We start from the raw sequence: 55,274 nt of genomic DNA on the forward strand, positions 1-55,274 counted from the left end.
CGAACGCCTGGGCGAGGCGCAGGACCTGAACCTGCTGCTGGACCATTGCGGCAAGCGCTCGCCGTTCGCCAAGCCGGACCGGCTCGCGCTGCGCGCCTTCGCCCGCGACGAGTTGGCGCGCTCGCGCAGCGGCATCGACCCGCATGGCAGTAGCTGAATGCGGCGCTCGCCGCATCGCCGCCGGTGCCGACCACAAACCTGAACGCGGTGGCTGAATCTCAGCGGTTTTTGCCGCTGCCGCCGCACTTGCGCGTTGGAATGAACGACCCCATCACAGTGCCGAGCCGTACCGGCGCGAACGGGCGGCCCCGGGTGGCATCATCCGGTGCAGGATCGGCCTGTTGCGGCCGGTTTCGTTCGTGTTTTCCGGAGTCCGTATGCCCGCTTCCCTGATCGATTTCCTTGCCGGCGGCCTGGCCCAGGCCGGCCTCTGGGAACTCGTAGCGTATTTCCTGGTGGTGACCCAGCTCACCATCATGTCGGTGACGCTGTACCTGCACCGCTCGATGGCGCACCGCTCGGTCGACTTCCATCCCGCGTTGGCGCACCTGTTCCGTTTCTGGACCTGGCTGACCACCTCGATGATCACCAAGGAGTGGGCGGCGATCCATCGCAAGCACCACGCCAAGTGCGAGACCGAGGAAGATCCGCACAGCCCGCAGTTCAAGGGCATCGACACGGTCATGTGGCGCGGCGTCGAGCTCTACCGCGAAGCGCGCGGCGAGCGCGAGGACATCGAGAAGTACGGCAAGGGCTGCCCGGACGACTGGATCGAACGCAAGCTCTACACCCCGCACGCGACGATGGGCCCGGTGCTGTTGCTGCTGATCAGCTTCGTCCTGTTCGGTTTCGCCGGCGTGGCGATCTGGGCGCTGCAGATGCTGTGGATTCCGTTCTGGGCCGCGGGCGTGGTCAACGGTCTCGGCCACTGGTGGGGCTATCGCAACTTCGAGACCACCGACACCGCGACCAACCTGACCCCGTGGGGCTTCTGGATCGGCGGCGAAGAGCTGCACAACAACCACCATGCCTTCCCGAGTTCGGCCAAGTTCGCCCTGCGCAAGTGGGAGTTCGACATCGGCTGGACGGCGATCCGCGGCCTGCAGGCGCTGCGCCTGGCCAAGGTGCTGCGCGTCGCGCCGACCCTGGACGTGCGCCCCAACATCGCCATGCCCGACGGCGAAACCCTCAAGGCCCTGCTGGCGATCCGCTTCCAGGCCATGACCGATTACTACCGCAACGTCACCTTGCCGGCGCTGCGCGAAGAGGCCGGCCACGCCGGCGATCGCATGCGCGCGCTGCCGCGGCGCCTGCGCAAGGGCCTGGCCGACGGCGGCCGCTGGCTCGACGACGGCGCCCGCGCGCGCCTGCAGAGCTGGGTCGCCGAGCGGCCGCGCATGGCGACGCTGGCCGATTTCCGCCAGCGCCTGGCGCAGGTGCTCGACGACCGTTCGCACGACGCCCAGGCGACCCTGGCCAAGCTGCACGCCTGGTGCGTGGAAGCCGAGGCCAGCGGCATCCAGGCGCTGCAGGCCTTTTCCGCGCGGCTCAAGGGCTACGCTTTGGCGCCGGCCCGCGGCTGAGCCGCGCCCGCCCCGGCCGCGATCGGCGGACACCGCGAACCCGCGCAGCGATGCGCGGGTTTTTTGTTGCCTGGCCTCAACACGGCCGCGCATGCGCATGCCGGCGCGCGCCAGATCGGCATACCGCGACGACGAGCCGGTTTCGCGGTCGCGCCGCGGTGTAGCGTCGCCGCGAATGGAATTCGTCGCGACGGCAACGCCGTCCGCCGCACAGGGGAAGTGCCGCCGTTCCGCCCCGGGACGGCTCGCGCCGGCCTTTGCGCGTCCGGCGCCGCGCCCGCGTTGCGAATCCCCGCCGCCGTGCCGGCGCCGATGCCTCGGCGCCGCGCCGTCGTCGGCCAGGGAAGGAACCGTACACGAACGCGCCGCGCGCCACGGACCGGCGGCCGCGCACCCACTGCGCACAGGAGAACGCACGCATGACGGCTGTTCGTAACTCGCGGTTGAAAAGGATGCTGCTGGCGGCGCTGTTCGCCGCTTCGATCGGCTTCGGCGCGGCCCAGGCCGACGGCCCCTACGCGGAAGGCTGCTCGCCGCGCGCGGGCTGCCTGTTCGGCGGCGACCGGCACGGCTGCTGCGTCGACGACAGCTGAACCCGGCGTCAGCCGGCGCTTCCTTTGATTTCGCTTCCCACCGACCAAGGAGAGAGAGCATGAAACTGTTCAAGACCCGCCGCGCCAAGTCCGTGGCGCTGATGGCGCTGTTCGCCCTGTCGACCGGCTTCAGCTTCGCCCAGGCCGACAGCCGCCTCGCCGAGGGCTGCAATCCGTGGCCGGGCTGCGACTACGGCGGCGGCTATATCTTCTGCTGCGTGCCGGAATGACGGTCTGATGGATCGTCCCGACGCGACCGGCGAGGGGCCGGCCGCGTCGGGGCGGGTCCGCTCGCGACCGGCCGGGGCTTGCCTGGGCGGCGTCGAGCCGGCAGGCTTCGCGCCATCTCCCTCGCTACGCGTAGGCGCATGTCCCGGCGACTGCTCGCAATCACGCTCTGCCTGCCCGCCCTGGCCTCGGCCCAGGTCGCTTCCACCGGCGACTACCTTTCGCGCATGGACGGCGACGGCGACGGCAAGATCTCCCTGCCCGAATACCAGGATTGGCTCAGCTACGCCTTCGACGCGATGGACGCCAACCGCGACGGCGTGCTCGATGCGTCCGAGCAGCCGGCACGCGCGCACGGCGCCGGCCCCAGCGTGACCCGCGAACAGCACCGGCGCACGCTCGCCGAACGCTTCGCCAAACAGGACCGCAATCGCGACGGCAGCCTCGACGCGCGCGAGCTCGCCGCGCCGCCGCAGTAGCCGCGCCGCGCATCGATTCTCCGCCGTGCATCGCAGTGCGCGGATTGCGTCATTGCCGATCGCGCGCAGCGGATGCTATCTAGGCGCGATGGACTACGCACTGCCTTGCGGCGAACTCGATACGCTGTTCGCCGGCCCCCAATCCGTCACGCCCGAACAACGCCGCGACCTGGTCGACGAGATCGTCGCCGCCCTGCGCCGTCGCCATGGCGAACGCCTGCTCGCGGTCGCGTTGTACGGATCGACCGCGCGCGACGGCGACGGCCCCTACTCCGACGTCGAACTGTGGGCGGTGCTCGACGACGAGGCCTACGGCGAGGACTACGACGAATCGCTGGAATGGGTGCACGGCCGCGGCAAGGCCGAGGTCAACCTGATGTCGCGCAGCGCGATCGAAGCCTATGCGCGCGAGGTCGACGAAGCCTGGCCGATCAGCCACGGCCAGTTCGTGCATGCGCGGGCGCTGTGGATCGCGCCCGACCATGGCGCCCTGGTCGAAAGCCTGCGTTCGCTCGCCGCGCACCCCGACGACGCCGCGGTGGATCGGGCCATGGCCGAGCTGGTGGTCGGCGAGCTGTACGAACTGGTCGGCAAGCTGCGCAACCGTCACGGCCGTCAGCCGCTGGCCGTGTTGGCCGGCCGCTTCGCCGAGCATCTGGCTTGCCTGGTCGGGCTGGCCGAGCGCCACGTCTACGTTTCCGCCGGTAGCCTGTTCGACGAGGCCGTCGACCTGGGCGGCCCGGACGGCGCGGCGGAGCTGTTCGCCCAGGTGGTGCGCGGCGATTTCCGCGACGAGGCGGCCACCGTCGCCGCGCTCGAGCGCGCCTGGGCCGGGCTGGAGCGCTGGGCCGACGCGATCGGTCTGGAGCCGGCCCTGCTTCGCCGTTGCCGGGCCGGAGAGCGCTGAGGCGCGGGCGCGGTTAGAGTCTGCAGGGCGCGCGGCCGCCACGGCTGCGCGCTGCCGATTGCGAGCGGAAACCGCGCCCATGCCTGCCTGGCTGCATCCCTGGTTCGCCGAAGCCCGTTACAACCTCGCCCGCGGCGATGCCTGGTGGCGCGGTCGGGCGGTGCGTGCCGCCACACTGGCCCTGGCGACGCCGTGGCTGTTGCGTCTGTGCGGCGAGCAGGGCGCCGCCCTGGCCGCGGCGGTGCCGCGGCTGATCATGCAGCTGCCGCTGCCGTTCGCCCTGATCGCGCTGACGCTGGGGCATGCCGCCGCGCGCGCGCGTTTGGTCGCGCTGGACGAACATATGCGCCTGGGCTGGTGGGCGGCGGCGCCGATCGAACCGCATCGCAGCACCTGGACCTTGGTCGTGCTGGCCGCGCTCGGTGCGGTCGCGGCCGCGCTGCTGGCCGCGTTGGCGCTGCGCGCCTGCGGCGGCGACGGCGCGATCTGGCGCAGTGCGAGCCTGGTGCTCTCCGGCAGCGTGGCGGTCGGCGTCGCACTGGGTTTGCTGTCGGCCTTGCGCCATCGTCGGCACCCCGTGCGGCGTCTGCGCGAGGGCGCGCGCGAGCCGCTGTTCGGCCTGCGCTGGCTTGACGATGCGCGCCTGCCGCACATCAGCGACTGGCAGCGGCGCGAAGCCCTGCTGCGTTGGCGGCGCGGCGGCCGCGCCTGGATGATCGGCGCGGTATTGCTGGCGATGCCGGGCGGCACCGGCCTGGCGACGGGCGCCGGGGTGCTGGCGATCGCGGTCGCGCTGGCCTGGTTCAGTCTGGTCGCGCAGGCCTGCACTGCGGCGGCGCGCGCGGCCGCGGCGTTGCTCGCCGCCACGCCGCAGCCGCCGCAGGCGCTGGCGCGCGCCGCGTGGCGCTATCCGGCGTTCGCCTTCGCCTGCGCGGCGGCCTGCGCCAGCGGCGGTGCGGCGCTGCTCTCGCTGGGTTGGACGGCGCTACCCGCGTTGTGGGGGCTGCTCGCCCTGACGGCGCTGCCCTTGCTGCCGGGTTGGCGCCGGGGCCGCGTGGACGCGCGGCCATGAGCCCGTTCCGGAACCGATCCACGGGCGACGATGCGCCGCCGCCCGATCGCGCCGAGGCGGCGATCGCGGGCGATGCGATGCTGCAAGTGGAGGGCGTGCAGCATCGCTACGACGAGCACGCGGTGCTGCACGGCATCGATCTGGTGCTGCGCCGCGGTGAGTTCGCCGCATTGATCGGCCCGAACGGCTCCGGCAAGACCACCTTGCTGCACTGTCTGGCGGGCCTGCAGCGACCGAGTGCAGGACGGGTGCGGATCGGCGGCCACGATCTGGCGCGCGCGCCGGCCGCGGCCCGCGGCCTGCTCGGCTTCGCGGTCGATCCGGCGCGCTTGCCGCCGCTGCTGAGCGGACGCGAATGCCTGCGCCTGTTCGCCGGCACGCGCGGCCTGCGCGAAGTGCCTGCGCCGACCCTGGCCTTGAGCGAGTTGCTCAACCTCGGGCCGATGCTGGACCGGCGGGTCGGCCACTACTCGCTCGGCACCCGGCAGAAGCTCGCGATCGCGCTCGGCCTGCTCGGCGAACCGCCGCTGCTGGTGCTGGACGAACCGCTCAACGGGCTGGACCCGCTCAGCGCCTATGCGCTCAAGCGGCATCTGCAGGACCTGGCCCACGGACGCGGCACCACGGTGCTGCTGGCCACGCATTCGATCGACGTCGCCGAACGCTTCATCGACCGCGCCCTGCTGCTGGTCGACGGTCGCCTGCGTCGCGATTGGACGGCCCAGGAACTGGTTGCGATCCGCGCCGACCCGCAGCGTTCGCTGGAGCAAGCGATGGTGGAAGCGCTGTCGGCCGCCGGCGATGCTTGAAGCGCAACGGCGCCTGTAGGCGCGGGGTAAGCTGCGACGCGGGCTGGCCGATTGCATCGTTATTGCGGGGTCGCGGCTTACCCCGCTCCTACCGGCGACGCCCCGGCGCAGCAAGGGCTATGCGCGGCATTCCACGGGATTTCCTCCGGTCACAAGCCGCGACCGCGCCGTGGCCGGTCGCGGTGTCGTCGTGGTGCGCGGTGGGGCCGGCGACGGCGTAGTTGTGGCCTCGCGGTCGCGGCTCGCGCCACTCCTGCCCTTTGAAGCGGACCCGCTCTTGTAGGAGCGGCGTAAGCCGCGACGCGCAGCGGCCGGTTGCGCCGCTGCGGGAAGAAAGCGGCCGGCTTCGTCCACCGGAGTGTTACCATGCCGGCCGTTGCAGAAGAGTGGCGCCGGCCTGCCGGCCGCGCCCGCCGAAGGCGCAGGCTCCCATAATCGCTCAGGCTCGGCCCCGGCCGGAACACTGCGACGACATCGCCGATCTGGAGAGAGGCCGCGCAGCGGCCCACCGAAGGGGCAAGCGGCCGCATGCGGTCCGCGCAAACTCTCAGGTAAAAGGACAGCGGGAGCGGCACCGCGGCTTCGGTCGCGAAGACAGCCCAGGCCTGCGCGGGGAGCATTCCGCGCAACCGCCTTCGTGCGTGCGCCCGACGCGCTCGCCGCCGCCCGCATCGGTGCGGCGCCGGCGCGCGCGGACGCGGAATCGCTGAGCTTCGCTGCCAACCGCGGTTTCCCTGTCCTTCGCCGGAGTACCGCCGTGTTGCTGTCCCTGATCTACCTCATCGCCATCAGCGCCGAAGCCATGACCGGCGCGCTCGCCGCCGGCAAGCGGCGCATGGACCTGTTCGGCGTGGTCATCATCGCCTGCGTCACCGCGCTCGGCGGCGGCTCGCTGCGCGACATCGTGCTCGGCCACTACCCGCTGGGCTGGGTGCGCCGTCCCGAGTATCTGGCCTATACCGTCGGCGCGGCGCTGGCCACGACCTTCCTGGCCAAGCGCCTGCAGCGCCTGCGCCGCGCCTTCCTGTGGCTGGATGCGCTGGGCCTGATCGCGTTCACCCTGATCGGCTGCGCGATCGCGCGCGAGGCCGGCCATGCGCCGGCGATCGTGGTGATCGCCGGCATGCTCACCGGCGCCTTCGGCGGCGTGCTGCGCGACGTGCTGTGCAACGAGATCCCGCTGGTGTTCCAGCGCGAACTGTATGCGGTGATCGCGCTGCTGACCGGCGTGGCCTATCTGCTGCTGTTGCGCCTGGGCGTGGCCGAGAATGCGACCGTGCTGATCTGCCTCGGCGGCGGATTCGCCGCGCGCCTGCTGGCGATCCGCTACGAATGGGAGATGCCGAAGTTCGTCCACCCCTGAGCGGATCAGCGACCTTGCGCCAAGACCTCGGCGATGCGCTCGCGCAGCGCCGGCAGCAGCTCGCGTTCGAACCAGGGATGGCGCTTGAGCCAGGCTCGGTTGCGCGGGCTCGGATGCGGCAGGGCGACGATCCGCGGCCAATGCGCGCGCCAGGCCGCGACCGCTTCGGTCAACGTGGCCCCGGCTTCGGGCAGATGCCAGGCCTGGGCGTAGCGCCCGATCGCCAGGGTCAGGCGCACCTCGCGCAGCTGCGGCAGCAGGCGCGGATGCCAGGTCGCGGCGCATTCCGGCCGCGGCGGCAAGTCGCCCGACGCGCCCTTGCCGGGGTAGCAAAACCCCATCGGCACGATCGCCACGCGCGCGGCGTCGTAGAACGCATCCCGGTCCAACCCCAGCCAATCGCGCAGGCGCTCGCCGCTGGCGTCGTCGAACGGAATCCCCGAGGCATGCACCTTGCGCCCGGGCGCTTGCCCGGCGATCAGCAACCGCGCCCGCGCATCCGCTTGCAGCACCGGCCGCGGCCCATGCGGCAAGTGCGGGGCGCAGAGAGTGCAGCGGCGGATTTGTTCGAGATCGGGATTCGCGATTGGGGATTCGGGATTAGGGATTAGGGATTAGAAAAAGCGAAGACTGCTCTAGCCCTCGCTTTGATCCTATCCCAAATCCCAAATCCCAAATCCCAAATCCCAAATCCCGCCGCAAAGCGAAACGCCGGCCACGGGCCGGCGTTTCGCTTTGCGGAACCCGCGCCGCGGGCTTAGGCGGTGATGTCGCGGTCCTTGGTTTCCGGCAGGAACAGCGCGCCGATCACCACGGTCATGGCCGCGACCACGATCGGGTACCACAGGCCGCTGTAGATATTGCCGGTGGCGGCGACGATGGCGAAGGCGGTGAACGGCAGGAAGCCGCCGAACCACCCGTTGCCGATGTGGTAGGGCAACGACATCGAGGTGTAGCGGATGCGGGTCGGGAACAGTTCGACCAGCCAGGCCGCGATCGGGCCGTAGACCATGGTCACCAGCAGCACCAGGAAGGTCAGCAGCGCGATCACCATCGGCGTGTTGATCTGCGCCGGATCGGCCGAGGTCGGGTAGCCGGCGGTCTTGAGCGCGTCGCCGAGCTGCTTGGCGAACGCGTCGGACTGCGCCTTGAAGTCGTCCTTGCTCAGCGATTCGCCTTCGAAGCTGGTCAGGACGGTGCCGCCGATGCTGACCGTGGCGATGCTGCCGGCGGCGCCGGGCGCGTTGTTGTAGGGGATGCCCTTCTTCGCCAGCGCCGACTTGATGATGTCGCAGGACTGCTTGAAGGTCGCCTTGCCGACCGGGTCGAACTGGAACGCGCAGCGGTCCGGATCGGCGGTGACGGTGACCGGCGAGGCGGCGACCGCGGCTTCCAGGGCCGGGTTGACGTTATGGGTCAGCGACTTGAACACCGGGAAATAGGTCAGCACCGCGATCAGGCAGCCGGCCAGCACGATCTTCTTGCGGCCGATCTTGTCTGACAGCCAGCCGAAGAAGATGAAGCCGCCGGTGGCCAGGGCCAGGGCGACGGCGATGTAGATGTCGGCCTTGTTCGGGTCCATGCCCAGGGTCTTGGTCAGGAAGAACAGCGAATAGAACTGTCCGCCGTACCACACCACCGCCTGGCCGGCGGTGGCGCCCAGCAGCGCCAGCAGGGCGATCTTGCCGTTCTTGGAGAAGAAGCTCTCGGTGATCGGCGCCTTGGAGGTCTTGCCCTCGGCCTTCATCTGCTGGAACAGCGGCGATTCGGCCAGTTGCATGCGAATCCACACCGACACGCCGAGCAGCAGCACCGAGAACAGGAACGGGATGCGCCAGCCCCAGGCTTCGAAGCTTTCCTTGCCCAGGTAATTGCGGCAGCCCCAGATCACCAGCAGCGACAGGAACAGGCCCAGGGTCGCGGTGGTCTGGATGAAGCTGGTGTACAGGCCGCGCTTGCCGTCGGGCGCGTGCTCGGCGACATAGGTCGCCGCGCCGCCGTATTCCCCGCCCAGCGCCAGGCCCTGCAACAGTCGCAGGGTGATCAGGATGATCGGCGCGGCGATGCCGAGGGTGGCGTAGCTGGGCAGGATGCCGACCACGAACGTCGCCAGGCCCATGATCACGATGGTGACCAGGAAGGTGTACTTGCGCCCGATCATGTCGCCGAGCCGGCCGAACACCAGCGCGCCGAAGGGCCGCACCGCGAAGCCGGCGGCGAAGGCCAGCAGGGCGAAGATGAACTGGCTGGTGTCGTTCAGACCGCCGAAGAACTGCTTGCCGATGATCACGGCGAGCGAGCCGTACAGGTAGAAGTCGTACCACTCGAACACGGTGCCCAGGCTGGAGGCGAAGATGACCTTGCGGTGGTCCTTGGTCAACGGCGTCGCGCGGGACTGCGAAAGGCTGGCGGTGGTGCTGGACATGAGCTGTTCCCCCGAACAGTGGGATTGGAGCGGGCTAGGGCCCGCCGGGGCGATACCGGACGCGTCGCCGGCGGTCGCGGCGGACGGCCGCGACCGCTGCGATCGTCAGAAGCTGTACTTGACGTGGGTCTGCAGGCGGTTGATCTCGCCGCGGTCGCCGGTTTCGATCTCGCGCTGGCCCCAGATGTATTCGGCGCCCACGTCGAGCTTGGGAATCGGCGTGTAGATCAGGTTGATGTGCGCGGACTGCGCCGACTTGGTGATGCCGCGTCCGGTCAGGGCGGTGTCGTTGTCGTACTCGGCGCGCGAGTAGAACAGATTGCCGCGCAGCTTCGGGCTGAACACGTGGCGCCAGCCGACGAAGCCCGAGATCAGGTCGATGTTCTCCAGATCGCCGCTGGCGTCGAGCACCGCATCGTTGTTGAGCGCCAGGCCGACGTAACGGCCGATGCCGCTGCCGGCGGTGACCATGTAGCGCAGGTCGTCGTTGGCGCCGACGTTCCACTTGCCCGACAGGCTGATGCCGTAGCCGGTGTTGGTGTCGTTGATCCGCCCGGACTGGTACTTGAGCTGGCGCGCCAGGGCGCCGACGCTGAAGTGGCCCCAGTCGCCCTTGGCGGTGTAGCGCGCGGTCACGTCCGGCACCGCACCGTCGTCGCCGGCGACCTGGGCCATGTTGCCGCGGTAGGGGGTGTAGACCGTCTCCGGATTCTCGATCGAGAACGACCACGGCCCGCTGGTGTAGCGCAACTGCGCCTGGCGCACGAACACCGTGCCCTCGGTGGGACCGAGGAAGTCGACCGTGTCCGGCAGCGCCGCGGTGTCCTGGAAGTTCGACCAGGCCTGGCCGGCGAGCCACTTGTTCCAGGTCACATAGGCCTGGCGCAGGGTCAGCGCATAGGTGTTGGTGGCGACTTCGTTGCCGGTGAAGGCGGTGCTGCCGCCGCCGTAGAGATCGAACTCCAGATAGCCCTTGAGCTTGTCGCCGCTTTCCAGGTCGGTGTCGGCGGCGAACCAGAAGCGCGAGAAGTTGGCGCCCATGTCGGTGTCGCTGCCGCCTTCGCGGGTGGCCGCGCCGCCGACCGGAATCGCCTTGGGGACGTAGAACAGGCGTCCGACCGAGCCGTCGGCGATGTCGCCGTCGTTGGTCGAGGTGACCGAGGCGTCGAGCTTGATGAAACCGCCGTAGCTGAAGCGCGTGCCCGGGTTGGCGGAGGGACTGATGGTGGTCGCCTGGATCGGGTTCTTGACCGGCGCCGCCGCGATCGCGGCCGGCGCGGCGGCCTGCGCCGCCTTGACCTCGGTGACCTGGGTCTGCACCTGCTGCTGTTGCGACACCAGTTGCTGGACCATGCGCTCCAGTTCGGCGACCCGCGCTTCCAGCTCCTTCTCCTTCGCGGTCTGGGCGAAGGCCAGACCCGGCAACGCAAGCGCGACCAGCAGCGCCGCGGCCAGGGGCCGTGGCCGCGCCGGCGCGCGGCGTAGTGTGATCTGGGTAGACGTACCCATGGACATCGTGACTCCCTCCCGAAGAATGCATTGCCGCCTGTGCCGACGGTCGCGGCCAGCCTGCGCGCGGCTCCGGCGAGCCAACCATTCGCCTTTGGTCGTAACACGACGCAGTCAGCAAAGCTTTTACGACCAAGGTCTAAACCGGGTTCGCAGCGGCGAGCGCGCTGAATGCGGCAAACTGGCGGCCCTCGCGCGCACGCGCGAAGGGGGCCGCGACGAGCGCCGCGGCCACCCGACCGGCGGGGCAAGACCAGAACCGCGCCGGGTCGGCTATAACGCTCGTCTGCGTCGTTACCGCCAGCCTTTCGGAGCCCCCCATGAACCACCCCGCCAGCGTCTACCCGATCGATGCCGACTTCGCCGCGAAGGCGCGCTACCGCAGCGACGAGTACGAGCGCCTGTACGCCGAATCGGTGAACGACCCCGATGGCTTCTGGGGCCGCGTCGCCCAACGCCTGGATTGGTTCAAGGCGCCGACCAAGATCAAGAACGTCAGCTACGACCTCGAGGATTTCCGCATCAAGTGGTACGAGGACGGCGAGCTCAACGCCAGCGTCAACTGCCTGGACCGGCATCTGGCGCAACGCGGCGACAAGACCGCGTTGCTGTTCGAGCACGACGACCCCAAGCTGCCGGCCGAGCGGATCAGCTACCGCGAACTGCATGCGCGGGTTTGCCGCCTGGCCAACGCCCTGCGCAACCTCGGCGTCGGCAAGGGCGACCGCGTCACCATCTACCTGCCGATGATTCCCGAAGCGGTGGTGGCGATGCTGGCCTGCGCCCGGGTCGGCGCGATCCACTCGGTGGTGTTCGGCGGCTTCGCCCCGAATTCGATCGCCGACCGCATCGCCGACTGCGCCAGCAAGCTGGTCATCACCTCCGACGAAGGCCTGCGCGGCGGCAAGAAGATTCCGCTCAAGGCCAACGTCGACGCGGCGCTGAAGCTGCCCGGCACCAACTCGGTCGAGACCGTGCTGGTGGTGCGCCATACCGGCGCCGCGGTCGATATGCAGATGCCGCGCGACCGCTGGTACGACGCGGTCGTGGAAGGCCAGCCCGACACCTGCGAACCAGAGCGCATGAACGCGGAAGATCCGCTGTTCATCCTCTACACCTCCGGCAGCACCGGCAAGCCCAAGGGCGTGCTGCACACCACCGGCGGCTACCTGACCTACGCCAGCTTCACCCATGAGGCGGTGTTCGACCTGCGCGAAGACGACGTCTACTGGTGCACCGCCGACGTCGGCTGGGTCACCGGCCACAGCTATATCGTCTACGGCCCGCTCGCCAACGGCGCCACCGCGCTGGTGTTCGAAGGCGTGCCGAACTATCCGGACGTGTCGCGGTTCTGGAACGTCATCGACAAGCACCAGGTGACGATTTTCTACACCGCGCCGACCGCGATCCGCGCGCTGATGCGCGACGGCGACGAGCCGGTCAAGAAGACCTCGCGCGCCTCGTTGCGCCTGCTCGGCACCGTCGGCGAGCCGATCAATCCCGAAGCCTGGCGCTGGTACTTCGACGTGGTCGGCGATGCGCGCTGCCCGATCGTCGACACCTGGTGGCAGACCGAGACCGGCGGCATCCTCATCACCCCCCTGGCCGGCGCGATCGATCTCAAGCCGGGCTCGGCGACCAAGCCCTTCTTCGGCGTGCAGCCGGCCCTGGTCGACGCCAACGGCGGCGTGCTGGAAGGCGAGGCCGAAGGCAATCTGGTGCTGAAGGATTCCTGGCCGGGCCAGATGCGCACCGTGTACGGCGACCATGCGCGCTTCATCGAGACTTATTTCAAGACTTACCCGGGCAGTTACTTCACCGGCGACGGTTGCCGCCGCGATGCCGACGGCTACTACTGGATCACCGGCCGCGTCGACGACGTCATCAACGTCAGCGGCCACCGCATCGGCACCGCCGAGGTCGAGAGCGCGCTGGTCTCGCATCCCAAGGTCGCCGAGGCGGCGGTGGTCGGTTTCCCGCACGACCTCAAGGGCCAGGGGATCTACGCCTACGTGACCCTGATCGCGGGCGAAGCCTCCAGCGAGGACCTGCGCAAGGAACTGGTGGCCTGGGTGCGCAAGGAAATCGGCCCGATCGCCACCCCGGACCACTTGCAGTGGGCGCCGGGACTGCCGAAGACGCGCTCGGGCAAGATCATGCGCCGCATCCTGCGCAAGATCGCCGAAAACGCACCGGACCAGTTGGGCGACACCAGCACGCTGGCCGATCCGTCGGTGGTCGAGAACCTGGTCAGCGAGCGGTTAGGGCGGTGAGGTAGGGCTCTCGCTAGGGCAACAGCAAATCCCCTTTTTTCAAAGGGGGAGCCGGTAGGTCGGGGCGATGGGAACTCGTCGTGCGCACGCGGTTCATCGAAACACATGCGTATCGCCGCCGTAACCTCCATGGTCGATGCCATTCGCCATTGTCATTGCTGTTGAAGCTGCTGATGCAGCTGCTGATGCAGTTCCCCCCCCCCTTTGAAAAATGAGGGGAGGGGGATTTGCTCCAGGCTGTCAGCCCTGTGCTTTTGCTTCTTCCAGCAACCGCCGCTCCACCGCCCGATGGATCTCCTCCATCACCGCCGCCGTCTCCTTGAGCACTTGTAGATTGTCGAACCGGATCACCCTTAGCCTCAGCGCCCCCAGATCGGCCGTGCGTCGCGCGTCGGCCGCCACACCCACCTCGGTCGCGTGCTGCGAACCATCGACCTCGATGACCAACCCCGCCGCAGGCGCGTAAAAAATCCACCACATCAGGCCAGCAACGGTTTCTGCCGATGCACCCGCACGCCGAGCACCTGCCTGCGCCGCAGCAGCCGCCACGGCCGCTGTTCGGCCGCGCTGAGATCCCCGCGTAAGCGCCGGGCCGGGGTTCTGAGACGGCGTTCATACGGTTGCACACCTGCATTTCACCCGACTTCACCCATCGTCCAATAGCGGGCGAGCCCCCGACAGGACGTAAGATTCCCCCATGCACGTCGTCCGCAGCGCCGCACCCCAGCCCAGGCCCTCCCTCATGCCGACCCTGCTGATCGCCGACGACCATCCGCTGTTCCGCGAAGCCCTGCGCGGCGCGGTCGCCCGCGTCCTGCCCGACGCGGCCCTGCGCGAGGCCGACAACGTCGACGCGCTGTATGCCCTGGTCGAAGCCGAATCCGACGCCGACTTGTTGCTGCTGGACCTGAACATGCCCGGCGCGCAGGGCTTCAGCGCCCTGGTGCACTTGCGCGCGCTGCACCCGCAGTTGCCGATCGTGGTGGTATCGGCGCGCGAGGAGCCGGCGACCATGCGTCGCGCGCTCGATCACGGCGCGGTCGGCTTCATCCCGAAATCGGTCGACGCCGCCACCTTGGGCGAAGCCCTGACCACCGTGCTCGACGGCGACCGCTGGGCACCGGCGGCGGCCATCGCCGCACCGGCCGCCAACGCCGAAGAGCACGACGCCGCGCATCGCTTGCGCGACCTCACCCCGCAGCAGTTCCGCGTACTGCAGATGCTCGGCGCCGGCCTGCTGAACAAGCAGATCGGCTACGAGCTGGGCGTGTCCGAGGCCACGGTCAAGGCCCATGTCACCGCGATCCTGCGCAAGCTCGGCGCCAACAACCGCACTCAGGCCGTGCTGATCGCCGGCCGCCTCGCCCTGGACCCGGGCGCGATCGTGCCGCCGCCGGAAGAGGCTGAATAGGCCGGCGCGCCGTCAGCCCGCGACAACGCAAACGGAAGTGGACGCCGGCGCTTGAGGTCCTTGCGGTCGATTCGTCGCTATCCGTCGCAACGCGAAATGGCCAGGCATCCATGGATAATCGTGCGGATGTCCGGCGCCGATCTCAAGACGAAGAACGCGTCTTGCCAGGCGGGATTCAGTTCTGGAGTGAACGATTCAGCCGCGCCTCGGCTTTGCGAAGCGCATGTTCATGCCGGGGCGGCAGCCATGGCCTGCCGCCTGGCGCTTCACAAGAAGGACTGCGGCCGATATTCGCGCCGCAACCCCGCGGACACTGACCGCGGGTCGGAGGTGGACTTGCTGCCCCACGCCAACCCGGAGAGGATGCCGCATCCGCCATCCGGCTTTGCGTTCCCGTCGAGGCCCCATGCAGCGCTTGCTCCTTGCCGCAACGATGCTCTTCCTGTGCCCCACTGCCGCAGTCGTTGCAGGCGAGGTGTCGCGCACGGGCAGCGCCGAATCGCGAGACGTCGGCTTCGAGGGGCTGTTCGACGGACGCAGCCTGCAGGGCTGGCACAACCACGGGCGTCGCGGCGAGCCGGTGCGCGGTTGGGCGGTGGTCGACGGTGCGCTGGTGCGTAGTGGCGACGGCGGCGATCTGGTCAGCGACCGCGACTACGCCGATTTCGAACTGCTGATCGAATGGAAGATCGCGCCGGGCGGCAACAGCGGTATCTTCTACCGCGCCAGCGAGAATGCGCAGCCGATCTACCGCAGCGCGCCGGAGTACCAAGTGCTCGACGATCTGCGTCATCCCGATGCCGCCAACGGACCCGACCGCCTGGCCGGCGCCTTGTACGGCCTGTATGCGCCGAGCCGGAAAGCCGCCCGCCCGGCGGGCGAGTGGAACCGCAGCCGCATCCTCGTACGCGGCGACGCGGTCGAGCACTGGTTGAACGGCGTCAAGCTGGCGGACTTCCGGATCGGCTCGCCCGACTGGAACGCGCGCTTGGCGCGCAGCAAATTCAAGGATTGGCCGGAGTTCGCCGCCGCGCGTCGCGGCGCGATCGGCCTGCAGGATCACGGCGACGAAGTGGCTTATCGCAATATCCGGATACGCAATCTCGAGCCGTGATCACGAGGCAATCTCTGGCCGTTCATCGGACGGCTTGATTGAAGTTTCGGACGACCTTGTATTTTATCGCGCGGTTGGTTGCTTCAACGATTTCAATTTCGGCGCCTTTGTAGCCGATCGTCATGGACTCCCCTAAGTCGTACTCGACATCGTTGTTGAACGCCGGGCGAGCTATGTTGTTAGAAAACTCTCTATACGAAATGTTGATTTTGTTGCCTATGCGGCCGCTGTAAAGCAGGGTCTGCTGGAAGCCGTCTTGGGTAAGGGCGGGGCGCTTCACTCTGGTGAAAGGCGCGTTCTTGCTGCAAACCTTGGCTCCGAAAACGGATACCCCGCATAGTGTGGGCGAAGACTTGGACACAAGTAGTGTTCTGTAGGGGTCTGCGAGCAGCGACTTGTCTACTTTTCCGCCCTCTGGACTTGGCTCGGGGCGATAGAACTCGTTCTTGCCATCCTCACCTTCTCTCACGTAATAGCCTCTGGAAAAGGTATAGGCGCCGAGCACCCCGACTTTAACTGTGTCGTGCAGGAGGATGGCGTCGCTTTCCACATATTTTCCCTGCTGAAGCATCGTTCCGCCCACTTCGGCGGTCACCACTTGCCCCAGCGGCGGTTCGCTGATCTCAACCGCAACGGGTCGGTAGTTGGTGTTGGTCGTAGCGCAGCCGGAAATGAAGAGCGGCGCTAGGGCGAGGATTGCGTGTTTCATCGATGAGCGCTCCGAATGCCAGCCATTGATGGATTGAGCCTGCGCTAGGCTTCAACACGCGCAACGTGATTTCCGCGATGCACCGGCCATGGGCGCCCGCGGCCCGGCTCAGTTCAGCGCCTGCCGCTGCGCCGCCAGAAACGCGCGCAGCGAGGCCGGCTTGATCGGTTTGGTCAGCACCCGGCAGCCGCGTTCGCGCGCGGCGTGCTTGAGCGCATCGCTGCCGTCGCCGGTGAGCAGCGCCGCCGGCAGGACGAAGCCGAGGCGCTCGCGCAGGGCGTCGATCGTAGCTAGGCCATCGAGGCGGTCATGCAGGTGGTAGTCGACCAGCGCCACGTCGGGCGCCTGGTCGAGCAGGGCCAAGGCGTCGTCGACGGTGGCGGCGAGCAAGGCGGTCGCGCCCCAGCGGTCGAGCAGGGCGCGCATGCCGTCGAGGATTTCGCGGTCGTTGTCGATGCACAGCACGCGCAGGCCGGCGAGCGAATCGCCCAGGGCGGTGTGGGCATTGCCGGCGGCGGCCGCGGCGCGCGGCGCCTGGCCGCAGGGCACGGCGATCGAGAACACGCTGCCGCGGCCGATCTGCGAGCGTACCCGCAGCGGATGGTCGAGCGTGCGGGCGATGCGCTGGCAGATCGACAAGCCCAGGCCGAGACCGCGTTCGCCGCCGCCGCCGGGCTGATCGAAGCGGCGGAACTCGTCGAAGATCTGCTCCAGGTGGTGCTCGGGAATGCCGGGGCCGGTGTCCCAGACCTGCAGTTCGACGTAGCCCGGTTGCGCCGGGTCGGAGCTGGGCCGTGCGCGCGCCGCCATCAGCACGCCGCCCTCGCGGGTGTAGCGCAAGGCGTTGGCGAGGAAGTTCTGCAGCGCGCGGCGCAGCAGGCGGCGGTCGCTGCGCACCGGCATCGAGTCCTGGGCGGTGCGAACGCGCAGCTCCAGGCCGCGGCCGGCGGCGCTGGGCGCGTACTGGGCGGCGAGTTCGCGCAGCAGTTCGCCGGCCTCGAAGTCGCTGAGTTCCGGGCGCAGCGCGCCGGCGTCCAGGCGCGAGATGTCGAGCAGGCCGTCGAGCAGGTCTTCGGCGGCGCGCAGCGACGCGTCGACGCGTTCGGCCAGTCGTCGCTGCTCGTCGGGGTCGGCGCTCTCGCGCAGGGCGGTGGTGAACAGGCGCGCGGCATTGAGCGGCTGCAACACGTCGTGGCTGACCGCGGCCAGGAAGCGGGTCTTGGACTGCTGCGCCGATTCGGCTTCCTGGGTGCGTTGCTCGACGCGTTGCTCCAGGGTTTCGTTGGCTTCGCGCAGAGCCTGCTCGGCGCGTTTGTAATCGGTGACGTCGCTGTAGCTGGTCACGTAGCCGCCGCCGACCAGCGGGCGGCCCACCATTTCGATCACCTGGCCGCTGGCGCGCACGCGTTCGAACACGTGCGGCGCGCCGGCGCGCAGGTGGGCGAGGCGGCGCCGCACCTGCTCGTCGATGTCGCCGGGACCGAGTTCGCCGCGTTCGGCGTTCCAGCGGATCAGGTCGCTGACCGGACGGCCGACGTAAAGCATGCCGTCGGGGTAGTCGAGCAGTTCCTGATAGCGCCGGTTCCAGGCCACCAGGCGCATCTCCGGGTCGACCACGCTGACGCCCTGGCTGATGTTTTCCAGGGTGGTCGACAACACCTGCCGATTGAAGCGCAGCTCCTGGTTGGCCTCGTCGAGCAGGGCGACGACTTCGCCCAGCTCCATACCCGAACCGCGCAGCGCGCTGGTCAGGGTCAGGCGCGCCGAGGCGGCGCCGATCGCCGCGGCCAGCAGGCGCTCGGTGAACTGGGCCAGGGCGCGGTCGGCCAATTGTTCGGGCTGCCAGGGGCGGCCCTGTTGCTGGGCGTAGTCCTCGAACGCGCGGCGCGCATGGCGTTCGCCGACGATGCGCTCGGCCAGCGCCAGCAGATCGCCGCTGCGCACGCTGCCGGCCCAGCCGCCGGGGCCGAGCGCCGGACGCCGCACGTACGGGTCGAGGAACGAGGCGGCCAGCAGCTGCTCCTGCAGCCGCGGCCGCTGCCGCGCGGACACGAACAGGAACGCGCCGATATTGGACAGCAGCGACCAGAACGTGCCGTGGGTCAGGCCGTCCCAGCCGACCAGGCCGAACAACTGCTCCGGCCGCAGCCAGCCGATGCCGAGCGGACCGGTGGCGAGCCAGTCGCCGCCGATCCAGCCGCCGCGCGCCAGCGCCGGCAGCAGCAGGGTGTAGCTCCACACCGTCGCGCCGGCGATCAGGCCGGCCAGCGCGCCGGCGCGGCTGGCGCCGCGCCAGTACAAGCCGCCGATCAGCGCCGGTGCGAACTGGGCGACCGCGGCGAAGGCGAGCAGGCCGTGCTGGGCCAGGCCGTTGGCGCCGAGCGAGCCGCGGTGATAGGCATAGGCCATCAGCGCCAGCACGACGATGGTGAGGCGGCGCACCCACAGCACCTGGCGATCGAGTCCGGCGCTGTCGCGCAACGCGCCGCTGCGCAGCAGCAAGGGCACGATCAGGTCGTTGCTGACCATGGTCGACAGCGCCACGCTGGAGACGATGACCATGCCGGTCGCGGCCGAGAAACCGCCGATGTACACCGCCAGCGCCAGCGCCTGGCGATCGAGCTGCAGCGGCAGCGCCAGCACGTAGGTGTCGGGCGAAACGCCGCTGGAGGCCAGCAGCGATTCGCCGGTCAGGGTGATCGGCACCACCAGCAGGGTGATCAGCAACAGGTAGCCGCCGAACAGCCAGCGTGCCGGGCGCAGATCGTTGGGGTCCTGGCATTCGACCACGGCGACATGGAACTGGCGCGGCAGGCAGACGATCGCGGTGAAGGCGAGCAGGGTCTGGGTGACGAAGCCGGCCGGCAGCCCGGGCTGGATCACGATGTGCGCGGCATCGCCGATGCGCTGGGCGAGGCTGCCGTCGCCGGGCAGGTGGATCAGCGCGAACACGCCGATGGCGATGAAGGCCAGCAGCTTGACCAGCGACTCCAGCGCCACCGCCAGGACCATGCCGTGGTGGTGCTCGGTGGCGTCGATGCGGCGAGTGCCGAACAGGATCGCGAACACCGCCAGCATCATCGCCACGTAGAACGCCGGATCGGCGAGCAGGCCGCGGTCGGCCGGCACGCCGGCCAGCACTTCCACGCTCATCGCCACCGCCTTGAACTGCAGCGCCACGTAGGGCACCGCCGCGGTCAGTGCGACCGTCGCGACCAGCGCCGCCAGGCCGGGCGCGCGGCCGTAGCGCGAGGACAGGAAGTCGGCGATGGAGACGATGCGGTGTTCGCCGGAGATCAGCACCAGGCGTTCGAGAATGCGCCAGCCGAAGGCCAGCATCAGCAGCGGGCCGAGGTAGATCGGCAGGAACCCCAGGCCGGTGCGCGCGGCGGTGCCGACCGCGCCGTAGAAGGTCCACGAGGAGCAGTACACCGCCAGCGCCAGCGAGTACACGGCGGTGCGCAGCCAGCGCGCGCGCGGCGTGCGTTCGCGCTGATCGCCGTAATAGGCGACCGCGAACAGCAGGCCGACGTAGCCGGCCGATACCAGCAGCAGGATCCAGCCTGGGATCAAGGGCGCGGCGTCGGGTGGATGATGCGGTCGAGTTTACGGCCTCGGCGGCGGCTACGGACCGCGGCGGGCCTGCGACTTGGGCCGGGCGGTTCGCAGGAACGGCGGCAGCCGGGTTCGCCGCGGTCGTGGGCCGATTCAGGGCGCCACTCGAGCCGTCGTGTCGGCGTGGGCCGGAGCGCTCGAACGACCTTCAGGCCGTCGCGTCCGCGCAGGCGGGTCTCCGCAGACTCCGGCGCGATGCCCGGCGCGATGCTGGGTGAAGCCCCGGACTCCCGTTTTCATGGGGAAGACGAGAGGAGGCTTTCGTGGACATGACGACAGGCGAGGTGGCGCGGTGGTTTGCGTGCGGGCCGCGTCGGCGCGCCCTGGAGGGCGCATGCACGAGGCGCCGGAGCGCCACCGAGCCGCGCATTGCTGTCCTGCCGCATCGTGGGATGCCGCGCGCGCAACGTCCTGAACGTTGTCCACCCTCGCCACAGTCGGGTTGAGCCGTCTATCAAGGTTCCGCGCTGCGTCCGCGCTCCCGCGCCGCGGAGCCTACCGCGATCACGGTTTGCCGCGTCCGCATTTGCCAAGGTCGCCCGCGCACGGCCGGGCCAGGCCGTGCGCCATCCCAGTCACCCCCGGCGCAGCAACCGCCACGCCTGTCCGCCGCCCGTTGCCGGCGCGGCGGACCGGCGCGCGTCCGCACGCTTCCCTGTTGCCTTCGCGCCACCACGCCACAGGAGGATTCGCGAATGAACCACGGACTGCAGAACCCGCCCGTTTCCAAGTTGCTCGCTGCCAAGTCGCTGGCTCCCGCGGTGCTCGCCGCGGCCTTGGGCCTGGCGCTGCCCGCCGCGGCGCAGACCGCGCCCGCGCCGCTCAAGATCGCCGACGTGCGCGCGGTCGACCTGCAGTTGGGCGCGCAGCCCGGCCGCGTGGGCCGCGCCGGTGTCGATGCGGGCGCCAAGGCGGTGGAGATCCGCACCCCCGATGCATCCTTCATCAAGGTGCATTTCGAACACTTCTCGCTGCCGGCCGGAGTGACCCTGGAAGTCGCCAGCCCGGACGGGCGCGAGGTGTATCGCTACAGCGCCGACCGCCGCGACGGCCACACCGTCGCCGCCGATCTGGGCGAAGACGGCAAGACCCGCTTCTCGGCGATGTCGATCTCCGGCCCGGTCGCGGTGCTGCGTCTGGTCGGCGCCGCGCGCGAGCCGTGGCGTGCCGATCACGGAATCAAGGTGTCGCGCTATCTGGAAGGCTATCCGGAAGACATGCTGCCGGAGCTGCAGAACGAAGGCTTGCTGAGCACCGACGCCGGCGGCAAGTCGATCTGCGGCACCGACAACAAGCAGGCGGCGGCCTGCTACGTCACCAGCGACCCGTTCGCCTACGCCCGCTCCAAGCCGGTGGCGCGCGCGGTCATGAGCGGCGGCAGCCTGTGCACCGCCTGGCGGGTGGGCGCGCAGAACCGCATGTTCACCAACAACCATTGCATCAGCACCGCCGCCGGCGTGGCCGGCGCCGAATTCTGGTTCAACTACCAGCGCAGCACCTGCACCGGTGCGCAGGCGACGGTGACCAAGGTCGCCGGCGACCAGATGCTCAAGACCAACACCACGCTGGACTACACGCTGTTCACGGTGAAGAACTTCGCCAGCATCTCCGGCTTCGGCTATCTCGGCCTGGACCCGCGCGCGGCGGTGGCCAACGAAGGCCTCTTCATCGCCGGTCATCCGGGCGGGCGGATGAAGGAGCTCAGCATCGCCGACACCCAGAACAGCGGCGGCAAGTGCCGCGCCGATGCGCCCAGCGTCACCGGCAATGCGCCCAACAGCGACGTGGGCTATTACTGCGATACTGAAGGCGGCAGCTCGGGCTCGCCGGTGATCGCGCGCTCCAGCGGCAAGGTGCTGGCGCTGCACCACTTCGGCGGCTGCTTCAACTCCGGCGCGAAGATCTCGCTGATCTGGCCGCAGGTGTCGACCTACTTCGGCGGCGTGATTCCCTGATGCGACGCGGCTGAGCGACGTGCGGCTCCGGCGCCGATATCGGCGCCGGAGCCGTGCGCACGACGGCGTTCCGGGGCGTCCGCGCGCGATCGGTGCCGCGGTTGCGGAAAGCCGCTGGCCTGCGGCGCGGCGACGATCTAGGGCTGCTGCGCTCCGCGACGGCGCCGCACGTTCAGCCGATGCGCACACCCGCGTTGCGCGGTGCGTTCAAGTTCCGGACATCGGCCGACCGAATCTGATGCGGTTCACGTTTATGCGCGCAATCGGCCGCGCCCGGCGCGCCTGTGCGGCGCCGTCGCTGTGCAAGCTCGTGCCCGGCGCATGCGCGACGATCGACGTCGCGCAGTGAGCGCCGGGTCGTCATCAAGGAGACGATATGTCCATCGCAAACCTGCCGTTGTGTACGCTCGGCCTGTTGGTGAGCGCCTGCCTGTCCACCGCATCGGCGTTCGCCGCCGAGCGCCCGGCGCCGCTGCGCGCCGGCGAAACCCGTGCCATCTCCCTCAGTCTGGGGCCGCAACAGGGCCTGTCGAAGTCGGCCTGGTCCAAGCCGGTGCAGATCCGCGCTGCGGACGCGGCCTACATCAAGGTGCATTTCGAGCACTTCGCTTTGCCCGCCGGCGTGACCCTGGAAGTGTCGGACCCGCAACGCCGCGAGGTGTACCGTTATAGCCAAGGCGACCTGGGCCGGCACACCGTCGATGCGAGCCTGGGCGAAGACGGCAAGACCCGTTTCGGCGCGATGTCGGTCGCCGGCGACACCGCGGTGCTGCGCCTGGTCGGAACGCCGACCGAACCGTGGGCGCCGCATCACGGCGTGCGCATCAGCCGTTACGACGAAGGCTTTCCGCAGCCGCTGATGGGCGAGTTGGGCGAGGCCGGCCTGCTCGGCGGCGATGCATCGTCGAAGTCGATCTGCGGGGCCAAGGACAGCCGCCCGGTGGCCTGCTACGCCGCCACCGATGCGACGGCGGTCGCGCGCTCCAAGCCGGTCGCATTGATCCTGCTCAACGGCACCAAATGGTGCACCGCCTGGCGCGTCGGCGCGGGCAATCGCGTCTTCACCAACAACCACTGCCTCGACAGCGCCGCGGATGTGGCCGCGTCCGAGTACTGGTTCAACTACCAGGCCACCACCTGCGCCGGCACCGCCAGCGGCGCGGTGACCAAGGTCGCCGGCGACCAGATGCTCAAGACCGACCAAACCCTGGACTACACCCTGCTGACGGTGAAGAACGCTGCCGCCATCTCCGGCTTCGGCTATCTCAGCCTGGACGTGCGCAAGCCGGTGGTCGGCGAAGAGATGTACATCAGCGGCCATCCGGCGACGCGCATGAAAGAGCTGTCGGTGGTCAGCGATCGCGACGGCGGGGGCCGTTGCAAGATCATCGATGCCGATGCGGACGGCTACGGCACCGATACCGATGCCGGTTACTACTGCGACACCGAGGGCGGCAATTCCGGTTCGCCGGTGTTGGCGCGCTCTTCGCACAAGGCGGTGGCGCTGCACCACTTCGGCGGCAGCTGCAACCTGCAGGCGCCCAACCGAGGGGTGAAGATGCAATTGATCTGGCCGCAGGTGAAGTCGTTCTTCGGCAACGTGGTGCCTTGATCCGGGGCCGGTCGCGAGGCCGCGGACCGCGCGGCCTCGCGGCGTCGACTCATGGCGCCGGTGGCGGTGGATACCGGTTTTTTATCGGGTGCCGGGACGGGGAAAACCGCGACGCATCCGATTGAACGTCGTCTCCGCGGAAGTGGGCGTCGCTTTACTTCGGCATGAACCCGCGGGGCTTTATCCGGGTATGGCGCTGAAGCCTTTGGATGCCCGCCTGCGCGGACATGGCGGTTTGGAGAGGTGGCGCCGAGTCCGCCCGTCGCCGTTCCCGCGACGCCGGGAGGCCGGAGTGCTATCCAGGCGCGGCTTCGGGGCCTCGATCCTCTCTCCAATCCCGAATCCCGAAAAGAAAAAACCCGCCACGAGGGCGGGTTCTTTCCGAAGGCTCTGGATTCCCGCTCTCGCGGGAATGAGGCGATGGCAGCGGCGTTCGCGCTGGGCGCGAACGCGCCATGGCCTCACTTGATCTTGCCTTCCTTGTAGATCACGTGCTTGCGAACGACGGGGTCGTACTTCTTGACCTCCATCTTGTTCGGGGTGTTCTTCTTGTTCTTGTCGGTCGTGTAGAAATGACCGGTGTTGGCCGTCGAGATCAGGCGGATCTTGTCGCGCTTGGAAGCCATGGTTCAGTCCTCCTCAGATCTTTTCGCCGCGAGCGCGGAGCTCGGCGAGGACGGCGTCGATGCCGTTCTTGTCGATGGTGCGCAGGGCATTGGCGGAAACGCGCAGCTTCACCCAACGGTTCTCACTGGCGACCCAGAAGCGGCGCTCGTGCAGGTTGGGGAGGAAACGGCGGCGGGTCTTGTTCATGGCATGCGAGACGTTGTTGCCAGTCGTCGTTCGCTTGCCCGTTACTTGGCATACGCGGGACATTACGCACCTCGAAAGGAGTCTGTGCTTCCCTTAGCCAGGGAGGCGGCGGCCCCGGCACCGGCATCGAAAGATGCTTGCGCCACGCGATTCGGGCAGGAATCCGCGCTGCACGTGGCGGCCCGGAATCGCGTTTCCGGACCGCCCGGTCGTTCCTGGGAACGGGCCGGACGCAGCGAGCCGCGCATTATGCAGGCAAATCCCTATCCGGACAAGCACTTGGCGGGTCGCCGGCCGAAATGCCCTGCGGTCGCGTGAATCCATGAGATGAAGCGCCCTCCCCGCCGCTAGGAGCGGCGTGAGCCGCGGCCGCCGCAGCGGTGGTCGGCAGCGCGGTCTCCGCGGCCGGATCGTCCACGGCCTGCCACGTCCGATCTTCGGGGCTAAAGCGGTGGCCTCAGTCCTGTTGCGGGTGGTTGCGGCTCACGCCGCTCCTACAAGGGCGCGTCGCACCCGCGCAGGTAGCCGAGGCCTCAGTGGCTGGCCTTGTCGCGGTGCCAACCGCGGTGCTTGATGTCCAGGTACAGGCTGTAGGCGGCGGTGAAGGCCGGGAACAGGTTCTGGATCACCCCGACCGAGTCCTGCTTCTGCGAGAACAGGAAGTAGCTCAGGGTCATGGCGCTGCCGACCAGGCTCATGTACCAGAACAGGCGCGGGATCACCGGCTTGCCCATGCGCTTGCTGGCGACGAACTGGACCAGCCAGCGGCCGCCGAACATCAGCGCGCCGACCAGGCCGATCAGCTTCCACGGCGACATGTGCAGGCCGGTCCAGGCCAGCCATTCGATCGGCGAATTCATGAAGTCCATGGCGGCGCCTTCAGCGTTCGACCACCGCGGTGACCTTGCCGCGGCGGATCAGCCAGGCCACCCCGCGCAGGTCGGCGATGCCGACCAGGGCGCGGTTGAGATTGTTGTACTTGGATACGCCGGCGCCGCGCGGGCGATGGTTGACCGGCACGCTCAGGGTCTTCCAGCCGGCGCGCTGCATCAGCGCCGGCAGGTAGCGGTGCATGTGGTCGAAGTAGGGCAGGTCGAGAAAGGCGGCGCGCTCGAACAGCTTGATGCCGCAGCCGGTGTCGGGGGTGTCGTCGCGCAGCATGCGGCGGCGGATCGCATTGGCCCACTTCGAGGCCCAGCGCTTGCTGCCCGAGTCCTGGCGGTTGACCCGCCAGCCGGCGAACAGCTTCACCTCCGGCGCCGATTCGGCGCGCTTGGCCAGCAGCTTGGGGATGTCGGCCGGATCGTTCTGGCCGTCGCCGTCGAGGGTCGCGATCCAGGCGCCGCGCGCGGCCTTGACCCCGGTGCGCACCGCGGTGCTCTGCCCGCTCTGGGTCACGTGGTGCAGCACCCGCAGCTCGGGCACGCCGGCCTTCAGGGCCTGCAGCGCGGCCAGGGTGCCGTCGCGCGAATGGTCGTCGATGTAGACGATCTCGAAGTCGCCGCCGTCGGAAGGCGCGCGGCCGCGCAGGGCGGTGGTGATCTCCTGGATCAACGGCGCGACGTTGTCCTGCTCGTTGAACACCGGAACGACGACGGACAGCTGGGGCGATTGGGTCATGGCTCGGAAACTCGCGTTGGGCGCTCGGGGCCGGGGCCGTCTACTGCAACGGGAACCGCGGCCGCCGCGGGCCTTTCTTATGGGCCGCCCGCTCCCGCGAGAGAGGGGCGAATCGTACCGGCGCGGTACGTTGCCGCGCCGTGAGGCGGTCCGGCCGGCGGATCCTTCCGCAAACGGGGCCGGACCGCGGGTTCAGGCATTCTCGCCGAAATAGGTCCGGCACCATTCGACCACAAGCGGCAGGCCGCGTTCGATCGCGGTCGCCGGCTCGAAACCGAACGCAGCGTGGGCGCGGGCGGTGTCGGCCATGGTCTCGACCATGTCGCCGGGCTGCATCGGCTTGTACACCTTCTGCGCCGGCTTGCCGGCCGCGGCTTCGATTACGCCGATGAAATGCTCCAGCTCGACCGGGGTGTGGTTGCCGAGGTTGAACACCCGGTGCGGCGGGGTCTCGGCCGGCGGGTGGTCGAGCGCGCCGAGCACGCCGGCGACGATGTCGTCGATGAAGGTGAAGTCGCGGCGCATCTTGCCGTGGTTGAACACCTCGATCGGGCGTCCGGCCAGGACCGCGCGCGAGAACAGCAGCGGCGCCATGTCCGGCCGGCCCCAGGGGCCGTAGACGGTGAAGAAGCGCAGGCCGGTGGCGCGCAGGCCGTACAGCTGGGCGTAGGTGTAGGCCATCAGCTCGTTGGCGGCCTTGGTCGCCGCGTACAGCGAGCGCGGTTTGTCGATGCGCTGGTCTTCCGAGAACGGCGGCACGGCCGAATCGCCGTACACCGAGGACGAGCTGGCATAGGCCAGGTGCTGCACGCCGCGGTGCCGGCACAGCTCGAGCAGGTTGACGAAGCCGACCAGGTTGCTGTCGACGTAGGCGTGCGGATGGCTCAGCGAATAGCGCACCCCGGCCTGGGCGGCGAGGTGGATCACCCGCTCGGGACGGACCTCGTCGAACAGCGCGGCCAGGCCGTCGCGGTCGCCGAGGTCGAGCGCGCGGATATCCACGTCCGGGCACAGCGCGGCGACGCGGTCGCGCTTGAGCTGCGGGTCGTAGTAGTCGTTGTAATTGTCCAGGCCGACGACGGCGCGGCCCTGGGCGCGCAGCGCGCGGCAGACGTTGGCGCCGATGAAGCCGGCTGCGCCGGTGACGAGGATGGTCATGGAAGCTGCGGCGAGAATGGGGAGGGACGGTTTGCAGATTGAGCGAAGCGGCGTCGGAGCCGTGTCGCTGCGCCCGCGGCAGCTTGGCCGCGGGCGCCTGAAGCGCAGTTCACTGCCGATTGCCGCAGTGCGGCGGGCGATTTACTGCGCCGAGATCTGCCGCGCCAGGCCGAAGGCCTCGTCCAGCTGCTCCTGGCTGGCGGCGTCGATCCAGACGTAGACCTTGACCTTGCTCTTGGGCTTCTCGCCCGGCAGGGAGATCACCGTCTCGCGCGAGTAGGGGCGGGCGTTGCCGACGGTGGCCTTCTTGTGCCAGATCACCGCCTGGCTGCCGACCGTGCCCTTCTCGGCGCGCGCCTTCTTGGCCGGCTTGAAGCTGCGCTGGCCCAGGTACACGCCCAGGCCGGTGCCGGTGCCGAGGCTGGACGGCAGTTCGAGGTAGCAGATGGTGTAGTTGGCGCCCTGGCGCTGGCCCCATTTCAGACTTGCATCGTTGAGCTCGGGGCAGGTCCCGTTCGACTGCGCCCAGGCCAGGACCGGTGCCAGCATCAGTGCGGCGGCGGCCATCCATTTCATGTGCATCTCCTTCTCGGTGTCGGGTTCGGGCCGCAGCGGCGACGCGCAAAGCCCGGCCGGAGGAGTCGGGCTGGGCGGGCGGCGAATGCGGAGACGCCAGTTTAGTGGATAACGCCGGCGGTTCCGGCGTCGGGGTCACAAGAAAAGCGGCCGGGACCCAGGCGCGGGGCCCGGCTCAGTCGACGGCGGCTGCGCGGTCTTCGTGCGGGTGCCCAGGATAGAAAGCCAGGTCCAGGCCGATCCCGAGCCGAGCCGCCGCGGCCAGCAGGTCGGGCTCCAGTTCCAGGCCGCAATCGTCGTCGCAGAACAAGCCAATGAAGAACCCGGCGCGGCCGCCTTCCTCGCGCAAGGCCCGCAAGGCCTCGGCATGCAACGAAAGCCGCCGCAGCCATCCGGCCAGGAATTCTTCCAGGGGCTGCCGTCGCGAGTAGCAGGGCTGCGGCCCCGCCGTGAGGTCGGCGCTCCAGCTCGATTCGCGGTAGGCCCCGGGCAGGGCCCGGCCGTTCGGGGTCGCGCGAAGATCGCCGGCGCGGCTGTGCCGACAGATGGCTGGATCGAGCTCGAGACCTTCGGTCCAGGGGCCCAGGTCGGCGTCGGGATGCCGCAGTCGCAGGCTGACCCGGTAGCGGTACGGGTTCAGGCCTCGACCTTGCCGCGCAGCTTTTCCAGCACGCCTTCCAGCGAGTCCAGGTCGGTGTAGTGGATCACCAGGCGGCCCTTGCCGCCGCGGCCGTGGAGCACGTTGACCTTGGCGTTGAGCGATTCCGACAGCTCGCGCTCCAGGGTCAGGATGTCGGCCTGCGGCTTGGCCTTGGCCGGCTTGGGCTTGCCGGCGGTGGGGATCTTGCCGGCGGCGAGCTGCTGCACCCGGTGTTCGACGTCGCGCACCGACCAGCCGGCCTCGGCGGCCTGGCGGGCCAGGGCGATCGCCGCCTGCGGGGCCAGGGTCAGCAGGGCGCGGGCGTGGCCCATCTCCAGGGCGCGGGTCTCGACCAGCACCCGGATCTCGGCCGGCAGTTCCAGCAGGCGCAGCAGGTTGGACACCGCGGCGCGCGAGCGGCCCACGGCCTCGGCGGCCTGAGCGTGGGTCAGGTCGAACTCGTCGATCAGGCGGGTCAGCGCCTGCGCCTCTTCCAGCGGGTTGAGGTCTTCGCGCTGGATGTTCTCGATCAGCGCCATCGCGACCACGGTGCGGTCGTCGACTTCGCGGATCACCACCGGGATCTCGCTCAGCCCGGCCAGGCGCGAGGCGCGCCAGCGGCGTTCGCCGGCGATGATTTCGTAGGTCCTGCCGCCGCGTTCGCCGATCTCGCGCACGACGATCGGCTGGATCACGCCCTGGGCCTTGATCGACTCGGCCAGCTCGGCCAGCTTGTCTTCGTCCCAGTGCTTGCGCGGCTGGTACTTGCCCGCGCTCAGCGAATCCACCGGCAGGTGGCGCAGCAGGTCGCCGGGCTGGGCCTCGACCAGGGTCGGCGCTTCGGCAGCCGCCTTGGGGCCGAGCAGGGCTTCCAGGCCGCGGCCGAGGCCGCGCTTCTTGGCGGTCATGCCACGGTCTCCGCGGTGGCGGCGCGCGCGGCGGCCTTGGCGGCCTGCTCGCGTTCGCGCTGACGGCGCAGCACCTCGCCGGCCAGGCCCATGTAGGCGATGCCGCCGCGGCTGGCCTTGTCGTAGCCGACGATGCTCTGGCCGTGGCTGGGCGCTTCGGCCAGGCGCACGTTGCGCGGCACGATGGTCCGGAACACGCGGTCGCCGAAGTGATTGATCAGTTCGGCCGAGACCGCGTTGGCGAGGTTGTTGCGCACGTCGAACATGGTGCGCAACACGCCTTCGATTTCGAGTGAAGGGTTGAGCCGGGCCTTGAGCGCCTCGATGGTGTCGACCAGCGCGCTCAGGCCTTCCAGGGCGTAGTACTCGCACTGCATCGGCACGATGATCGAATCGGCCGCGGTCAGCGCGTTCAAGGTCAGCAGCGACAGCGCCGGCGGGCAGTCGATGATGATGAAGTCGTAGCGGTCGGCCAGCGGCGCCAGCGCGCGCTTGAGCCGCTGTTCGCGCTCGTCCTCGGCCATCAGCCGGATCTCGGCCGCGGTCAGGTCGATGTTGCCGGGCAGCAGGTCGAACTCTTCCGGGGCGCGCACGATCGCGCTGCCGACCTCGGCTTCGCCGAGCAGGACGTCGCAGACCGAATCCTCGAGCTGGCGCTTGTCGATGCCGCTGCCCATGGTCGCGTTGCCCTGCGGGTCCAGGTCGACCAGCAGCACGCGCTTGGGCGCGCGCGCCAGCGCGGCGGCCAGGTTGACCGCGGTGGTGGTCTTGCCGACCCCGCCTTTCTGATTGGCGACGGCGATGATGCGGGCCATGCGGCTCGTCCCCTGCTGATTCGGTGTGATGACGGGAGACGGCCGGCGCTCGGCGCCGGCCGGACTGGGCATTATGCCCCAGGGCGGGTTGCGGGGTTCGCGGCCGCGGCGCCGGCTTCGGCGGCTTCGCCGCGGCGGCCGATCACCACCATGTGGCGCTCGGCGGCCAGGCCGGGCACGCGCATCGGCTCGACCGCGCGCACTTCCCAGGCCGGCGGCAGGGCGGCGATCTCGTCGTCGGGGCGCACGCCCTTCATCGCCAGCAGCACCCCGCCGGGCTTGAGCAGGTGGCCGCCGAGTTCGAGGATCAGCGGCAGCGTGGCCAGGGCGCGGGCGGTGATCGCGTCGTAGGCGCCGGGTTCGGCGAAGGCCTCGATCCGCGACTCGGCCACACGCGCGTCCTTCAGGCCGAGCTGGCGCAGGGCCTCGCGCATGAACCGGGCTTTCTTGCCGTTGCTCTCGACCAGGGTCACGCGCAGGCCGGGCTTGACGATGGACAGCGGGATACCGGGCAGGCCGGGGCCGGTGCCCAGGTCGGCCAGGGCGCCGCCGCGGCGCGCCAGCGGGTCGACGTAGGCGTGCATGGCCAGCGAATCGAGCAGGTGCTTGGCGACCATCTCCTGCGGGTCGCGGACCGCGGTCAGGTTGTAGGTGCGGTTCCAGCGCGCCAGCAGGGCCAGGTAGTCGAGCAGCGGCGCGGACAGGGCCGGTTCCAGGCCGAGCGCGGACAGGCCGGCTTCGAGCTCGCTGCGCAGCCCGGGCGGCAGAGGGGTGGGGGTCGTCATCGGCGACAGTATCGCCGATGCCCGGCGACGGACGGAAACCCGGGCCGGGGTCAGGCCGGACGCGGGCGCCAGGCCAGCGCGCCCAGATAGCCGGGCGCCGGCTCGATCTCGCGCAGGGTCCAGTCCGGCGCCGCGCCCAGGGCCGGGTCGCACTCGACCAGGCGCAGTCCGCCGGCGCCGTCCTCGAAGCGCAGCTTTTCCAGGCCGAACGACAGGCCGTGGCCGTGCGCCTTGAGCACCGCCTCCTTGGCGCACCACAGGCGCAGGAAGGCGCGGTCGCGGTCGGGGTGATCGCGCAGCCAGTCGGCCTCGGCGACGCTGAAGAAGCGTGCCGCGACCTCCAGCGCGCGCGGCCGGCGATGCAGCCGTTCCAGGTCGACCCCGATCCGGGCCTGCCGCGCCAGCGCCACCAGCAGGCGCTCGCCGCTGTGGCTCCAGTTGCAGTCGTAGCCCTGATGAGGCGGATTCAGGTGCGGGCGCTGGCGCTCGTCGCGGCTCAGGCTCAGGCCCGGGTCGCCGAGCTGCCCGGCCAGCCAGGCCCGCGCTTCGGGTTCGGCGGGTTGGCCGTGACGATGCGCCAGCCAGGTCCAACGCACCGCATGCGGACCGGCTTCGGCATGGACATCGGCGGGAGCGGAGACGGACATGAACGGCGTGCTTTGGCGTCGGCCGGGCCGGTCAGCGTAAGCTAAATGCGGGGAACGGACTCAGCCGGCCGGCGTGGCGCGCGACACGCGCCGTCAGCGCAGGATCAGGCGGGTCCGGGCAAGTTGCAGCGCATGAAGCGGCCTCGGCGGCCGCGGGAAACCACACCAGGATGTCAGCCGTCGTCGATTCCAGCCTCGTTGCGCTCAGCCAGGACGCTGCGCCGCGCGAATGCCAGACGTTCGCTTTCGTCGCCGGCGATGCGGCCTCCGCGCTCGCGTTCGGCCGCGACGGCGCGATCGACCGTGCCCGCTTCCAGGCCGAAGTGCGCGCGCTCGCGGCGAGCCTGCCGGCGGCGCGCCATGCGGTGAACCTGTGCGAAGACCGCTACCGCTTCCTGGTCGCGCTGTGCGCGGTGGCGGTGCGCGGGCAGGTCAACCTGCTGCCTTCCTCGCGCGCGCCGGCGGTGATCGACGACGTGCTCGGCCGCTATCCCGACAGCTATTGCCTCGGCGATCTGGCCCTGGACCCTTTGCCGCCGCGCTACGTCCGCCTCGACGCCGAGTTGGCGCGCGCCGACGCCGCGCCGGCGCTGCAGGCCGATGCCTCGGCGCTGCTGGCGATCGGCTTCACCTCCGGCAGCACCGGCCAGCCCAAGCCCAATCCCAAGACCTGGAGCGCGTTCCGTACCAGCACCGCGCAGAACCTCGCCGCGCTGCACGACCTGCTGCGCGAGGACGGCACCACCTGCGTGGTCGCCACGGTGCCGCCGCAGCACATGTACGGCATGGAGATGTCGGTGCTGCTGCCCTTGCTCGGCCCGGTCGCGGTGCACGCCGGCCGGCCGTTCTTCCCCGACGATGTCGCCCGCGCGCTGGCCGACGCGCCCACGCCGCCGCTGCTGGTGACCACGCCGGTGCATCTGCGCGCGCTGGTCGAGTCCGGCGTGGACCTGCCGCCGCTGGCCGGGGTGGTCTCGGCCACCGCGCCCTTGCCGGTGGAGCTGGCCGTCGCCGCCGAGGCGCGTTACCGCTGCGAAGTGCGCGAGGTGTTCGGTTCCACCGAGACCTGCGTGTTCGCGCGCCGCCGCACCGCGCGCGAAACCGCGTGGACGCCGTTGCCCGGCGTGCGCGTGTCGCCGCAGCCGGACGGCACCGCCGTGCATGCGCCGCACCTGCCCGAGCCGGTGGTGCTGGCCGACCTGATGGAGGTCGACGCCGACGGCCGCTTCGTCCTGCGCGGGCGCAGCGCCGATCTGTTGGAAATCGCCGGCAAGCGCGCCTCGCTCGGCGATCTCACCCGCAAACTGCTGGCGATCGAGGGCGTGCGCGACGGCGCGGTGTTCCAGCTCGACGCCGCCGACGCGTTCGGCGTGCGCCGCATCGCCGCTCTGGTGGTCGCTCCGGATCTGGACGAAGCGACGATCCTGCAGGCGCTGCGGCAAAGCATCGATCCGGTGTTCCTGCCGCGTCCGCTGCGCCGGGTCGCGGCCTTGCCGCGCAACGAGACCGGCAAGCTGCCGCGCAGCGCGTTGGAAGCGATGCTGCACGCCGCCGGTTGAGCGATGCGGCGGCCGGCCGTCGCTTCGCCGATTCGATTCGAGCGGCGCATGTGGCGGATGAGCGGGTGAACATAGCCGTTCAGTGCGGATCATTGGGTGCGTTTCCTGCACCGCGCGCACTTCGCGACCGACGGTCGCAACCGGCCGCCGACCGGCGAGGTCGAGGCGCGAATAGCGCGGTTCGCAAAATCGCCGAGCCAGTCGCGGGCGCGCGGCCGCTTCGTTGCCGCCGACGCTCCCGGGGCGGCGGAAACCCGTCCGCAGGTCGGCCGAAACCGACCGTTCGCGCGGCCCTCGCGAACGGCTGCGCACCGATCTTCACGACGCGAAAACACCTTGTTTTCGCGGTTACTGTGCTTCACGCGACACTGATATCGCTCTGACGCAACCATCACGGTGCGCGATTCAGACTGCGAGCGTCCCCTTTGAAAGGGACGACGGCGGCGCTGCCGCCGCCTCGCGCATCACCCGTGAATCGCTAGGAGAACGCACATGCTCGGTATCATCATTTGGCTGGTCGTAGGCGGTGTCATCGGCTGGATCGCCAGCATGATCATGAGGACCGACGGTCAGCAGGGTATCTTCCTCAACATCATCGTCGGCATCGTCGGCGCGTTCCTCGGCGGTTGGCTGGGCGGCGTGCTCGGCATCGGTTCGGGCACCATCAACAGCGGCGCTTTCAGCCTCTCGGGCCTGTTGCTGTCGCTGGTCGGCGCGGTGGTGCTGCTGGCCATCGTCAATCTGTTCCGCCGCGGTCGCGTGCGCTGACGCGCCGCGTTGCCGCAACGAAAAAAGCCCGGCTTCGGCCGGGCTTTTTCGTTGCGGCGGGGATTGGGGATTAGAGATTCGTCAAAGCAAGAGCGATCTCGCTCTTTCGAATCCCGAAGCTCTAATCCCGGCTTTTTACCAATCCCGAATCCCTAATCCCCGCTCAAAGCCACCCACGCCGGCGCATGATCGCTGGGGCGGTCCCAGGTGCGCGGTTCGCGGTCGATGCCGGAGGCGACGCAGCGGGCGCGCAGGGCGTCGGAGACCAGGTTGAGGTCGATGCGCAGGCCGAGGTTGCGGCGGAAGCCGGCCTGGCGGTAGTCCCACCACGAGAACTGGCCTTCGTCTTGGTTGTGCAGGCGGTAGCCGTCGTGCAGGCCGAGCGCGAACAGGCGGCGCAGCGCGTCGCGTTCGGCGGTCGAGGTCAGGATGTGGTCGTCGTTCCACACCGCCGGGTCGTGGGTGTCGCGCGCTTCCGGGGCGATGTTGAAGTCGCCGAGCACGATCATGTCCGGGTAGCGCTGCAGTTCCTGCTGCAGCCAGGCGTGCACGGCATCGAGCCAGCGCAGCTTGTAGGCGTACTTCTCGGTGCCCACGTCCTGGCCGTTGACCACGTACAGGTTGACGATGCGCAGGCCGCCGACGGTGGCGGCGATGACGCGCTTTTGCTCGTCCTCGAAACCGGGGATGCCGACCTGCACGTCCTCGGCGCTGTCGCGCGAGAGGATGGCCACGCCGTTGTAGGTCTTCTGCCCGGCGAACACGCTGCGATAGCCGGCCTCGGCCAGGGCGGTGTCGGGGAAGCGGTTGTCTTCGAGCTTGGTTTCCTGCAGCGCGACGATGTCCGGCGCGAAGCCGGCCAGCCACTGTTGCAGGTGCGGCAAGCGCACGTTGAGCGAGTTGACGTTCCAGCTGACGATTTTCATGCGGGGCAGTGTAGCGTCAGCGCCGGCCGCTGTCGGCCCGCCCGGCCGCCGGCGCGGCCGGCTTGCCGGACGGGCACAGCGCGGCGCGGATGCGTTCGGCCGCCGCGTTGCGCTCGGCGGTCCCGATCGCGTCCGCCTCGCTGTTGCGCTCGTCGTCGAGGAAGCGGTCGCAGGGCGTCCACGTGCCGCCGTTGCCCGCCGGGTCGGCGCCCGCGGCGCGCAGCGCCTCGACGGTCTCGGCCAGCGCTGCCGGTTGCGGCGCCTGATCCAGGCGCTTGGACAGCCCGTCGGCCTGCGCCGACAGCGCCCGCGCGCCCAGCACCGGATCTTCGCGCAGTTGCGCGGCGATCGCCGGCGCGGCGTCCAGCAGGCGCGCGAGTTGCTGCTTGGATTCCACTGCGCGCAGGGCGGCCAGCGACTGCCCGGGGCCGAAGCCGATACCGGCGTCGAGCCAGGCCTGCAGGCCCGGGCCGCGCCATTGCTGCAGCACGCGTTCGGCCGGGTCGCCGATCCGGCAGTGCTCCGGGTCGGCGTCGTCTTCGAACAGCAGCGGCGCCGCGGCCGTCGCCGTCGGTAAGGTTGCGCGCCACAACTGCGCCCATCGCGCGAAATGCGCGGCGTCGGTTTCGTGTTCGGTCAGTGCGCGCAACACCACCCGCAGCGCGCTTTGCTTGGCTTCGCGGGTGGCCGGTCCGGCGACCACGGCTGCGGCGGCGGTCAACAGCTCCGCGCCGTCCTGGCGCGGTCCGTAAGCCTGTTCGTCGAACCACAGCCAGCGCACGTAGCGGTAGCTGGGGCCGCCGCTGAGCGCGCACAGCGCCTGCGCCGGCGTCGGCTGTTCGGGCAGGGTCGCCAGGCCGGCGCGGATGCGCGCCGGGTCGCCGCCGCGTACGGTCGCCGCGAACGCCTCCAGTCGCGCCTGCTTGGCCTGGAAGTCGCGTTCGCGCAGATCGACGATCGCCTGGCGGCCGAGCAGGGCCAGGGCCAGCGCGGCGATGCCGCCCAGGGCCAAGCCGAGCAGGGCCGGGCCCAGGCGGCGGCCGCGTCCGGCCCAGACCAGCAACGGCAGCGGAGCGAGCGCGGCCACGGCGGCCGCGACCCAGCTGCCCTCGTAGGCCACCCACCCGCTCACGTCGGAGCGATGCAGGCGATAGGCCAGCCAACTCATCCAGACCGCGACGATCGCCGGCCAGGCCGCGAAGGCGATCAGGCCGACGCGGCGCGCGGAAGGCGCGGCGTCCGACGCGGGAGCGGCGTGGGTCATGGGCGAGTTCCTTCTCGATGGGCGATGCGATGCGCCGATCATCATCGCATCGCCGGCACAAGCGGTGCGCCCGCCGTGTCCGCTACTTCGCCAGCCAGCGGATCATCGCGTCGATCTTGCCGCGGTACGGCGGCTTGAGCAGGTCGCTGGCGGCGAGCCGGCGCTGGTGGAACACCGGCAGCAGCTTGCTGAAGGTGTCGAAGCCGTTGCGGCCGTGGATGGCGCCGATGCCGCTCGGGCCGATGCCGCCGAACGGCAGGTCGTGGGCGCCGAAATGCAGCAGGGTGTCGTTGACGGTGACGCCGCCGGCCAGGGTTTGGGCCAGGATCTTGTCGATCTGGGCGCGGTCGTGGCCGAACGGATACAGCGCCAGCGGCCGGTCGAGCGCGTTGATGCGCGCGATCGCCTCGTCCAGGCTGCGGTAGGAAATCACCGGCAGGATCGGGCCGAAGATCTCGTGCTGCATCACCTGCGCCTGCGGGTCGGGTTCGACCACCAGCGCCGGCGGGAACAGCCGCTCGGCCTGGCGCTGCGCCTGCGCCGCCGGATCGGCGAAGGGCTCGATCACCTGCAACCCGCGCTGACGCGCGTCGTCGAGGTAGGAGGCCAGCCGCGCGTACTGGCTGGCGTTGATGATCCGGGTGTAGTCGCGGCTGGCGCCCAGGTCGGCGCCGTAGCGCGCGCGCAGTTGCGCCAGCAGGGCCTGGACCAGTTCGTCGCGGCGCGACGCGTCGACCAGCACGTAATCCACGCCGATGCAGGTCTGGCCGGCGTTGAACCACTTGCCGCTGGCGATGCGCGCGGCGGCGCGCTCGATCGGGTAATCCGGGCACACCAGTGCCGGCGCCTTGCCGCCCAGTTCCAGGGTCACCGGGGTCAGGTTCGGCGCCGCCGCGGCCATGACCTTGCGTCCGACCGCGGTCGAGCCGGTGAACAGCAGATGGTCGAAGGGCAGGGCCGAGAACGCCGCGCCGAGTTCGGCGCCGCCCAGCGCGACCGCGACCCGGTCGTCGGGGAAGACGTCGGCGAGCAGCTCGCGCAGGAACTGCGACGTGCGCGGGGTGTGTTCGGACGGCTTCAGATAGACGTGGTTGCCGGCGGCGATGGCCGAGGCCAGCGGCACCAGGGCCAGGTTCACCGGGTAGTTCCACGGCGACAGGATGCCGACCACGCCGACCGGCTCGGGGCGGATCTCGGCCCGCGCCGGCCAGAAGCGCCAGCCGACCGCGGCCCGGCGCGGCTTCATCCAGCGCCGCAGCTGGGCCAGGGCGTGGTCGATTTCGGCCAACACGATCATCGCTTCGGACAGCAGGTTCTCGTGGCTGGAGCGATGGCCGAAGTCGGCGCGGATGGCCGCGTCCATCTCCGCGCTGCGGGCGCGGAAGGCGTCGCGCAGGCGGATCAGGTCGGCGCGGCGCTGGGCGTAGTCCGGCTTGCGCGCCTGCCAGGCGGTGCGCAGGCGTTCGCGGGTCGCGGCCAGATCGGCGATGGGCGTGTCGGCGAGGATGTCCATACGCGGCAGTGTAGTCGCGTCCGTGGCCGTGGAGCGTGACCGCGGTGGGGCGAGCGAGGCCAGGCGAGGGGGGCGTGGCGGCCGATCTGCGCGCGCCGGTCGCGCACCGGTCCCGGCCCGACGGGGGGCGGACCATGCGACGACCGGGCCGACCCGAGCAAGCCAGAACCGGTGCCGCGGACTACAATGGGCGCATGAGCTTGCGCCCCTACCTCGATGCCTTCCCCAACCTCGGTGAGCGCGTCTACGTCGACCCCGCCGCGACCGTGATCGGCGCGGTCGACCTGGGCGACGACGTGTCGATCTGGCCCGGTTGCGTGGTGCGCGGCGACGTCAACACGATCTCGATCGGCGCCCGCACTAATGTCCAGGACGGCACCATCGTCCACGTCACCCACGAGGGGCCGTTCACCCGTCCCGGCGGCCTGCCGACCGTGATCGGCAACGACGTGACCATCGGCCATGCCGCGATCGTCCATGCCTGCACCATCGAGGAATTCGCCCTGATCGGCATGGGCGCCAAGATCCTCGACGGCGCGCGCGTGTCGCGCTTCGGTTTCGTCGGTGCCGGCGCGGTGATCGCGCCGGGCAAGACGGTCGGCGAAGGCGAGCTGTGGCTGGGCAATCCGGCGCGCTGCGTGCGCAAGCTCAGCGAGCGCGAAATCGAACAGTTGCGCTACAGCGCGCAACATTACGTTCGCCTCAAGGACCGTTATCTGGGCATGCTCTCGTCGGGCTAGTCACGGAATCGGGCGGCGTTTACAGTCGCGCAGGGGAAAAGCGCGACTCAGGAGTCGGGGCAACATGGAAGAACCGCAGAATCCGTACGCCGCACCGTCGGCACTGCCCGTGGCGGGCGAAGACTACAGCGTGCGCGCCGACCGCGGCACACGCCTGATCGCGCGTCTGATCGACGGCGCCCTGTACATGGTGTGCATGGCGCCGGTGTTCGTCGCCGTGGCGGTCGATCCCAACAGCGAACAACCCTCGCCCCTGCAGCTGGGCATCATGAGCCTGGGCTTGCTGTTCGCCCTGGCACTGTTCGCCTACAACCTGGTGCTGCTGGCGCAAAGCGGGCAGACCCTGGGCAAGCGCTGGCTGAAGATCAAGATCGTGCGCCTGGACGGCAGCCCGGCCTCGCTGGGCCGCATCCTCGGCCTGCGCATGATCGTGATCGGCCTGATCGAGTCGGTGCCTTGCCTGGGCGCGCTCTTCAGTCTGGCCAACGCACTGTGGATCTTCGGCGACGAAAGCCGTTGCCTGCACGATCTGCTCGCCGACACCAAGGTGATCAACGCCTGATGCTCGACACCTACCGCCAGGTGGTGACGCCCGAAGGCGTCGCGCTGCACCTGCGCGCTGCCGGGCCGGTGCCGCGCGCGCTGGCCTGGCTGCTCGATCTGGCGTTGCGCGCGGTGATCTACGCCGCGCTGTTCCGCGCCCTGGTCGGCCTGTTCGGCGAGGCCGGCTACGCCGTGCTCGCGCTGGTGGTGTTCGTGATGACCTGGTTCTACCAGGTGCTGTTCGAAGTGCTGATGCAAGGCCGCACGCCCGGCAAGTGGGCGCTGGGGCTGCGCGTGGTCGCCGCCGACGGCGCGCCGGTGGGCTGGATGGCCTCGTTCACCCGCAATCTGCTGCGGGTGGTGGACGCGTTGCCGGTGGGTTACGCCGTCGGTCTGGTCGCCTGCCTGTTCGATCCCTGGGGCCGCCGGCTCGGCGACATGGTGGCCGGCACCCTGGTGGTGCACGCGCCGCGGCATACGCCGCAGACCGCGGCGGCGGTGGTCCCGCCGCTGGCGCCGTCGTCGCCGCTGTTGCCGCACGAGCAGGCGGCGATGGTCGCCTTCGCCGAACGCGCGCCGCGTCTGACCCTGGCGCGCCAGATCGAGCTGGCCGAACTGACCGAGCCGCTGACCCGCAGCCGCGGCGAGCAGGCGGTCGACCGGGTCTACGGCATCGCCAACTGGCTGTTGGGGCGGCGATGAGACAAGAGCACTTCGTCGCCCGCCACGAGTACGAATGGCGCGAGTTCGAGCGCTGGCTGGAGCATCGTTCCGCCAGCGCCCGCCACGCTCGCGGCCACCGCCGCGAGTGGAACGGGCTCAGCGACGATCAGTTGCCCGAACGCCACCGCCGGCTGTGCCAGCAACTGGCGCTGGCGCGCCGGCGCGGCTACAGCGCGGTGGTCACCGATCGTCTGCAACAACTGATGCAGCGCGGCCACAGCGTGCTGTACCGGACCAAGCCGGTGCATTGGCGGCGGGCGATCGAGTTCCTGTTGGCCGGTTTTCCGCGCCTGGTCCGGGCCGAGCGCCATTGCATGCTGGCCGCGGCGCTGCTGTTCGTGCTGCCGCTGGCGAGCATTTTCGTCGCCATCCAGATCAAGCCCGATCTCGCCGCCGGCCTGTTCGACGTGCAGAGCCTGGCGCGCTTCGAGCAGATGTACGACCCGGCCGGCAAGAGCGACCTGGGCCGCACCGACGAAGACGATCTGCAGATGTTCGCCCATTACATCGGCAACAACGTCGGCATCGGCTTCCAGACCTTCGCCAGCGGCCTGGTCGCCGGCCTCGGCACGGTGTTCGTGTTGATCTTCAACGGCGTGATGATCGGCGGGGTCGCCGGGCATCTGCAGGCGGTCGGCCACGGCGACCCGTTCTGGCGCTTCGTCGCCGGCCATTCGGCGCCGGAACTGACCGCGATCGTGATCGCCGGCGGCGCCGGCCTGCGCCTGGGGTTGAGCCTGATCGCCCCCGGCCAGCGGCGACGGATCGATTCGCTGATCCACGGCGGCCGGCGCGGCGCCAAGATCTGCATCGGCGTGTTCGCCATGCTGGTGTTCGCCGCCTTCGTCGAGGCGTTCTGGTCGTCGATCGCCGGGGTGCCGGCGCCGGTCAAGTACGCGGTCGGCGCGGCGCTGTGGGTGCTGGTCGGGCTGTGGCTGCTGCGCGGCGGCCGCAACGCCGCCTATCGCGACGACGAAGACGCCGCATGAGGCTGGAAGCGCTCACCGTCGCGCTGCGCCCGCGCAGCGCCTGGGAGGCCGCCGAACTCGGCATGGCCCTGGTGCGGCGCCATGCCGGCGCGATCTGGAAGCCGTGGCTGCTGACTTCGCTGCCGTTGCTGGTCGCGCTCAACGCCGTGGGCTGGGCCCTGGATCTGCTGTGGCTGGCCGGCCTGCTGATGTGGTGGCTCAAGCCCTGGTTCGACCGCATCCCGCTGTTCGTGCTGTCGCGCGCGGTGTTCGGCGAAACCCCGGACACGCGCCAGACCGTGCGCGCGGCGCTGCGCTGGGGCGCACGCTGGTGGTTGCCGTATCTGACCTGGCGCCGGCTCGGTCCGGCGCGTTCGCTGTACCTGCCGGTGGATCTGCTCGAGGGCGGCAGCGGCAGCGAGGCCCGTCATCGCCGCGGCGCGCTCGGCGCGCCCGTGTACGGCGTCGGGTCGCTGCTGACCCTGACCTGCGTCCACTTCGAAATCGTGATCGTGCTCGGCGCCCTGCTCGGCGCGCTGATGTTCGTGCCGTTCGATTACCTGCCGGACACGTTCAAGGCCCTGTTCGAAGCGGTCGCGGCCCAGCCGCAATGGTTCGACGCCACCCTCAACGGCCTGGCCTGGCTGGCGACCGCGCTGATCGAACCGTTCTACGTCGGCGCCGGCTTCGGCCTGTACCTCAATCGCCGCACCGAGATCGAGGGCTGGGACATCGAGATCGTGTTCCGTCGCCTGCGCGCGCGCCTGACCGCGGCCGCGGCGCCGTTGTTGCTGGTGTTGTGCGCGATGGTCGGTTTCGCGCCGGACGCGGCAGCGCAGGCGGCGGACGCGTCTTCCGCGGCGCAAGCGCAGGCCGCGGCGGCCGTCGAAGAAGAGGCCGCCGGCGACGAGACGGTGGGCGAAGCGGCGGCCGAAGCAGCGGCCGAAGAAACGGCAAGCGACGAAGAATCCGCACCGCCGTACGCGCCGATCCGCGACTACGTCGACGACAGCCGCAAGAGCCGCCGCTTGCCATCGACCCTGGGCGAGGTGTTCGGCGAGGACCGCCGCGACGACCGCGCGCTGCGCGAGGCGGTGGCCAAGGCGATGCAGGACCCGACGGTATCGCCCAAGCGCACCCAGACGGTGTGGAAACCCAAGGCCGAGCGCAAGGACCAGGAAAAAGAGCGCAAGCCGTCCAGCCTGGAGATGTTCGACGGCCTCGGCGGCAATCTCGCCGCGGTGGTGCAGTGGCTGCTGTGGGGCGTGGTCGCGGCGATCGCGATCGCCCTGCTGTGGAGCGCCTCGCGCTGGCTGGGCTGGTTCCGCGGCGGCGAGGAAGAGGAGCCGTCGCCGGGCGAGGTGCGGGTCGGCGCCGCGGCCGAGCCCGAGCCCCTGCCCGACGACATTCCGACGGCGATCCGCCGCCTGTGGCGCGCCGGCCGCGCCCGCGATGCGTTGGCGCTGATGTACCGCGCCGCGGTCGAATCGATGGCGCAGCGCGCCGATATCGTGTTGGTGCCGGGTGCGACCGAGGCGCAATGCCTGCGCGCCTCGCGCAAGCTGGCCCTGGCCGACGACCGCGAGGCCTTCGCCCGCGCCGTGCGCACCTGGCAGTACGCGGCCTATGCCGACGTCCTGCCGGACGACGAAGAGTTCGACGATCTGGTCGGCCTGCTCGGCCGTCGTTTCGGGTGGACCGCATGAGCCGCGCCCGTCTGGCGATCGGCGCGCTGCTGGTGGTCGCAGTGGCGGTCGTGGCCGCAGTCGGCGTCGCGGTCTGGCGCGACGGCTACACCCGGGTCGAGGAGAGCGTCGACGCGCCGCGCAGCGGCGAAGCGGCCAGTAACCCGTTGTACGTGCTCAAGCTGGCCCTGCAACGCGATCGGGTCCAGGTCCAGGCGCGACAGCGTCTGGCGCTGGGCCTGCACCCGCTGAAGCCGCGCGACACGGTGCTGATCTTCCGCGACCCGCGCACCTTGAGCGCCGACGACGCCAAGGCCTTGCTGGCCTGGGCCGAGCGCGGCGGTCATCTGATCGTGCGCACGCCGCCGCTGCACGAACAGCTCGGCGAATCGCCGGTGCCGGTGTTGACCGAACTCGGCGTGACCTTGCTCGACCGCAGCGACGTCGCCGACGAGGAGGAGCTGCGTTCCGGCTGCGTCGGCGTGTACGAGCGCGGCCTGGAGGCGCAGGGCCAGTTCTGCGGCGGACGCCGGTTCTATTTCTACAACAGCGACAGCGCGCCCGAGCGCGCCTGGGGCGACGAGGACAGCGCCTACGTCTACGCCCGTTTCGCCCACGGCCAGGGCCATGTCGACGTGGTCTCGGACCTGGACTTCCTGTCCAACGACACCGGCTCGGGCAATCCCTTGTTGCGCGGCCTGCGCTTCTCCGACGACAAGATCGCCCAGCCCGCCAACGCCGCCCTGGCCCGCCAGCTGTTGGCGCCGAACTACCGCGCCGGCACCGTGCACCTGATCTATGCGGCGGAAGTGCCGTCGCTGTGGAAGACCCTGATCGAACGCAGCTGGATGGCCTGGCTGCCGCTGCTGCTGTGGCTGCTGGGCTGGCTGTGGCTGCGCATGCAGCGTTTCGGCCCGCTGCGGCCGGCGCCGGCGTTGGAGCGGCGCTCGCTGCTCGAACACATCGTCGCCAGCGGCGAGCACGTTTACCGTTACGGCTACGGCCCGCGCCTGTACGAGGCCGCGCGCCGCGCCTTCCTGGCCCGCCTGCGCCGGCGCGACCCCTACGCCGCCGGCCTCGACGGCGAGCCGCGCGTGGCGCTGCTCGCCGAACGCTTCAAGAGCGCGCCGGCCTTGTCCGCCGACGAGATTCGCGACGCGCTGACTCCGCCGCTGGCGCGCGAACACACCGCGTTCCGCACCCGCATCGCCACTTTGATCCGCATGAGAAACCGCTTATGACCCTCGACGCCGCTCCGCTCGTCCCGATCACCGGCGCCGCGCTGGCGCAACGCGCCGCCGACGTGCGCGAGGAAGTCGGCAAGGCCTTCATCGGCCAGGCCGAGGTGCTCGACCAGATCCTGATCGCCCTGCTCGCCGGCGGCCACGCCCTGCTCGAAGGCGTGCCCGGCCTGGGCAAGACCTTGGTGGTGCGCGCCCTGTCCAAGGCGCTGGACTGCGGCTACGCCCGGGTCCAGTTCACCCCCGACCTGATGCCCAGCGACATCAGCGGCCACGCGGTGTACGACCCGAAGACGGAGAGCTTCAACATCCGCCGGGGCCCGGTGTTCACCAATCTGCTGTTGGCCGACGAAATCAACCGCGCCCCGGCCAAGACCCAGTCGGCGCTGCTGGAGGCGATGCAGGAGCAGCAGGTCACCATCGAAGGCCACAGCTTCGAACTGCCGCCGCCGTTCCTGACCCTGGCCACGCAGAACCCGGTCGAGCAGGAAGGCACCTATCCCCTGCCCGAAGCGCAGCTCGACCGCTTCCTGCTCAAGATCCTGATCGGCTATCCCAGCCGCGCCGACGAGAAGCGCATGGTCAGCGCGGTCAGCCTGGGCCGCAGCGCGTCGGACTTCGACCTGTCGCAGGTGCGGCGCGTGCTCGGCCCGGAGGAGATCGTGGCGATGCAGCAGGGCACGGCGCTGGTGCGGGTCGACGAGGCGGTAATCGACTACGTGGTGCGGATCGTCGGCACCACTCGCGATTGGGCCGGCATCGCCCTCGGCGCCGGTCCGCGCGGCAGCCTGGCTCTGGTGCGCGCCGCGCGCGCCCAGGCGGTGCTGTCCGGGCGCGACTTCGTCACTCCCGACGACGTGCGCGAGATCGCCAAGCCGGCGCTGCGCCATCGCATCGCGCTGGCGCCGGAGCTGCAGATCGAAGGCCAGTCGCCGGACGACGTGCTGCACGCGCTGTTGGCCAAGGTCGAAGCGCCGCGGCAATGAGTCGGGCCGTCCCGCCGCCGTTGCCGGTCCATGCCGCCGCACCGCCGGTGCCGCGCGAGCGTGCGCTGGCGCGGCGCAGCTGGCTGCGGCCGGCGCCGCGGGTGGGCGCACTGGCGCTGGCCTGGTCGGCGCTGGGCCTGGCGGCGAGCGCCGGCTGGGCGCCGGCCTCGGCCTGGTGGCTGGCCAGTGCGGCCTTGTTCGCGTTGCTGCTGATCGACGGCCTGCGCCTGCGCGGCGCGCCCACGCCGCAGGTCGTGCGGCAGATGCACGACACCTGGGCGATCGGCGTCGAACGCCCGGTCACCCTGGTCGTAGAGACCCTGCGGCGTCAGCGCCTGGACCTGTTCGATCTGCATCCGGGCGAGTGGGCGATGCGCGATCTGCCGCGCCGGGTCGAGTTGCGGCGTGGCGAAAGCGCGAGCTTCGAATATCAGCTGCGTCCCGACCGGCGCGGCGATTTCCAGTTCGACGGCGTGCAACTGCGCCTGCATTCGCCGTGGGGGCTGTGGTGGCAGTCGCGCCTGGGCGGCGAGGTGCAGCGGGTGCGCGTGTTTCCCAATTTCGCGCCGCTGGCCAAGTTCGCGATGTTCAGCGCCGAACAGGCTTCGCGCCTGGTCGGCGCGCACGTCAAGCGGCGCCGCGGCGAGGGCACCGATTTCCATCAGATGCGCGAGTACCGGGTCGGCGACAGCCTGCGCCAGATCGACTGGAAGGCCACGGCGCGCGCGCGCCGGCTGATCTCGCGCGAATACCAGGACGAGCGCAACCAGCAACTGGTACTGATGCTCGACACCGGCCGCCGGCTGATGGCCCGCGACGGCGCGCTGTCGCATTTCGACCACGTGCTGGATGCGGCGCTGGTGGTGGCCTATCTGGCCCTGCGCCAGGGCGACGGCGTCGGCCTGCTGGCCAGCGGCGGCGAAAGTCGCTGGGTGCCGCCGCAGCGCGGCGTCGGCGCGATCGACAACCTGCTGCGCGCCAGTTACGCCTTGCAGCCGCAGGCGGTGGCGACCGATTTCCTGGCGGCGGCGACCGAGCTGTCGCTGCGCCAGCGCCGGCGTTCGCTGGTGATGCTGGTGACCAACCTGCGCGACGAAGACATGGACGACCTGCTTGCCGCGGTGCGCATGCTGCGCGGGCGCCATCTGGTATGCGTGGCCAGTCTGCGCGAGGGCTCGCTGGATCAGGCCTTGGGCGACGAGGTCGTCGACCTGTCCGGCGCGATCCGCGCCGGCGCGACCGCGCAGTACCTGGAGCAGCGTGCCGCCGCGCACGACGCGCTGCGCAACCACGGGGTGATGGTGCTGGACGTGAGCTGCGAGCAACTGGCGGCGTCGCTGGTCGAGAAGTATCTGGCGGTCAAGCGCGACGGTTTGCTTTGAGGCGCCGCGCCGGCGGCAGCGGCAACTCCTCCACTTTCGCTGCGCGATCGTCGCCCCCTGGGTCGAAGGGGGCAGCGGCAAGGTCGTACGCTGGTCAGGCCTCGGTAGCGCGCAAGGAAACTGCCGGCGTCATGCCCGCCATCGGGTCGTTCGCCGACGAGTCGTCCTACCGCTCGTGCCATGCGATCACAAAGCGCAGTTCGCCCGGCGTCCCGCTGCGACCCCGTCAAACGGCGCACACCGCCGGTCGCCCTGTCGCTAGACGACCCAACGGCGTAGCCGCCTGCCGGTCCCCCTTTGAAAAAGACAGGGGGAACTCCGTTCCTGCTTGGCCTGAGTGCTGGTCGATGCAAGGCATCGCGCCTCATCCCGGCCGGGTTTGCTCTTCCAGCCAGCCCAGCCACTGCATCGCCTGTGCGCGGTCTTGCCCGCACATCTCGCCGGTCGGTTGCAGCGAGCCGCAGAACGCCGGGCGCTCCGGTCGGCCGAACAAGCGGCAGCGCAGCTCGTCGTCGAGTTGCACGCAGGGTATGCCGGCCGGCTTGCCGTGCGGCATGCCCGGGATCGGGCTGTTGATCGACGGCGCGATGCAACAGGCGCCGCAGCGGTCGCGGCAGGCCTGGCTCATGCCGGCCCGCGTGCGAGACGCAAGTCGCTCATGGCGCTTCGAACGGTTCGACCGCGCGCACCGCATGCAGCGGAATCGGGCCGTAGACGTGCGGGTAGTGATCGCCGCTGCGCGCGCTCCAGTCGTAACGCAGCGCCGCGCCGAGCGCGGCCGCGTCCAGGCTCAAGCGCAGCAGCGCGCCGCGGCCGCGCTGGTGGCGCTCGATCACGCCGGCCAGCTGCGCCTGCGTCGCGCAATGCAGGAAGCCCTCGCGCGCCAGCGACTCCGGCGCGTACTCGCCGCGCGCCTGCGCCGCGGTCCAGTCGGCCGGTGCGGCGAAGTGATAGACGAGGGCGGGCGCGGGCCCGGCGAACGCAGGCGTGGGCGCGGGACCGGCGTTCGCCATGCGCTCAGTCCGCCGTGACCAGAGCGTCGTCGCGCTCGCGCAGCATCGCGTACACCGGATCGGTATCCGGACGCTTGCGGTGCCAGCGTTCGAAGCTTTCCGCGGCCTGTTCGACCAGCATGCCCAGGCCGTCGACGCGGTCGTGCGCGCCGGCGACCTTGGCCCAGGCCAGGAACGGAATCGCCGCTTCGCCGTAGCTCAGGTCGACCGCGGCGGTGCGCGGCGTGGCCAGGCTCATCGGCAGCGAAGGCATGCCGTCCTCGCGCGCGGCCGAGGTCGCGTTGACGATCAGGTCGAAGTTGCCCAGCGTGCCGACGTCGGCGAGGTAGCGCGGATGCACCCGGCCCGGCATGCCCAGCGCGTCGGCCAGCGCGTCGGCGCGCTCGCCGGTGCGGTTGACGATGTACAGCTCGCCGATGCCGGCGTCGAGCAGCGCCGGAGCGACGCCGCGCGCGGCGCCGCCGGCGCCGATCAGCAGAGTACGGCGCGCGCGCAGGTCCAGCCCGTGGCGGTCGGTGAGGTCGCGGATCAGGCCGACGCCGTCGGTGTTGTCGCCCTCCCAGCCGGTGGCGGTGCGGATCAGGGTATTGACCGCGCCGGCGCGTTGGGCGCGCTCGCTCAGATGGGTGCAGATGCTGGCCGCGCGGGTCTTCAACGGCAGGGTGATGTTGGCGCCGAGGCCGCCCTCGGCGGCGAACTCGGCCAGGGCCACGTCGAACTGCTCCGGCGCGGCGTCGATCGCGCGGTACTCCAGGGCGATGCCGAACTGACGCGCGAACGCAGCGTGGATGCGCGGCGACAACGAATGGGCGACCGGATGGCCGAACACGGCGTAACGCAGGACGGGACTGGACGAACTGGAATCGATCGACATGGACGCGCCTCGTTCTAGACTGGAGACCTTTCCTGTTGGGAGACGCACGATGCGGCACGCCAGGGTCCGGTTCGGCTCCAGTCTACTCCTCGCCTGCGTACTGGGCGTCCCGGTCCAGGCCGGTTTGGCCGAATTCGGCATAGAAGGCATGGGCGTGGTGTCCACCCCCGACAGCGAGGTGCGAGCCACGGTGAGTCCCGACGGACGGCGTATCGTCTGGGGCAGCGATCGCCCGGGCGGTCCGGGCGGCCGCGATCTGTGGCAGGCGGAACGGGTCGACGGTCGTTGGCAGAACCCGCAGCCGCTGGCCCTGAACGGCCCGCACAAAGACTACGACCCGATGTTCAGCGGCGACGGCCGCTGGCTGTATTTCTTCTCCGACCGTCCCGGCGGTCAGGGCGCCGAAGACCTCTATCGCGCCGCGGTGCGCGCCGACGGCTTTGGTCCGGCCGAGAATCTCGGCCCCGGGGTCAACACCGCCGGCCGCGAATGGGCGCCCGCGCCGAGCCGCGACGGCCGCTATCTGTTGTTCGCCAGCGACGGCCGCGGCGGCGCCGGCGGCCAGGATCTGTGGATCGCGAGCTGGAACGGCCGCGCCTTCGCCGATCCGAAGCCGGCGCCGGGCCTCAACACCGCCGCCGACGAATTCGATGCGACTTGGCTCGGCGACGGCCGCGCGATCGTGTTCGCGCGTTCGCGGGACGTCGATGGCGACGGCGACGTGCGTGTGTACCTGGCCCAGTGCGACGGCGCGCGCTACGGCGAAGCGACGCCGCTGGCGCTGTCGTTCAACGCGGCCGGCGCCTACACCTACGGCCCGGTGATCGATTGGAACAAGCCCGGCGAGCTGCTGCTCAACGGCACCGCCAAGGCGCCCAAGGCCGGCAAGCAGGACATCTACCGGATGAAGGCGCCGACGGTCACCGGTCAGGACGGTTGCGTCGGCCCAGGCAAGGGCTGAAGCGCTGCGCCCAGCCGCTCGCCGTCGAACTTTTGTAGGAGCGGCGTAAGCCGCGACCGCTCAAGCGCTGGACGCAAGCGCCAGGGCCGTAGTCCGGCCGTGCGGCGCCTCTGCCTTGGCGCACGGTTCTATCGGTGTCGAACACGAACGTGGCGCGACACCGCTTCGGTGGTCGCGGCTTACGCCGCTCCTACAGAAAGCAAGCTGCTGCCGTTGGAGTGGGAGAGGTTTCCCACGGGGATGCCCTCCGGGCGCAGGCCGCGTCCGCGCTGGCCGACGTAAGCGCCGAAAAAAACGGCCAGCCTCCGGTCGCGGACGGGCGGCGCCGGCATTTCCGCCGATACCGGTCGAACCGCCGCCCATCGGAACCGTTCCGCAGCCGGGCGGGCGCGCGCCGTCGCGTGGCTATGCTGCGCCGGCCACGCTGTGTGGCCTATGAAAAGGACTTTTCATGAACGTCTCGAAAGCCAAGTTGGGGGGACTGCTGTTCGGGTTCGTGTTGTCGCTCGCCGCTTTGCCGTCGCTCGCCGCCAGTTCCGGCGGCGCGACGCCGGTGCCGTCGGATCCGGCCCGCTTCGGCGAATGGAAGGCATCGGTGCGCTGGCTGCAGCCGCACCGCGTCGACGGTCCGGGCGGTTCGATGGTGTATTCCTGGACTTACGCCCACATCACCGCGCTGAGCCAGAGCGAGTGCGAAACCCAGCTCTATGGCTACGCCAGCCAGCTCAATGTCCAAGTGGTGAACTACTGCGCCTTCTACCCGTACTGATGCACGCTGCGGAGCCGCCGTGCGCGGCTCCGCAGTTCTTTCATGCGCTCAGTACGGCGCTTCGAGGTTCTGCCATGGCAGCGGGTTGAAGTCGTACACCTGTTGCCGCGACAGCGTGCCGTCGGCCGCGATAGCGCCGCGGAACAGGCCGCCATGTTCGACCCACAGCAGCTCGCCGCGGTCGAACTCGGCCCACTCCCAGTCCGGCAGGTCGATCAGGCGTTCGCTGCGGCGGTCGTAGAGGGCATGGCGATCGTGGCAGTGGCCGCGGCCGGGACGTTCGACCAGGCCGGCGTAGGCGATCTTGCGCAGCAGCCAGTGGCCGCCGGCAGGCTTCTCGAAGGTGGTCAGGGTCGAACCCGAGCTCGGGTCGGCATGCTTCAGCGCCCAGCCGTCGCGTTGCAAGCGCAGGTAGTACACGCCCGTGCAGTCGCTGCCGTAGCGCTCCGGCGAGGGCGGTTCGCTGCGCCGGCGCAACCCGGAGTCGGTGCGTTCGACACAGTGGCTGCCGTTCAACCAGTACTCGCCCCGGTCGAGAAACAGTCCGCCGCCCTGATAAGTGTCGCCCTTGGGAAAGAAGTCCAGCGCCTTCAGGTACGGCACGCGCGAAACCGCGCTCCACGACGAGGGCCGGCGGCCTTGGTTGGAGGCGAAATAGAGCAGGTGACGGCCGTCCGGCGACAGGTCGCAACGGCGTTCGTAGATGCGGCCCTTGAGCCACTGGCCGACCGCGACGCGGTCGTCGTCGCGGTTCCAGCCGAGCACGCAGACCCGCTTGCTCGGGCCGCGGCGCAGCACCACTGCGGTGTTCGCGGCGCGCGCCAACAGAATGTGGACGCGCGCCGGAATCCGTGCGATTACCGCGCTTCGCGCATCCATTGCGCCGCATCCAATGCGAAATAGGTCAGCACCCCGTCGGCGCCGGCGCGCTTGATCGAGGTCAGCGATTCCAGCACGCAGCCGCGCTCGTCCAGCCAGCCGTTGCCGATCGCCGCGCGCAGCATCGCGTACTCGCCGCTGACCTGATAGACGAAGGTCGGCGCGCCGAATTCGTCCTTGGCCCGGCGCACGATGTCCAGGTAGGGCAGGCCGGGCTTGACCATGATCATGTCGGCGCCTTCGTCCAGATCCAGCGCGATCTCGCGCATGGCCTCGTCGCTGTTGGCCGGGTCCATCTGGTAGGTGTACTTGTTGCCCTTGCCGAGCGCGCCGGCCGAGCCGACCGCGTCGCGGAACGGGCCGTAGAAGCTGGAGGCGTACTTGGCGCTGTAGGCGAGGATGCGGGTGTGGATGTGGCCGCGCTGCTCCAGCGCTTCGCGGATGCGGCCGATGCGGCCGTCCATCATGTCGCTGGGCGCGACCACGTCGGCGCCGGCGGCGGCGTGCGACAACGCCTGCTTGACCAGGGCTTCGACGGTTTCGTCGTTGAGCACGTAGCCGCTGTCGTCGACCAGGCCGTCCTGGCCGTGGCTGGTGTAGGGGTCGAGGGCGACGTCGGTGATCACGCCCAGCTCCGGAAAGCGCTGCTTGAGCGCGCGCACCGCGCGCTGGCACAGGCCGTCGTCCTGCCAGGCGGCTTCGGCGGTCAGCGACTTGGCGTCCGGCGCGGTCACCGGGAACAGCGCCAGCGCCGGCACGCGCAGCTCGCTGGCGCGTTCGGCGACGCGCAGCAGTTCGTCGATCGACAGCCGCTCGATGCCGGGCATCGAGCCGACCGGCGCGCGGCCGTCGAGTTCGTGCACGAACACCGGATAGATCAGGTCGTCGGCGGTGAGGACGGTCTCGCGCATCAGCCGGCGCGAGAATTCATCGCGGCGCATCCGCCGCGGGCGCGTGTAGGGATAGCTCATGGGCGCCTAGTCTACTCCCGCGGCCGGCGCGGGCCTGCGACCGCGGGTCGCGGCGGGCGGGGACGCAGCGTTCCGGGCACGACGGGCAAGCTCGCGTCGCAACCGACCCGTGTCGCAGCCGACCAAGCCCGGCACCCGCATTGCACCCTTTCCCGCAAGCCAGAGAGGGGGCCGCCGGCCTTCAGGACTGCGCTCGGTGTCAGTCGGAATACACCCGGTAGCGCAGCGGCCGCACGTGCACGGTGCTGCCGGCGGCCGGGATGACCGCGTCCGGGGTCGCGGCCAGGTCCAGTTCCAGCGGCCGGTGCTGGCTTTCGATCGCCAGTTCCAGGGTGATCCGCTCGGCCAGCCGGTGGGTCGAGACCACCCGCGCCGGCAGGCCGTCGTCGCCGTCGACCAGGGCCATGTCGTGCGGGCGTACGTACAGCTTGGCGCGGCTGCGGCTGTGGCTGTCGACCGGCAAGCGCATGGCGTGGCCGTTGACCGACAGCTCGCCGCCCTCGGTCTGGCCTTCGATCACGTTGGCGCGGCCGATGAAATCGAACACGTAGGCCGAGGCCGGCGTGCTGTAGATCTCGTCGGGAGTGCCGATCTGTTCGATCCGGCCGTCCTTGAGCACCACCACCCGGTCGGCCAGTTCCAGCGCTTCTTCCTGGTCGTGGGTGACGAACAGGGTGGTCTGCCCGGTCTGGTCGTGCAGTCGGCGCAGCCAGCGGCGCAGCTCGACCCGGACCTTGGCGTCGAGCGCGCCGAAGGGCTCGTCGAGCAGCAGCACGGTCGGGTCGATCGCCAGCGCGCGGGCCAGGGCGACGCGCTGCTTCTGCCCGCCGGACAACTGTTCGGGATAGCGCGCGCCCAGTTCCGGCAGTTGGATCAGGCCGAGCAGTTCCTGCACGCGCTTGGCGATCGTCGCCTTGTCCGGGCGCCGCGCGCGCGGCCGGCTGCGCAGGCCGAAGGCGATGTTCTCGGCCACGGTCATGTGCTTGAACAAGGCGTAGTGCTGGAACACGAAACCGACGTTGCGTTCGCGCAGGCTCAGCCGGGTGGCGTCCTGTTCGCCGAACAGCAGTCGGCCCGAATCGGGCTGCAGCAGGCCGGCGATGACCCGCAGCAGGGTGGTCTTGCCCGAGCCCGAGGGGCCGAGCAGGGCGACCAGTTCGCCGGAGGCGACCTGCAGGTCGACCGCGTCGAGCGCGGCGACGCCGGCGTAGCGCTTGGCGATGGCGTGGAGATGCAGGTCCATGTACGAAGCCTTGAGTCAGTGCCGGCGGTGCGAACGTGCGAGCGCGTCGCCGTGGCGCGCTTCGAGCCAGATCTTGATCACCAGGGTGACCAGGGCCAGGCCGGCGAGCAGGGAGGCGACCGCGAACGCCGCGGCGCCTTCGCCGCCGAGCTGCTTGTACAGCACCTCGACATGCAGGGAGAGGGTATTGGTGCTGCCCATGACGTTGCCCGACACCACGGTGACCGCGCCGAACTCGCCCATCGCCCGCGCGCTGCACAGCAGCACGCCGTACAGCAGGCCCCATTTGATGTTGGGCAGGGTGACGCGGAAGAACATGCTCCAGGCGTTGGCGCCGAGCGAGCGCGCGGCCAGTTCCTCGTCGCTGCCCTGCTGCTCCATCAGCGGAATCAGCTCGCGCACCACGAACGGAAAGGTCACGAACAAGGTCGCCAGGACGATGCCCGGCGTGGCGAACAGAATCTTGAGGTCGTAGCGGTTGAGCAGGTCGGCGAAGAACCCGTGGGTGGGGCTGAACAACAGCACCAGGCACAGGCCGGCGACCACCGGCGAGACCGCGAACGGCAGGTCGATCAGGGCCAGCAGGGTGCGCTTGCCGCGGAATTCGAAGCGGGTCAGCGCCCAGGCCATGAACACGCCGCAGACCGCGTTGACCGGGACCACTATCGCGGTGGTGATCAGGGTCAGGCGCAGCGCCGACACGGTGTGCGGGTCGCGCACCGCGGCCAGCCACACGTCCAGGCCGCTGCCGAACGCGGTGCCGAGCAGCATCAGCAGCGGCAGCACCACGACCAGCAGCATGATCGCCACCGCCGCGCCGATCAGCGCCCAGCGCACCCAGGCCGGTTCCTGCAACTGGTCGCGCGCCTCAGCCATCGGCGCGGCTTCCGTGCGAGAGCCAGCGCGAGCCGGCGTTGATCGCGACCAGGCACAGGAACGACATCAGCAGCAGCAAGGTCGCCAGCACGATCGCCGCGGTCACCCCGCCTTCCTCTTCCAGGCGGATGGTGATCAGCAGCGGCGCGATCTCGGTCTTCATCGGCAGGTTGCCGGCGATGAAGATCACCGAGCCGAACTCGCCCAGGCCGCGGGCGAAGGCGAGCGAGAACCCGGTCAGCAGCGCCGGCAACAGCTCGGGCAGGATCACCCGGCGCAGGGTGGTCAGGCGCGAGGCGCCAAGCGAGGCGGCGGCTTCTTCCTGCTCGCGGCCCAGGGTTTCCAGCACCGGCTGCACGGTGCGCACGGCGAACGGCAGGCCGATGAAGATCAGGGCGATGACGATGCCGGTGAGGTTGTTGACCAGTTGGATGCCGAACGGCTGCAGCAGGCCGCCGACCCAGCCGTTCTGGCCGTAGATCGCCGCCAGGGTGATGCCGGCGACCGCGGTCGGCAGGGCGAAGGGCAGGTCGACCAGGGCGTCGAGCAGGCGCCGGCCGGGGAAGCGGTAGCGCACCAGCACCCAGGCCACCACCGCGCCGAACACCAGGGCGATCAGGGCGGCGACGAAGGCGGTGCCGAAGCTGACCTTGAGCGAGGCGACCACGCGCGGGTCGGAAATCGCGCGCAGCCAGCCGGCCAGGCCGAGGCCGCCGGAGCGCAGCACCAGGGCGGCCAGCGGCAACAGCACCACCACCCCCAGCCAGGTCAGGCCGAGGCCCAGGCCGAGGCCGAAGCCGGGGAGCGGCTTGCGCCAACGCGTGGCGGAAGCCGGCAGGGTCAACGCGTGCTCGCTCATGTGGCGGTGGGCGGCCGGTGGCGGGGGACAGAGGGGTGTGACGCTATCGTGGGTTTGCGGTCCTGGGGAAATGCGCGTTGGTTGTTAGCTAGTGCGCGATGGCGATATCGGGCCGGGCCACGATGACCGCGGGCGGGTTCGCGGGCGGTGAACGCGGGCCCGGAGACGGGGCGGCGGCGAACCGGACCGGACCGCCGGGAGGGAGCGACCAGTCCCCCGATCGCCGGGGACAGGAGCAACGCAAACCGAGATCGCCATGCCCGGAACTCGTCGCGTCGGCTGGCCGCCCCCTGTAGGAGCGGCGCAAGCCGCGACCGCACTGCATCCGTCTCGCGTCGTCCGTGTCCGACGGCTGCGAAGCCACGTGGCCGCCCCTAAGCGGGGGGCCGAGGGCGGCGGATCAAGCGCGCTTGCCCCCCGCCGCCCCAGCGCGATCACTTCGGCAGATAGATCTTGTCGAAGAACCCGCCGTCGGAGAAATGCGCGGCCTGGGCCTTCTTCCAGCCGCCGAAGGCGTTGTCGATGGTCACCTGCTTGACCGCCGGGAACTTGGCCAGCTCCGCCGCCGGCACTTTGTCCGGCTCGGCGGGGCGATAGCCGTGCTTGGCCGCCAAGCGTTGGCCTTGCGGGGTGTAGAGGAAACGCAGATAGGCCTCGGCCTGCTTGCGCGTGCCGTGCTTGTCGACGTTCTTGTCGACCCAGGCCACCGGCGGCTCGGCCTTGATGCTCAGGCTCGGCACGACGATCTCGAACTGGTTGCGGCTGGCCGGTTCCTGCAAGGTCAGCAGGGCCTCGTTTTCCCAGGCCAGCAGCACGTCGCCGATCTTGCGGTCGACGAAGGTGGTGGTCGAGCCGCGTGCGCCGGTGTCGAGCACGGGCACGTTCTTGAACAAGCGGGTCAGATAGTCGACC

Annotated in this window: 55 protein-coding genes and 1 riboswitch (1 of these 56 running past the window's edge); of the genes, 25 read left to right on the forward strand and 30 right to left on the reverse strand. The window is 70.1% G+C overall.

All coding sequences use genetic code 11. The annotated features are described in order from the left end of the window. Positions 1-377 precede the first annotated feature (377 nt). The 8 genes from TX83_RS00705 (at position 378) to TX83_RS00730 (ending at position 7,034) form a co-directional block, all read left to right on the forward strand. Positions 378-1,583 carry a DesA family fatty acid desaturase gene (locus TX83_RS00705; RefSeq protein ID WP_064745993.1) on the forward strand — a complete coding sequence of 402 codons (1,206 nt, stop codon included), beginning with the start codon at positions 378-380 and terminating at the stop codon, positions 1,581-1,583. A 419-nt stretch (positions 1,584-2,002) separates the two neighbouring features. Continuing rightward, positions 2,003-2,176: a hypothetical protein gene (locus tag TX83_RS23110; protein WP_186442482.1), complete on the forward strand. Its 174-nt coding sequence runs from the start codon at positions 2,003-2,005 to the stop codon at positions 2,174-2,176. 59 nt (positions 2,177-2,235) lie between these two features. After that, a complete protein-coding gene (locus tag TX83_RS23115; RefSeq protein ID WP_186442483.1) occupies positions 2,236-2,406 on the forward strand; it encodes a hypothetical protein in 171 nt (56 codons plus the stop codon). A gap of 138 nt (positions 2,407-2,544) precedes the next feature. After that, positions 2,545-2,883, forward strand: a complete 339-nt coding sequence (locus TX83_RS00710) for a hypothetical protein (RefSeq protein WP_064745994.1) — start codon at positions 2,545-2,547, stop codon at positions 2,881-2,883. A gap of 88 nt (positions 2,884-2,971) precedes the next feature. Further along, the gene (locus TX83_RS00715) at positions 2,972-3,790 is read left to right on the forward strand and encodes a kanamycin nucleotidyltransferase C-terminal domain-containing protein (RefSeq protein WP_064745995.1); all 819 of its coding nucleotides are present in this window, start codon (positions 2,972-2,974) and stop codon (positions 3,788-3,790) included. Between the two features lie 79 nt (positions 3,791-3,869). Continuing rightward, complete coding sequence (locus tag TX83_RS00720) at positions 3,870-4,862, forward strand: hypothetical protein (RefSeq protein ID WP_064745996.1); 993 nt, start codon at positions 3,870-3,872, stop codon at positions 4,860-4,862. Further along, positions 4,859-5,671 (forward strand): ABC transporter ATP-binding protein, encoded by an 813-nt coding sequence (locus tag TX83_RS00725; protein ID WP_064745997.1) that lies wholly within the window; start codon positions 4,859-4,861, stop codon positions 5,669-5,671. Before TX83_RS00720 ends, TX83_RS00725 begins: the two co-directional genes overlap by 4 nt. Before the next feature lie 472 nt (positions 5,672-6,143). Next, a riboswitch (glycine riboswitch) is annotated at positions 6,144-6,242 on the forward strand. A 186-nt stretch (positions 6,243-6,428) separates the two neighbouring features. Further along, positions 6,429-7,034: a trimeric intracellular cation channel family protein gene (locus TX83_RS00730; RefSeq protein ID WP_064746069.1), complete on the forward strand. Its 606-nt coding sequence runs from the start codon at positions 6,429-6,431 to the stop codon at positions 7,032-7,034. 5 nt (positions 7,035-7,039) lie between these two features. Here the strand turns inward: TX83_RS00730 and TX83_RS00735 are convergent, their stop codons facing one another. From TX83_RS00735 to TX83_RS00745, 3 genes are all read right to left on the reverse strand, one after another. Next, positions 7,040-7,546 (reverse strand): uracil-DNA glycosylase family protein, encoded by a 507-nt coding sequence (locus TX83_RS00735; protein WP_261369970.1) that lies wholly within the window; start codon positions 7,544-7,546, stop codon positions 7,040-7,042. Positions 7,547-7,791: 245 nt separating this feature from the next. After that, positions 7,792-9,459, reverse strand: coding sequence for an MFS transporter (locus TX83_RS00740; protein WP_064745999.1), 1,668 nt, complete (start codon positions 9,457-9,459; stop codon positions 7,792-7,794). Between the two features lie 105 nt (positions 9,460-9,564). Next, positions 9,565-10,968 carry a DcaP family trimeric outer membrane transporter gene (locus TX83_RS00745; protein WP_064746000.1) on the reverse strand — a complete coding sequence of 468 codons (1,404 nt, stop codon included), beginning with the start codon at positions 10,966-10,968 and terminating at the stop codon, positions 9,565-9,567. Positions 10,969-11,288: 320 nt separating this feature from the next. On the opposite strand from TX83_RS00745, the gene acs reads away from it, so the two are divergent. Continuing rightward, positions 11,289-13,241 carry an acetate--CoA ligase gene (acs, locus tag TX83_RS00755; RefSeq protein WP_064746002.1) on the forward strand — a complete coding sequence of 651 codons (1,953 nt, stop codon included), beginning with the start codon at positions 11,289-11,291 and terminating at the stop codon, positions 13,239-13,241. 240 nt (positions 13,242-13,481) lie between these two features. Here the strand turns inward: acs and TX83_RS23610 are convergent, their stop codons facing one another. Next, positions 13,482-13,721 (reverse strand): endonuclease domain-containing protein, encoded by a 240-nt coding sequence (locus TX83_RS23610; RefSeq protein WP_064746003.1) that lies wholly within the window; start codon positions 13,719-13,721, stop codon positions 13,482-13,484. After that, complete coding sequence (locus TX83_RS24115; protein ID WP_222423697.1) at positions 13,721-13,867, reverse strand: DUF559 domain-containing protein; 147 nt, start codon at positions 13,865-13,867, stop codon at positions 13,721-13,723. The genes TX83_RS23610 and TX83_RS24115 overlap by 1 nt, the downstream gene beginning before the upstream one ends. Before the next feature lie 116 nt (positions 13,868-13,983). Between TX83_RS24115 and TX83_RS00765 the strand changes: the two genes are divergently transcribed. Both TX83_RS00765 and TX83_RS00770 read left to right on the forward strand, forming a co-directional pair. Next, positions 13,984-14,652 (forward strand): response regulator transcription factor, encoded by a 669-nt coding sequence (locus tag TX83_RS00765; protein ID WP_064746004.1) that lies wholly within the window; start codon positions 13,984-13,986, stop codon positions 14,650-14,652. Between the two features lie 475 nt (positions 14,653-15,127). Next, positions 15,128-15,766: a 3-keto-disaccharide hydrolase gene (locus TX83_RS00770; RefSeq protein WP_064746005.1), complete on the forward strand. Its 639-nt coding sequence runs from the start codon at positions 15,128-15,130 to the stop codon at positions 15,764-15,766. A 22-nt stretch (positions 15,767-15,788) separates the two neighbouring features. Here the strand turns inward: TX83_RS00770 and TX83_RS00775 are convergent, their stop codons facing one another. Both TX83_RS00775 and TX83_RS00780 read right to left on the reverse strand, forming a co-directional pair. Next, positions 15,789-16,475 (reverse strand): hypothetical protein, encoded by a 687-nt coding sequence (locus tag TX83_RS00775; protein WP_075574914.1) that lies wholly within the window; start codon positions 16,473-16,475, stop codon positions 15,789-15,791. Positions 16,476-16,583: 108 nt separating this feature from the next. Further along, positions 16,584-20,048, reverse strand: coding sequence for a PAS domain-containing hybrid sensor histidine kinase/response regulator (locus TX83_RS00780; RefSeq protein ID WP_064746006.1), 3,465 nt, complete (start codon positions 20,046-20,048; stop codon positions 16,584-16,586). Positions 20,049-20,785: 737 nt separating this feature from the next. Here TX83_RS00780 and TX83_RS00785 point away from each other — a divergent pair. Further along, the gene (locus TX83_RS00785) at positions 20,786-22,045 is read left to right on the forward strand and encodes a trypsin-like serine peptidase (protein WP_064746007.1); all 1,260 of its coding nucleotides are present in this window, start codon (positions 20,786-20,788) and stop codon (positions 22,043-22,045) included. Between the two features lie 376 nt (positions 22,046-22,421). Continuing rightward, a complete protein-coding gene (locus tag TX83_RS00790; RefSeq protein WP_064746008.1) occupies positions 22,422-23,657 on the forward strand; it encodes a trypsin-like serine peptidase in 1,236 nt (411 codons plus the stop codon). Between the two features lie 461 nt (positions 23,658-24,118). Here TX83_RS00790 and rpmG read toward each other — a convergent pair whose 3' ends face one another. The 11 genes from rpmG to TX83_RS00845 all read right to left on the reverse strand — a co-directional run bounded on the left by rpmG (position 24,119) and on the right by TX83_RS00845 (position 31,619). After that, complete coding sequence (rpmG, locus tag TX83_RS00795; protein WP_064746009.1) at positions 24,119-24,283, reverse strand: 50S ribosomal protein L33; 165 nt, start codon at positions 24,281-24,283, stop codon at positions 24,119-24,121. A 13-nt stretch (positions 24,284-24,296) separates the two neighbouring features. Further along, positions 24,297-24,533: a 50S ribosomal protein L28 gene (rpmB, locus tag TX83_RS00800; RefSeq protein ID WP_064746010.1), complete on the reverse strand. Its 237-nt coding sequence runs from the start codon at positions 24,531-24,533 to the stop codon at positions 24,297-24,299. Positions 24,534-25,003: 470 nt separating this feature from the next. Next, positions 25,004-25,339, reverse strand: a complete 336-nt coding sequence (locus TX83_RS00805) for a lipid-A-disaccharide synthase N-terminal domain-containing protein (protein ID WP_064746011.1) — start codon at positions 25,337-25,339, stop codon at positions 25,004-25,006. A gap of 10 nt (positions 25,340-25,349) precedes the next feature. Beyond that, complete coding sequence (locus TX83_RS00810) at positions 25,350-26,090, reverse strand: glycosyltransferase family 2 protein (protein WP_064746012.1); 741 nt, start codon at positions 26,088-26,090, stop codon at positions 25,350-25,352. Between the two features lie 192 nt (positions 26,091-26,282). Then, positions 26,283-27,248, reverse strand: coding sequence for an NAD-dependent epimerase/dehydratase family protein (locus TX83_RS00815; RefSeq protein ID WP_064746013.1), 966 nt, complete (start codon positions 27,246-27,248; stop codon positions 26,283-26,285). A 141-nt stretch (positions 27,249-27,389) separates the two neighbouring features. Further along, entirely contained in the window at positions 27,390-27,824 is a 435-nt protein-coding gene (locus TX83_RS00820; protein ID WP_064746014.1) for a hypothetical protein, read from the reverse strand. 175 nt (positions 27,825-27,999) lie between these two features. Further along, complete coding sequence (locus TX83_RS00825; protein ID WP_064746015.1) at positions 28,000-28,197, reverse strand: hypothetical protein; 198 nt, start codon at positions 28,195-28,197, stop codon at positions 28,000-28,002. A gap of 263 nt (positions 28,198-28,460) precedes the next feature. After that, positions 28,461-29,372 (reverse strand): ParB/RepB/Spo0J family partition protein, encoded by a 912-nt coding sequence (locus tag TX83_RS00830; protein ID WP_064746016.1) that lies wholly within the window; start codon positions 29,370-29,372, stop codon positions 28,461-28,463. After that, a complete protein-coding gene (locus TX83_RS00835; RefSeq protein ID WP_064746017.1) occupies positions 29,369-30,187 on the reverse strand; it encodes a ParA family protein in 819 nt (272 codons plus the stop codon). The genes TX83_RS00830 and TX83_RS00835 overlap by 4 nt, the downstream gene beginning before the upstream one ends. Before the next feature lie 71 nt (positions 30,188-30,258). Continuing rightward, positions 30,259-30,972, reverse strand: a complete 714-nt coding sequence (gene rsmG / locus TX83_RS00840) for a 16S rRNA (guanine(527)-N(7))-methyltransferase RsmG (RefSeq protein WP_064746018.1) — start codon at positions 30,970-30,972, stop codon at positions 30,259-30,261. Positions 30,973-31,022: 50 nt separating this feature from the next. Then, positions 31,023-31,619 (reverse strand): 4'-phosphopantetheinyl transferase family protein, encoded by a 597-nt coding sequence (locus TX83_RS00845; protein WP_064746019.1) that lies wholly within the window; start codon positions 31,617-31,619, stop codon positions 31,023-31,025. 170 nt (positions 31,620-31,789) lie between these two features. On the opposite strand from TX83_RS00845, the gene TX83_RS00850 reads away from it, so the two are divergent. Together TX83_RS00850 and TX83_RS00855 are read left to right on the forward strand one after the other, a co-directional pair. Further along, on the forward strand, positions 31,790-33,178 hold the full coding sequence (locus TX83_RS00850; RefSeq protein ID WP_079247969.1) for an AMP-binding protein: 1,389 nt from the start codon (positions 31,790-31,792) through the stop codon (positions 33,176-33,178). A 492-nt stretch (positions 33,179-33,670) separates the two neighbouring features. Continuing rightward, positions 33,671-33,946 (forward strand): GlsB/YeaQ/YmgE family stress response membrane protein, encoded by a 276-nt coding sequence (locus tag TX83_RS00855; protein WP_064746020.1) that lies wholly within the window; start codon positions 33,671-33,673, stop codon positions 33,944-33,946. A gap of 152 nt (positions 33,947-34,098) precedes the next feature. Here the strand turns inward: TX83_RS00855 and xth are convergent, their stop codons facing one another. The 3 genes from xth to TX83_RS00870 form a co-directional block, all read right to left on the reverse strand. After that, positions 34,099-34,872 (reverse strand): exodeoxyribonuclease III, encoded by a 774-nt coding sequence (xth, locus tag TX83_RS00860; protein WP_064746021.1) that lies wholly within the window; start codon positions 34,870-34,872, stop codon positions 34,099-34,101. Between the two features lie 16 nt (positions 34,873-34,888). Continuing rightward, entirely contained in the window at positions 34,889-36,136 is a 1,248-nt protein-coding gene (locus TX83_RS00865) for a hypothetical protein (RefSeq protein ID WP_064746022.1), read from the reverse strand. 82 nt (positions 36,137-36,218) lie between these two features. Further along, positions 36,219-37,649, reverse strand: a complete 1,431-nt coding sequence (locus TX83_RS00870; protein WP_064746023.1) for a coniferyl aldehyde dehydrogenase — start codon at positions 37,647-37,649, stop codon at positions 36,219-36,221. 194 nt (positions 37,650-37,843) lie between these two features. Here TX83_RS00870 and TX83_RS00875 point away from each other — a divergent pair, with 194 nt between their 5' ends. From TX83_RS00875 to TX83_RS00910, 8 genes are all read left to right on the forward strand, one after another. Then, positions 37,844-38,389 carry a gamma carbonic anhydrase family protein gene (locus TX83_RS00875; RefSeq protein WP_064746024.1) on the forward strand — a complete coding sequence of 182 codons (546 nt, stop codon included), beginning with the start codon at positions 37,844-37,846 and terminating at the stop codon, positions 38,387-38,389. Positions 38,390-38,453: 64 nt separating this feature from the next. Beyond that, positions 38,454-38,951, forward strand: a complete 498-nt coding sequence (locus TX83_RS00880) for an RDD family protein (protein WP_064746025.1) — start codon at positions 38,454-38,456, stop codon at positions 38,949-38,951. Beyond that, a complete protein-coding gene (locus TX83_RS00885) occupies positions 38,951-39,634 on the forward strand; it encodes an RDD family protein (RefSeq protein ID WP_064746026.1) in 684 nt (227 codons plus the stop codon). The genes TX83_RS00880 and TX83_RS00885 overlap by 1 nt, the downstream gene beginning before the upstream one ends. After that, the gene (locus TX83_RS00890; RefSeq protein ID WP_064746027.1) at positions 39,631-40,644 is read left to right on the forward strand and encodes a stage II sporulation protein M; all 1,014 of its coding nucleotides are present in this window, start codon (positions 39,631-39,633) and stop codon (positions 40,642-40,644) included. Before TX83_RS00885 ends, TX83_RS00890 begins: the two co-directional genes overlap by 4 nt. Further along, entirely contained in the window at positions 40,641-42,329 is a 1,689-nt protein-coding gene (locus TX83_RS00895) for a hypothetical protein (RefSeq protein WP_064746028.1), read from the forward strand. Before TX83_RS00890 ends, TX83_RS00895 begins: the two co-directional genes overlap by 4 nt. Beyond that, the gene (locus TX83_RS00900; protein WP_064746029.1) at positions 42,326-43,549 is read left to right on the forward strand and encodes a DUF4350 domain-containing protein; all 1,224 of its coding nucleotides are present in this window, start codon (positions 42,326-42,328) and stop codon (positions 43,547-43,549) included. The genes TX83_RS00895 and TX83_RS00900 overlap by 4 nt, the downstream gene beginning before the upstream one ends. Beyond that, complete coding sequence (locus TX83_RS00905; protein WP_064746030.1) at positions 43,546-44,535, forward strand: AAA family ATPase; 990 nt, start codon at positions 43,546-43,548, stop codon at positions 44,533-44,535. Before TX83_RS00900 ends, TX83_RS00905 begins: the two co-directional genes overlap by 4 nt. A gap of 83 nt (positions 44,536-44,618) precedes the next feature. Further along, complete coding sequence (locus tag TX83_RS00910) at positions 44,619-45,917, forward strand: DUF58 domain-containing protein (RefSeq protein WP_064746072.1); 1,299 nt, start codon at positions 44,619-44,621, stop codon at positions 45,915-45,917. A 364-nt stretch (positions 45,918-46,281) separates the two neighbouring features. Here TX83_RS00910 and TX83_RS00915 read toward each other — a convergent pair whose 3' ends face one another. The 3 genes from TX83_RS00915 to aroE are packed head-to-tail and all read right to left on the reverse strand — an operon-like array spanning position 46,282 to position 47,804. Beyond that, complete coding sequence (locus TX83_RS00915) at positions 46,282-46,545, reverse strand: YkgJ family cysteine cluster protein (RefSeq protein ID WP_064746031.1); 264 nt, start codon at positions 46,543-46,545, stop codon at positions 46,282-46,284. Between the two features lie 28 nt (positions 46,546-46,573). Continuing rightward, complete coding sequence (locus tag TX83_RS00920; RefSeq protein WP_064746032.1) at positions 46,574-46,930, reverse strand: DUF952 domain-containing protein; 357 nt, start codon at positions 46,928-46,930, stop codon at positions 46,574-46,576. Positions 46,931-46,934: 4 nt separating this feature from the next. Further along, positions 46,935-47,804 carry a shikimate dehydrogenase gene (gene aroE / locus TX83_RS00925; RefSeq protein ID WP_064746033.1) on the reverse strand — a complete coding sequence of 290 codons (870 nt, stop codon included), beginning with the start codon at positions 47,802-47,804 and terminating at the stop codon, positions 46,935-46,937. A 49-nt stretch (positions 47,805-47,853) separates the two neighbouring features. Here aroE and TX83_RS00930 point away from each other — a divergent pair, with 49 nt between their 5' ends. Both TX83_RS00930 and TX83_RS00935 read left to right on the forward strand, forming a co-directional pair. Beyond that, complete coding sequence (locus TX83_RS00930; RefSeq protein WP_064746034.1) at positions 47,854-48,765, forward strand: PD40 domain-containing protein; 912 nt, start codon at positions 47,854-47,856, stop codon at positions 48,763-48,765. A 451-nt stretch (positions 48,766-49,216) separates the two neighbouring features. Further along, positions 49,217-49,534 (forward strand): hypothetical protein, encoded by a 318-nt coding sequence (locus TX83_RS00935; RefSeq protein WP_064746035.1) that lies wholly within the window; start codon positions 49,217-49,219, stop codon positions 49,532-49,534. A gap of 48 nt (positions 49,535-49,582) precedes the next feature. On the opposite strand, the gene TX83_RS00940 is transcribed toward TX83_RS00935, so the two are convergent. The 6 genes from TX83_RS00940 to TX83_RS00965 form a co-directional block, all read right to left on the reverse strand. After that, the gene (locus TX83_RS00940) at positions 49,583-50,413 is read right to left on the reverse strand and encodes a hypothetical protein (protein ID WP_064746036.1); all 831 of its coding nucleotides are present in this window, start codon (positions 50,411-50,413) and stop codon (positions 49,583-49,585) included. Then, a complete protein-coding gene (hemB, locus tag TX83_RS00945; RefSeq protein WP_064746037.1) occupies positions 50,392-51,384 on the reverse strand; it encodes a porphobilinogen synthase in 993 nt (330 codons plus the stop codon). Before hemB ends, TX83_RS00940 begins: the two co-directional genes overlap by 22 nt. Before the next feature lie 199 nt (positions 51,385-51,583). Then, the gene (locus tag TX83_RS00950) at positions 51,584-52,627 is read right to left on the reverse strand and encodes a sulfate/molybdate ABC transporter ATP-binding protein (RefSeq protein ID WP_064746038.1); all 1,044 of its coding nucleotides are present in this window, start codon (positions 52,625-52,627) and stop codon (positions 51,584-51,586) included. 15 nt (positions 52,628-52,642) lie between these two features. Continuing rightward, on the reverse strand, positions 52,643-53,503 hold the full coding sequence (gene cysW, locus TX83_RS00955) for a sulfate ABC transporter permease subunit CysW (protein ID WP_064746039.1): 861 nt from the start codon (positions 53,501-53,503) through the stop codon (positions 52,643-52,645). After that, entirely contained in the window at positions 53,496-54,362 is an 867-nt protein-coding gene (gene cysT, locus TX83_RS00960) for a sulfate ABC transporter permease subunit CysT (protein ID WP_064746040.1), read from the reverse strand. The genes cysW and cysT overlap by 8 nt, the downstream gene beginning before the upstream one ends. 434 nt (positions 54,363-54,796) lie before the next feature. Beyond that, positions 54,797-55,274, reverse strand: the 3' portion of a protein-coding gene (locus tag TX83_RS00965) for a sulfate ABC transporter substrate-binding protein (RefSeq protein WP_064746041.1). Its footprint extends 539 nt past the window's final position; only the last 478 of its 1,017 coding nucleotides appear in the window; its start codon lies off the right edge, out of view — the gene reads right to left on this strand; the stop codon is at positions 54,797-54,799.

Origin of the sequence: Lysobacter antibioticus HS124 (genome assembly GCF_000336385.2) — a bacterium.
Classification (GTDB): Bacteria; Pseudomonadota; Gammaproteobacteria; order Xanthomonadales; family Xanthomonadaceae; genus Lysobacter; species Lysobacter firmicutimachus.

Excerpts from the sequence above, each read along its gene's own strand:
- TX83_RS00920 (WP_064746032.1), bottom strand. The coding sequence starts at position 46,930 with ATGGCGAACGCCGGTCCCGCGCCCACGCCTGCGTTCGCCGGGCCCGCG.
- TX83_RS00845 (WP_064746019.1), bottom strand. The coding sequence starts at position 31,619 with ATGTCCGTCTCCGCTCCCGCCGATGTCCATGCCGAAGCCGGTCCGCAT.
- TX83_RS00930 (WP_064746034.1), top strand. The coding sequence starts at position 47,854 with ATGCGGCACGCCAGGGTCCGGTTCGGCTCCAGTCTACTCCTCGCCTGC.
- TX83_RS23610 (WP_064746003.1), bottom strand. The coding sequence starts at position 13,721 with ATGTGGTGGATTTTTTACGCGCCTGCGGCGGGGTTGGTCATCGAGGTC.
- TX83_RS00880 (WP_064746025.1), top strand. The coding sequence starts at position 38,454 with ATGGAAGAACCGCAGAATCCGTACGCCGCACCGTCGGCACTGCCCGTG.
- TX83_RS00915 (WP_064746031.1), bottom strand. The coding sequence starts at position 46,545 with ATGAGCCAGGCCTGCCGCGACCGCTGCGGCGCCTGTTGCATCGCGCCG.
- TX83_RS00895 (WP_064746028.1), top strand. The coding sequence starts at position 40,641 with ATGAGGCTGGAAGCGCTCACCGTCGCGCTGCGCCCGCGCAGCGCCTGG.
- TX83_RS00715 (WP_064745995.1), top strand. The coding sequence starts at position 2,972 with ATGGACTACGCACTGCCTTGCGGCGAACTCGATACGCTGTTCGCCGGC.
- TX83_RS00810 (WP_064746012.1), bottom strand. The coding sequence starts at position 26,090 with ATGACCCAATCGCCCCAGCTGTCCGTCGTCGTTCCGGTGTTCAACGAG.
- acs (WP_064746002.1), top strand. The coding sequence starts at position 11,289 with ATGAACCACCCCGCCAGCGTCTACCCGATCGATGCCGACTTCGCCGCG.
- xth (WP_064746021.1), bottom strand. The coding sequence starts at position 34,872 with ATGAAAATCGTCAGCTGGAACGTCAACTCGCTCAACGTGCGCTTGCCG.
- TX83_RS00790 (WP_064746008.1), top strand. The coding sequence starts at position 22,422 with ATGTCCATCGCAAACCTGCCGTTGTGTACGCTCGGCCTGTTGGTGAGC.
- TX83_RS00950 (WP_064746038.1), bottom strand. The coding sequence starts at position 52,627 with ATGGACCTGCATCTCCACGCCATCGCCAAGCGCTACGCCGGCGTCGCC.
- TX83_RS00890 (WP_064746027.1), top strand. The coding sequence starts at position 39,631 with ATGAGACAAGAGCACTTCGTCGCCCGCCACGAGTACGAATGGCGCGAG.
- TX83_RS00850 (WP_079247969.1), top strand. The coding sequence starts at position 31,790 with ATGTCAGCCGTCGTCGATTCCAGCCTCGTTGCGCTCAGCCAGGACGCT.
- rpmG (WP_064746009.1), bottom strand. The coding sequence starts at position 24,283 with ATGGCTTCCAAGCGCGACAAGATCCGCCTGATCTCGACGGCCAACACC.
- TX83_RS00870 (WP_064746023.1), bottom strand. The coding sequence starts at position 37,649 with ATGGACATCCTCGCCGACACGCCCATCGCCGATCTGGCCGCGACCCGC.
- rsmG (WP_064746018.1), bottom strand. The coding sequence starts at position 30,972 with ATGACGACCCCCACCCCTCTGCCGCCCGGGCTGCGCAGCGAGCTCGAA.
- TX83_RS00785 (WP_064746007.1), top strand. The coding sequence starts at position 20,786 with ATGAACCACGGACTGCAGAACCCGCCCGTTTCCAAGTTGCTCGCTGCC.
- TX83_RS00720 (WP_064745996.1), top strand. The coding sequence starts at position 3,870 with ATGCCTGCCTGGCTGCATCCCTGGTTCGCCGAAGCCCGTTACAACCTC.
- TX83_RS23110 (WP_186442482.1), top strand. The coding sequence starts at position 2,003 with ATGACGGCTGTTCGTAACTCGCGGTTGAAAAGGATGCTGCTGGCGGCG.
- TX83_RS00745 (WP_064746000.1), bottom strand. The coding sequence starts at position 10,968 with ATGGGTACGTCTACCCAGATCACACTACGCCGCGCGCCGGCGCGGCCA.
- TX83_RS00865 (WP_064746022.1), bottom strand. The coding sequence starts at position 36,136 with ATGACCCACGCCGCTCCCGCGTCGGACGCCGCGCCTTCCGCGCGCCGC.
- TX83_RS00835 (WP_064746017.1), bottom strand. The coding sequence starts at position 30,187 with ATGGCCCGCATCATCGCCGTCGCCAATCAGAAAGGCGGGGTCGGCAAG.
- TX83_RS00820 (WP_064746014.1), bottom strand. The coding sequence starts at position 27,824 with ATGAAATGGATGGCCGCCGCCGCACTGATGCTGGCACCGGTCCTGGCC.
- TX83_RS00705 (WP_064745993.1), top strand. The coding sequence starts at position 378 with ATGCCCGCTTCCCTGATCGATTTCCTTGCCGGCGGCCTGGCCCAGGCC.
- TX83_RS00805 (WP_064746011.1), bottom strand. The coding sequence starts at position 25,339 with ATGGACTTCATGAATTCGCCGATCGAATGGCTGGCCTGGACCGGCCTG.
- cysT (WP_064746040.1), bottom strand. The coding sequence starts at position 54,362 with ATGAGCGAGCACGCGTTGACCCTGCCGGCTTCCGCCACGCGTTGGCGC.
- TX83_RS00775 (WP_075574914.1), bottom strand. The coding sequence starts at position 16,475 with ATGAAACACGCAATCCTCGCCCTAGCGCCGCTCTTCATTTCCGGCTGC.
- TX83_RS00875 (WP_064746024.1), top strand. The coding sequence starts at position 37,844 with ATGAGCTTGCGCCCCTACCTCGATGCCTTCCCCAACCTCGGTGAGCGC.
- TX83_RS00830 (WP_064746016.1), bottom strand. The coding sequence starts at position 29,372 with ATGACCGCCAAGAAGCGCGGCCTCGGCCGCGGCCTGGAAGCCCTGCTC.
- TX83_RS00905 (WP_064746030.1), top strand. The coding sequence starts at position 43,546 with ATGACCCTCGACGCCGCTCCGCTCGTCCCGATCACCGGCGCCGCGCTG.
- hemB (WP_064746037.1), bottom strand. The coding sequence starts at position 51,384 with ATGAGCTATCCCTACACGCGCCCGCGGCGGATGCGCCGCGATGAATTC.
- TX83_RS00725 (WP_064745997.1), top strand. The coding sequence starts at position 4,859 with ATGAGCCCGTTCCGGAACCGATCCACGGGCGACGATGCGCCGCCGCCC.
- TX83_RS00740 (WP_064745999.1), bottom strand. The coding sequence starts at position 9,459 with ATGTCCAGCACCACCGCCAGCCTTTCGCAGTCCCGCGCGACGCCGTTG.
- TX83_RS00935 (WP_064746035.1), top strand. The coding sequence starts at position 49,217 with ATGAACGTCTCGAAAGCCAAGTTGGGGGGACTGCTGTTCGGGTTCGTG.
- TX83_RS00940 (WP_064746036.1), bottom strand. The coding sequence starts at position 50,413 with ATGGATGCGCGAAGCGCGGTAATCGCACGGATTCCGGCGCGCGTCCAC.
- rpmB (WP_064746010.1), bottom strand. The coding sequence starts at position 24,533 with ATGTCCCGCGTATGCCAAGTAACGGGCAAGCGAACGACGACTGGCAAC.
- TX83_RS00855 (WP_064746020.1), top strand. The coding sequence starts at position 33,671 with ATGCTCGGTATCATCATTTGGCTGGTCGTAGGCGGTGTCATCGGCTGG.
- TX83_RS23115 (WP_186442483.1), top strand. The coding sequence starts at position 2,236 with ATGAAACTGTTCAAGACCCGCCGCGCCAAGTCCGTGGCGCTGATGGCG.
- TX83_RS00710 (WP_064745994.1), top strand. The coding sequence starts at position 2,545 with ATGTCCCGGCGACTGCTCGCAATCACGCTCTGCCTGCCCGCCCTGGCC.
- aroE (WP_064746033.1), bottom strand. The coding sequence starts at position 47,804 with ATGTCGATCGATTCCAGTTCGTCCAGTCCCGTCCTGCGTTACGCCGTG.
- TX83_RS00885 (WP_064746026.1), top strand. The coding sequence starts at position 38,951 with ATGCTCGACACCTACCGCCAGGTGGTGACGCCCGAAGGCGTCGCGCTG.
- cysW (WP_064746039.1), bottom strand. The coding sequence starts at position 53,503 with ATGGCTGAGGCGCGCGACCAGTTGCAGGAACCGGCCTGGGTGCGCTGG.
- TX83_RS00765 (WP_064746004.1), top strand. The coding sequence starts at position 13,984 with ATGCCGACCCTGCTGATCGCCGACGACCATCCGCTGTTCCGCGAAGCC.
- TX83_RS00900 (WP_064746029.1), top strand. The coding sequence starts at position 42,326 with ATGAGCCGCGCCCGTCTGGCGATCGGCGCGCTGCTGGTGGTCGCAGTG.
- TX83_RS00815 (WP_064746013.1), bottom strand. The coding sequence starts at position 27,248 with ATGACCATCCTCGTCACCGGCGCAGCCGGCTTCATCGGCGCCAACGTC.